The 57,671-nt window shown below is 63.5% G+C and carries 49 protein-coding genes and 2 tRNA genes (2 of these 51 running past the window's edge); 34 read left to right on the top strand and 17 right to left on the bottom strand.

Annotation, left to right across the window (positions count from 1 at the left end; all coding sequences use genetic code 11):
* The 3 genes in view from CXR25_RS12995 to CXR25_RS12985 are tightly spaced (at most 60 nt apart) and all read left to right on the top strand, a layout consistent with a single transcriptional unit that may run on beyond the window.
* A protein-coding gene (locus tag CXR25_RS12995) for an ABC transporter permease (protein WP_009882646.1) crosses the window boundary here: on the top strand, positions 1-501 show its 3' portion. 417 nt of this gene lie to the left of the window's left edge; the window shows 501 of its 918 coding nt (coding positions 418-918); the start codon falls outside the window, past its left edge; it ends in the stop codon at positions 499-501.
* A complete protein-coding gene (locus CXR25_RS12990; protein ID WP_069600496.1) occupies positions 494-2,599 on the top strand; it encodes an ABC transporter ATP-binding protein in 2,106 nt (701 codons plus the stop codon). The genes CXR25_RS12995 and CXR25_RS12990 overlap by 8 nt, the downstream gene beginning before the upstream one ends.
* Positions 2,600-2,659: 60 nt before the next feature.
* On the top strand, positions 2,660-4,357 hold the full coding sequence (locus tag CXR25_RS12985; protein WP_096157300.1) for an ABC transporter family substrate-binding protein: 1,698 nt from the start codon (positions 2,660-2,662) through the stop codon (positions 4,355-4,357).
* 170 nt (positions 4,358-4,527) lie between these two features.
* Here CXR25_RS12985 and CXR25_RS12980 read toward each other — a convergent pair whose 3' ends face one another.
* A complete protein-coding gene (locus tag CXR25_RS12980; protein WP_009882642.1) occupies positions 4,528-5,091 on the bottom strand; it encodes a hypothetical protein in 564 nt (187 codons plus the stop codon).
* Between the two features lie 95 nt (positions 5,092-5,186).
* Here CXR25_RS12980 and CXR25_RS12975 point away from each other — a divergent pair, with 95 nt between their 5' ends.
* The gene (locus tag CXR25_RS12975) at positions 5,187-6,128 is read left to right on the top strand and encodes a D-2-hydroxyacid dehydrogenase family protein (protein WP_009882641.1); all 942 of its coding nucleotides are present in this window, start codon (positions 5,187-5,189) and stop codon (positions 6,126-6,128) included.
* A 139-nt stretch (positions 6,129-6,267) separates the two neighbouring features.
* Here the strand turns inward: CXR25_RS12975 and CXR25_RS12970 are convergent, their stop codons facing one another.
* Positions 6,268-7,089, bottom strand: coding sequence for an aldo/keto reductase (locus tag CXR25_RS12970; RefSeq protein WP_009882640.1), 822 nt, complete (start codon positions 7,087-7,089; stop codon positions 6,268-6,270).
* 220 nt (positions 7,090-7,309) lie between these two features.
* Between CXR25_RS12970 and CXR25_RS12965 the strand changes: the two genes are divergently transcribed.
* Positions 7,310-8,305 carry a hypothetical protein gene (locus tag CXR25_RS12965; RefSeq protein WP_069600494.1) on the top strand — a complete coding sequence of 332 codons (996 nt, stop codon included), beginning with the start codon at positions 7,310-7,312 and terminating at the stop codon, positions 8,303-8,305.
* Between the two features lie 68 nt (positions 8,306-8,373).
* Here the strand turns inward: CXR25_RS12965 and CXR25_RS12960 are convergent, their stop codons facing one another.
* The 4 genes from CXR25_RS12960 to CXR25_RS12945 all read right to left on the bottom strand — a co-directional run bounded on the left by CXR25_RS12960 (position 8,374) and on the right by CXR25_RS12945 (position 13,312).
* On the bottom strand, positions 8,374-8,892 hold the full coding sequence (locus CXR25_RS12960) for an adenine phosphoribosyltransferase (RefSeq protein ID WP_069600493.1): 519 nt from the start codon (positions 8,890-8,892) through the stop codon (positions 8,374-8,376).
* A 185-nt stretch (positions 8,893-9,077) separates the two neighbouring features.
* On the bottom strand, positions 9,078-9,563 hold the full coding sequence (locus tag CXR25_RS12955; protein ID WP_114384745.1) for a hypothetical protein: 486 nt from the start codon (positions 9,561-9,563) through the stop codon (positions 9,078-9,080).
* 120 nt (positions 9,564-9,683) lie between these two features.
* Positions 9,684-11,537 (bottom strand): ABC transporter ATP-binding protein, encoded by a 1,854-nt coding sequence (locus CXR25_RS12950; protein ID WP_101584141.1) that lies wholly within the window; start codon positions 11,535-11,537, stop codon positions 9,684-9,686.
* On the bottom strand, positions 11,534-13,312 hold the full coding sequence (locus tag CXR25_RS12945) for an ABC transporter ATP-binding protein (RefSeq protein WP_338027577.1): 1,779 nt from the start codon (positions 13,310-13,312) through the stop codon (positions 11,534-11,536). The genes CXR25_RS12950 and CXR25_RS12945 overlap by 4 nt, the downstream gene beginning before the upstream one ends.
* A gap of 339 nt (positions 13,313-13,651) precedes the next feature.
* Here CXR25_RS12945 and CXR25_RS12940 point away from each other — a divergent pair, with 339 nt between their 5' ends.
* The 5 genes from CXR25_RS12940 (at position 13,652) to serA (ending at position 20,432) form a co-directional block, all read left to right on the top strand.
* Positions 13,652-15,589, top strand: a complete 1,938-nt coding sequence (locus CXR25_RS12940) for an acetolactate synthase large subunit (RefSeq protein WP_069600490.1) — start codon at positions 13,652-13,654, stop codon at positions 15,587-15,589.
* The gene (gene ilvN / locus CXR25_RS12935; RefSeq protein WP_125240617.1) at positions 15,586-16,098 is read left to right on the top strand and encodes an acetolactate synthase small subunit; all 513 of its coding nucleotides are present in this window, start codon (positions 15,586-15,588) and stop codon (positions 16,096-16,098) included. The genes CXR25_RS12940 and ilvN overlap by 4 nt, the downstream gene beginning before the upstream one ends.
* A 150-nt stretch (positions 16,099-16,248) precedes the next feature.
* Positions 16,249-17,280 carry a ketol-acid reductoisomerase gene (gene ilvC, locus CXR25_RS12930; protein ID WP_069600489.1) on the top strand — a complete coding sequence of 344 codons (1,032 nt, stop codon included), beginning with the start codon at positions 16,249-16,251 and terminating at the stop codon, positions 17,278-17,280.
* A gap of 130 nt (positions 17,281-17,410) precedes the next feature.
* Complete coding sequence (locus CXR25_RS12925; protein ID WP_125240616.1) at positions 17,411-18,703, top strand: GNAT family N-acetyltransferase; 1,293 nt, start codon at positions 17,411-17,413, stop codon at positions 18,701-18,703.
* Positions 18,704-18,839: 136 nt separating this feature from the next.
* Entirely contained in the window at positions 18,840-20,432 is a 1,593-nt protein-coding gene (serA, locus tag CXR25_RS12920) for a phosphoglycerate dehydrogenase (RefSeq protein ID WP_125240615.1), read from the top strand.
* A 35-nt stretch (positions 20,433-20,467) separates the two neighbouring features.
* On the opposite strand, the gene CXR25_RS12915 is transcribed toward serA, so the two are convergent.
* Together CXR25_RS12915 and CXR25_RS12910 are read right to left on the bottom strand one after the other, a co-directional pair.
* Positions 20,468-21,226 (bottom strand): phosphatase PAP2 family protein, encoded by a 759-nt coding sequence (locus CXR25_RS12915; RefSeq protein WP_125240614.1) that lies wholly within the window; start codon positions 21,224-21,226, stop codon positions 20,468-20,470.
* 10 nt (positions 21,227-21,236) lie between these two features.
* Complete coding sequence (locus CXR25_RS12910) at positions 21,237-22,088, bottom strand: HpcH/HpaI aldolase/citrate lyase family protein (RefSeq protein ID WP_009882624.1); 852 nt, start codon at positions 22,086-22,088, stop codon at positions 21,237-21,239.
* Between the two features lie 197 nt (positions 22,089-22,285).
* Here CXR25_RS12910 and CXR25_RS12905 point away from each other — a divergent pair, with 197 nt between their 5' ends.
* The 12 genes from CXR25_RS12905 to CXR25_RS12850 all read left to right on the top strand — a co-directional run bounded on the left by CXR25_RS12905 (position 22,286) and on the right by CXR25_RS12850 (position 35,226).
* Positions 22,286-23,323 carry a 3-isopropylmalate dehydrogenase gene (locus CXR25_RS12905; RefSeq protein ID WP_009882623.1) on the top strand — a complete coding sequence of 346 codons (1,038 nt, stop codon included), beginning with the start codon at positions 22,286-22,288 and terminating at the stop codon, positions 23,321-23,323.
* A gap of 121 nt (positions 23,324-23,444) precedes the next feature.
* On the top strand, positions 23,445-24,536 hold the full coding sequence (locus tag CXR25_RS12900) for a branched-chain amino acid aminotransferase (RefSeq protein WP_009882622.1): 1,092 nt from the start codon (positions 23,445-23,447) through the stop codon (positions 24,534-24,536).
* Between the two features lie 279 nt (positions 24,537-24,815).
* A complete protein-coding gene (locus tag CXR25_RS12895; RefSeq protein WP_009882620.1) occupies positions 24,816-26,285 on the top strand; it encodes an MFS transporter in 1,470 nt (489 codons plus the stop codon).
* Between the two features lie 84 nt (positions 26,286-26,369).
* Positions 26,370-27,848 (top strand): HNH endonuclease, encoded by a 1,479-nt coding sequence (locus CXR25_RS12890; protein ID WP_009882619.1) that lies wholly within the window; start codon positions 26,370-26,372, stop codon positions 27,846-27,848.
* A 144-nt stretch (positions 27,849-27,992) separates the two neighbouring features.
* A complete protein-coding gene (locus tag CXR25_RS12885) occupies positions 27,993-28,631 on the top strand; it encodes a hypothetical protein (RefSeq protein WP_125240613.1) in 639 nt (212 codons plus the stop codon).
* Between the two features lie 64 nt (positions 28,632-28,695).
* On the top strand, positions 28,696-30,936 hold the full coding sequence (locus tag CXR25_RS12880; RefSeq protein ID WP_125240612.1) for a prolyl oligopeptidase family serine peptidase: 2,241 nt from the start codon (positions 28,696-28,698) through the stop codon (positions 30,934-30,936).
* Positions 30,937-30,982: 46 nt separating this feature from the next.
* Positions 30,983-32,071, top strand: coding sequence for a lipoate-protein ligase small subunit (locus tag CXR25_RS12875; RefSeq protein ID WP_125178245.1), 1,089 nt, complete (start codon positions 30,983-30,985; stop codon positions 32,069-32,071).
* A 2-nt stretch (positions 32,072-32,073) separates the two neighbouring features.
* A complete protein-coding gene (locus CXR25_RS12870) occupies positions 32,074-32,568 on the top strand; it encodes a hypothetical protein (RefSeq protein ID WP_035278533.1) in 495 nt (164 codons plus the stop codon).
* Entirely contained in the window at positions 32,529-33,332 is an 804-nt protein-coding gene (locus tag CXR25_RS12865; protein ID WP_096145878.1) for a peptidase E, read from the top strand. The genes CXR25_RS12870 and CXR25_RS12865 overlap by 40 nt, the downstream gene beginning before the upstream one ends.
* Positions 33,333-33,418: 86 nt before the next feature.
* Complete coding sequence (thyX, locus tag CXR25_RS12860) at positions 33,419-34,204, top strand: FAD-dependent thymidylate synthase (protein ID WP_009882613.1); 786 nt, start codon at positions 33,419-33,421, stop codon at positions 34,202-34,204.
* Position 34,205: 1 nt separating this feature from the next.
* The gene (locus CXR25_RS12855) at positions 34,206-34,784 is read left to right on the top strand and encodes a maltokinase N-terminal cap-like domain-containing protein (RefSeq protein ID WP_009882612.1); all 579 of its coding nucleotides are present in this window, start codon (positions 34,206-34,208) and stop codon (positions 34,782-34,784) included.
* Between the two features lie 7 nt (positions 34,785-34,791).
* Positions 34,792-35,226 (top strand): HIT family protein, encoded by a 435-nt coding sequence (locus CXR25_RS12850; protein WP_009882611.1) that lies wholly within the window; start codon positions 34,792-34,794, stop codon positions 35,224-35,226.
* 9 nt (positions 35,227-35,235) lie between these two features.
* Here the strand turns inward: CXR25_RS12850 and CXR25_RS12845 are convergent, their stop codons facing one another.
* The 3 genes from CXR25_RS12845 to CXR25_RS12835 all read right to left on the bottom strand — a co-directional run bounded on the left by CXR25_RS12845 (position 35,236) and on the right by CXR25_RS12835 (position 40,043).
* Positions 35,236-36,288 carry a zinc-binding dehydrogenase gene (locus CXR25_RS12845; protein WP_009882610.1) on the bottom strand — a complete coding sequence of 351 codons (1,053 nt, stop codon included), beginning with the start codon at positions 36,286-36,288 and terminating at the stop codon, positions 35,236-35,238.
* Between the two features lie 111 nt (positions 36,289-36,399).
* A complete protein-coding gene (locus CXR25_RS12840) occupies positions 36,400-37,338 on the bottom strand; it encodes a 3-methyladenine DNA glycosylase (RefSeq protein WP_083248776.1) in 939 nt (312 codons plus the stop codon).
* Positions 37,335-40,043, bottom strand: coding sequence for an ATP-dependent RNA helicase (locus CXR25_RS12835; RefSeq protein ID WP_096145876.1), 2,709 nt, complete (start codon positions 40,041-40,043; stop codon positions 37,335-37,337). Before CXR25_RS12835 ends, CXR25_RS12840 begins: the two co-directional genes overlap by 4 nt.
* 73 nt (positions 40,044-40,116) lie before the next feature.
* Here CXR25_RS12835 and CXR25_RS12830 point away from each other — a divergent pair, with 73 nt between their 5' ends.
* The 5 genes from CXR25_RS12830 (at position 40,117) to CXR25_RS12810 (ending at position 44,168) form a co-directional block, all read left to right on the top strand.
* The gene (locus tag CXR25_RS12830) at positions 40,117-40,923 is read left to right on the top strand and encodes a fumarylacetoacetate hydrolase family protein (RefSeq protein WP_009882606.1); all 807 of its coding nucleotides are present in this window, start codon (positions 40,117-40,119) and stop codon (positions 40,921-40,923) included.
* 61 nt (positions 40,924-40,984) lie between these two features.
* On the top strand, positions 40,985-42,451 hold the full coding sequence (gene gltX / locus CXR25_RS12825) for a glutamate--tRNA ligase (RefSeq protein ID WP_101598558.1): 1,467 nt from the start codon (positions 40,985-40,987) through the stop codon (positions 42,449-42,451).
* Between the two features lie 23 nt (positions 42,452-42,474).
* Positions 42,475-43,815 carry an alpha/beta fold hydrolase gene (locus CXR25_RS12820; protein WP_125240611.1) on the top strand — a complete coding sequence of 447 codons (1,341 nt, stop codon included), beginning with the start codon at positions 42,475-42,477 and terminating at the stop codon, positions 43,813-43,815.
* Positions 43,816-43,985: 170 nt separating this feature from the next.
* Positions 43,986-44,057: transfer RNA gene (locus tag CXR25_RS12815), tRNA-Gln, on the top strand.
* Positions 44,058-44,095: 38 nt separating this feature from the next.
* Positions 44,096-44,168: transfer RNA gene (locus tag CXR25_RS12810), tRNA-Glu, on the top strand.
* Positions 44,169-44,327: 159 nt separating this feature from the next.
* Here the strand turns inward: CXR25_RS12810 and CXR25_RS12805 are convergent.
* Positions 44,328-45,134, bottom strand: a complete 807-nt coding sequence (locus CXR25_RS12805) for a DUF4282 domain-containing protein (protein ID WP_096145873.1) — start codon at positions 45,132-45,134, stop codon at positions 44,328-44,330.
* Between the two features lie 72 nt (positions 45,135-45,206).
* Positions 45,207-46,163 carry an aldose 1-epimerase family protein gene (locus CXR25_RS12800; RefSeq protein WP_101583148.1) on the bottom strand — a complete coding sequence of 319 codons (957 nt, stop codon included), beginning with the start codon at positions 46,161-46,163 and terminating at the stop codon, positions 45,207-45,209.
* Between the two features lie 179 nt (positions 46,164-46,342).
* Here CXR25_RS12800 and galT point away from each other — a divergent pair, with 179 nt between their 5' ends.
* Entirely contained in the window at positions 46,343-47,512 is a 1,170-nt protein-coding gene (gene galT / locus CXR25_RS12795) for a galactose-1-phosphate uridylyltransferase (protein WP_125240610.1), read from the top strand.
* A complete protein-coding gene (gene galK, locus CXR25_RS12790; RefSeq protein ID WP_125240609.1) occupies positions 47,509-48,747 on the top strand; it encodes a galactokinase in 1,239 nt (412 codons plus the stop codon). Before galT ends, galK begins: the two co-directional genes overlap by 4 nt.
* 62 nt (positions 48,748-48,809) lie before the next feature.
* Here galK and CXR25_RS12785 read toward each other — a convergent pair whose 3' ends face one another.
* The 4 genes from CXR25_RS12785 to CXR25_RS12770 form a co-directional block, all read right to left on the bottom strand.
* A complete protein-coding gene (locus tag CXR25_RS12785) occupies positions 48,810-49,091 on the bottom strand; it encodes a hypothetical protein (RefSeq protein WP_069600478.1) in 282 nt (93 codons plus the stop codon).
* A gap of 17 nt (positions 49,092-49,108) precedes the next feature.
* On the bottom strand, positions 49,109-50,806 hold the full coding sequence (locus CXR25_RS12780) for a sodium:solute symporter family protein (protein ID WP_009882468.1): 1,698 nt from the start codon (positions 50,804-50,806) through the stop codon (positions 49,109-49,111).
* Positions 50,807-50,969: 163 nt separating this feature from the next.
* Complete coding sequence (locus CXR25_RS12775) at positions 50,970-51,728, bottom strand: DeoR/GlpR family DNA-binding transcription regulator (protein WP_125240608.1); 759 nt, start codon at positions 51,726-51,728, stop codon at positions 50,970-50,972.
* Between the two features lie 10 nt (positions 51,729-51,738).
* Complete coding sequence (locus CXR25_RS12770) at positions 51,739-52,455, bottom strand: IclR family transcriptional regulator (RefSeq protein WP_009882470.1); 717 nt, start codon at positions 52,453-52,455, stop codon at positions 51,739-51,741.
* Positions 52,456-52,653: 198 nt separating this feature from the next.
* Between CXR25_RS12770 and leuC the strand changes: the two genes are divergently transcribed.
* From leuC to CXR25_RS12745, 5 genes are all read left to right on the top strand, one after another.
* Positions 52,654-54,144 (top strand): 3-isopropylmalate dehydratase large subunit, encoded by a 1,491-nt coding sequence (gene leuC, locus CXR25_RS12765; RefSeq protein ID WP_009882471.1) that lies wholly within the window; start codon positions 52,654-52,656, stop codon positions 54,142-54,144.
* Positions 54,145-54,156: 12 nt separating this feature from the next.
* Positions 54,157-54,756, top strand: a complete 600-nt coding sequence (gene leuD, locus CXR25_RS12760) for a 3-isopropylmalate dehydratase small subunit (protein WP_096145869.1) — start codon at positions 54,157-54,159, stop codon at positions 54,754-54,756.
* A 155-nt stretch (positions 54,757-54,911) separates the two neighbouring features.
* On the top strand, positions 54,912-56,228 hold the full coding sequence (gene murA / locus CXR25_RS12755; protein WP_096145868.1) for a UDP-N-acetylglucosamine 1-carboxyvinyltransferase: 1,317 nt from the start codon (positions 54,912-54,914) through the stop codon (positions 56,226-56,228).
* A complete protein-coding gene (locus CXR25_RS12750; RefSeq protein WP_009882476.1) occupies positions 56,225-57,013 on the top strand; it encodes a lysophospholipid acyltransferase family protein in 789 nt (262 codons plus the stop codon). Before murA ends, CXR25_RS12750 begins: the two co-directional genes overlap by 4 nt.
* A protein-coding gene (locus CXR25_RS12745; RefSeq protein WP_009882477.1) for an NAD(P)H-dependent glycerol-3-phosphate dehydrogenase crosses the window boundary here: on the top strand, positions 57,010-57,671 show its 5' portion. The gene runs 352 nt beyond the window's last position; only the first 662 of its 1,014 coding nucleotides appear in the window; its start codon is at positions 57,010-57,012; its stop codon lies off the right edge, out of view. Before CXR25_RS12750 ends, CXR25_RS12745 begins: the two co-directional genes overlap by 4 nt.

Genomic DNA, 57,671 nt, shown 5'->3' with positions numbered 1-57,671 from the left:
AACCTGCTCCTCGTCCTGCCTGCGTTCTTCATCCTCGTGCTTCTGGCCCCGATGCTGCGCCAGCTGTCGTGGATGGCGATCGTCGTGTTCCTCGCCCTGTTCGGGTGGATGATCATGGCCCAAGTTGTGAGAAACCAGACGAAGGCGATCAAGGACCGTGACTTCGTCAAGGCGGCGCGGTACATGGGCGTCTCCACTCCACGGATACTGAGCCGGCACATCATCCCGAACGTCGCGTCGATCCTCATCGTCGATGCCACTTTGGGCGTGGTCTCAGCGATCCTGACCGAAACTTCGCTGAGCTACTTCAACCTCGGAATCCAGAAGCCCGATGTCTCCATCGGCACACTCCTGGCTGAGGGCTCCGGGGCGGCTGTGACCCGTCCGTGGCTCTTCGTCTTTCCCGCAGGCGTCCTCGTCCTCATGCTGTTCGCCATCAGCCTGATGGCCGATGCGCTCCGTGACGCCATCGATCCCACCTCAGGAGTCAACCGTGACTGAGACTCTCATCACCGATCAATCCAATCCACCTGCGCAGGCTCCGATCCTCGAAGTCCGGGACCTGAGCGTCACGTTCCCGAATCCTCAGGGCGATGTGAAGGCCGTTCGCGGCGTCAGCTACGAGGTGATGCCCGGTGAGTTCCTGGGCATCGTCGGCGAATCGGGTTCCGGCAAGTCAGTCTCGTCCATGGCCGTGATGGGATTGCTTCCCTCCACAGCCCGCATCGGCGGCTCGATCAAGTACCGCGGACGCTCCCTGCTGGACATGGACGATCACGCGATGTCGGAGTTGCGCGGTTCCGAGATCGCCATGGTGTTCCAAGACCCGCTATCGGCGCTCACCCCGGTCTACTCGATCGGCGAGCAGATCTCAGAAGGTCTGCTCCTCCACGATCCAACGCTGTCGAAGGATGCTGCACACAGCAGAGCGATCGAGCTGCTGCGAGTCGTCGGCATACCGGGGCCCGAACGTCGGGTCAGGGCATACCCCCACGAGTTCTCCGGTGGCATGCGTCAGCGAGCCATGATCGCCATCGCCATTGCCAACGATCCGGACCTCATCATCGCCGATGAGCCGACCACCGCGCTCGATGTCACGATCCAAGCCCAGATCCTCGAGGTCCTGCAGAAGGCGCGTGAGATCACAGGCGCTGCGATTGTGCTCATCACGCACGACCTCGGTGTGGTTGCGGGCAACGCGGACCGCATCGCGGTGATGTATGCCGGTCGCCTGGTGGAGACCGGGCCGGTCGAACAGGTCTTCGCCCGACCGCAGATGCCCTACACGACCGGGCTGCTGCGCTCGGTGCCGAACCTGGCGACAGCCGGAACCCAGCGACTCGTTCCGTTGGAGGGCAAACCGCCATCGCTGTCGAACATGGTCCCGGGGTGTCCCTTCGCTCCGCGCTGCCCGATCGCCCTCGACAAATGCCGTGAAGTCGAGCCTGAGCTCATCGCTCATGGCACGCCCGGCGTCGCCGCTGCATGCCACCGGGCCGATGAGATCGCCTCGGGGAAGCTGTCCGCCGGCACCATCTTCCCGCGGCCAGAACCTGTTGAGAAGCGAGTGAAGAACGACGAAGCCGAACGGGTCCTCGAGATCACCGGGCTGCAGAAGCACTTCCCGCTGCTCAAAGGAGCCGTTTTCAAACGGCAGATCGGCACCGTCCGCGCCGTCGACGGCATCGACCTGGAGATCAGGGAGGGACAGACTCTCGGCCTGGTCGGAGAGTCGGGCTGCGGCAAGTCGACGAGCATTGGTGAGGTTCTCGAGATGGTGGCGCCCCAGAAGGGCAAGATCGTCATCAATGGAGTCGACGTGTCCGAGCTGTCCAAGCGCGATCGTTTGGCCATGCGCAAGGACGTCCAGGTCGTGTTCCAGGATCCGATGGCCGCGATCGACCCGCGGTTGCCGGTCGGCGAGGTGATCGCGGAACCGCTGACAGTCCACAAGGTCCCGGCCAAACAGCGCACTGACACCGTCGCCGAGATGCTCGAACTGGTGGGCCTCGACGCGAACATGGCCGATCGGTATCCGCACGAGTTCTCAGGCGGGCAACGCCAGCGCATCGGCATCGCCCGGGCGCTCGTGACCAACCCGAAGCTGCTCGTCCTCGACGAACCGGTTTCGGCCCTCGACGTGTCCGTACAGGCCGGTGTCATCAACCTGCTCGAGGACCTGCGCGACTCACTCGGGCTGTCCTACCTCTTCGTCGCCCATGACCTGGCAGTCGTGAGGCAGATCGCCGATCACGTTGCGGTGATGTACCTGGGCCGGATCGTCGAATTCGGCGCCTCCGAAGATCTCTACGACAATCCGCAGCATCCCTACACTCGAGCGTTGATGTCGGCGATTCCGGTGCCCGATCCGGTAGTCGAACGATCTCGTGAGCGAGTGCTCCTGTCCGGCGACCTTCCGAGCCCGACAGACGAGATCTCCGGGTGCAATTTCCGCACTCGGTGCCCGCTCTTCTCGCTGCTGCCCGAGAGCGAGCAGGACAGATGCACACACGAGGATCCCCAGCCTCGGCGGGCGGAGGCGAACCTGGTGGCCTGTCACTTCGCTGAACGGATCCACGAGCTCGACCACTCGGACTGAACGAACCCGACACAGTACTCATCCATCGATCACCACACAGAGAACAGGAAAGAGGAACTCATGAAGATGAGAAACAAAGCGACAGTGGTTGTCGCTGCGACTGCGGCATTGGGGCTGGCCCTCTCCGGTTGCCAACAGGACAACAAGGACTCCAAAGGAGTCGACAGCGACAAGGCGAACGAGGAGATCTCAGGCCTGCCGTCCGTTGACTACCAGAAAGCCGGCTACGATGAGATCGCCGATGGCGGAACGCTCACCTATCCGATGACCGAGATCCCGGCCAGCCTCAACTACTACCACGCCGACGGCGCGCACGTGGACAACAACAATATCTACGGCACGTCACTAGGTGGGCCAGTCAAAATCAAGGACGATGGCAGCTGGGAAGTCGACAAGAACTACGCGGAGAGCGTGGAGATCGCCAGCGAAGATCCGCTCGTCATCGATGTCAAACTCAATAAGGACGCTGTCTGGGAAGACGGTACGCCGATCGACGTCGAGGACTACAAAGCATTCTGGCAGACCAGAGACGGCAAACACGATGAATATGAAGTTGCCTCGACCAAGGGGTATGAGGACATCGAGAGCATCGAGGCCGGCGACGACAAGCACAACGTCAAGGTGACCTTCAAGACCCCGAACATCGACTGGCCCAACTACATCGGCGCCTCTGTGCCTAACGAAATCACGGAAGATCCGGACACCTTCAACAAGGACTATGCGAAGAAGGTGCTGCCGTCGAACGGACCATTCAAGGCTGAGAAGGTCGACAACAAGTCCGGTGTCATCACCATGGTGAAGAACGACAAGTGGTGGGGTCAGGAACCCAAGTTGGACAAGGTCATCTTCAAGGTCGTCTCGCAGGCACAGCAGGCCCAAGCCTATGCAAACAAGGAGATCGACCTCGTCGACATCGGCACCGACGGCGACTCATATGAGACGGCTGGGAAACGTGAAGACGGTGAGATCTACAAATCACAAGGCATGCAGTGGACTCACGTGACGATGAATGCGGAGAAGGGCGCCCTCAAGGAGCAGGAAGTCCGCGACGCCGTCGGCCACGCCATCAACCGTGAGGCCATCGCCCAGGCAGCCATAGGCCCCGTCGAAGCACCAGTGACCCTGGTCAACAATGTCACCTTCATGCCGGGCCAGGACGGTTACCAGGACAACACGGAGGGAAGCCTGGACTTCGATCCGGAAGCCGCGAAGAAGATTCTCGACGACGCTGGTTGGAAAGCAGGCGACGACGGAATTCGTGCCAAGGACGGCGAGAAGCTGAAGTTCAACATCGTTGTTCCCGCCGATACCGCCTCGAACGCTCAGCGTGCGGAGCAGATCATGAAGGACCTCAACGAGATCGGCTTCAAGATCAAAATCGAGACCGTCCCGGTGGCCGCGTATTTCGCTGACCACGTGCTCAACGGCAACTTCGACATGGCCACGTTCACCTGGGAAGGAACGGCTTTCCCGATCTCGTCAGGTTCGAACCTGTTCTACCCGGCCGAATCCGAGCAGAACCATTCGAAGATCTCCAGCGACGCGATCGGTGAGAAGTTCAAGGCCGCGACGAAGACCCTTGATCCTGCCGAGTCGAAGAAGCTGGCAAACGAGGGCGATGCCGAAGTGCTCAAACTCAAGCCGCTGATCCCGTTCTACCCGACCCCATATGTCTGGGGTGTCAAGAACGACATCATGAATCTCGGGCCGCGTCAGCTCGAAACTCCCGATTGGACGAGCATCGGTTTCAAGAAGTGATTCTGAGACTCTTCGTCTGATTCGAATGTGATCGTCTCGATCACCCCTCATCGCCGGTCCCGTGGGCTCACGTTCTCTCGCGGGGCCGGCTTTTTATACACTGTGAACCTCCAGAAGCTCTCACTATTCAGGTTCTCGAGACCTTCCAAGTTCTCGAGGCTGCCGAGGTTCTATAGCCTGCTGAAGATGTCGAGCAGTATGAGGACGAGACTGACTCCCACCACGCCGAGGTTCCACACCGTTGTGGTGGGGTCGGTGGGCGTGGTCGCGGTCTTCGCACGGGCATCGAAATTCTCCCAGCGTCGGAGCAGTTCGAAGGACGGGTGGTTGTCGACCGACTCCGGACGTGTGCCACCGGTGAGACCCGAGTCGACTTTGCGGCGCGGCATCCCTGGCGCATTCCACGGGCGGTAGGTGCGTTCAGCCCCGTTCGGTGCGATCGCCATGATGGAGACGATGGTGCTCAGCCTGATGTCTGTGATGTTGGCGAAGGGCACAGTGGTTGTGCGCAGGATCTCGCGGATCACGACCTGCTCGGATCCGACGATGACGGCTGGTCTCCACAGGAGGATGAAGACGAGCCATCCCACCAGAGCCAGCGGCGGGAGGAACGTTCCGACGGTGTCCCAGGAGCCGCGCACGATCGCGTCGATCAGGAGCAGTGCGAGAAACGCCCAGACGATGATCGTGATGATGGGGCCGCTGCGTTGTCTGAGGATGATCGGTGCGCTCACCGGCCCAGCCTATCGGCTATACGATGAAAGACAGGGATGATTGATGAAAGTCAGGGATGCTTCCAGAATCCCGCGACATCAGAGGAAGGACAGGCATGCACATCGTTGTGCTCGACGACTACCAGAATGTGGCGGCAGACTTTGCCAACTGGCAGGAGCTTGGGGCCGAGGTCGAATTCGTCTCCCGCCCGATCCACGACACCGAGGATCTGGTGCAGACGGTGGACGGCGCCGAGGTTGTCGTTGCCATGCGTGAACGCACCCTCTTCTCTGCCGAGCGACTGGCCCAGTTGCGCGATCTCAAACTCCTCGTGACCACGGGACGAGTCAACGCATCAATCGATCTGGATGCGGCACGAGCCCAGGGGATCACGGTCTGCGGGACCGAATCCACCACCTCGGCGACCCCGGAGCTGACCTGGGGACTCATTCTCTCGGTGTTGCGCAGCATCCCCACCGAAGACGCCGCGATGCACTCCGGCGGCTGGCAGTCCACCGTCGGCGGTGACCTCTTCGGGCACCGACTCGGGATCATCGGACTCGGCAGACTCGGCACCCAGGTCGCCCGGGTCGGGGCCGCCTTCGGCATGGACGTCGTGGCCTGGAGTCAGAACCTCGACGAGGAGCGGGCAGCCGATGTCGGGGCGCACGCAGTGAGCAAAGAGGAACTCTTCTCAACCTCTGACGTCGTGACCGTGCACTATAAGCTCAGCGAACGCAGCCGCCTGCTTGTCGCTGCGAAGGAACTGTCACTGATGAAGCCGAACAGCATCTTCATCAACACCTCTCGGGCGGGCCTCGTCGACATGGAAGCACTGCAGGACGCATTGGCTGCAGGTCGCATTCGCGGCGCGGGGATCGACGTGTATGACCTTGAGCCGTTGCCACATGATCATGCTCTGCGCAGCACTCCGCGGACCGTGCTGACTCCGCACCTGGGTTATGTCACCGAAGACACGTATCGGATCTTCTTCACCCAGACTGTCGAGAACATCGCCGCGTGGATGGCGGGGGAGCCGGTTCGTCTGCTCACCTGACGTCCAAGGCCAGATGGGAGATAGCAAAAAGTACTGCTGGAAGACACTGAAAAGGCCCGCCTGGAGCGATGAAGCTCCAAGCGGGCCTTTGGACGTTCAACCTCGGTTCAGATCACAAACCTCAGCTGACGTCAGAACCTCAGTTCACCTCGGCGGGATCACCGGACACGCGACCGCCGTTTTCCAGGCCATCGATGGCCGCCACCTCGGCGGTGGTGAGTTCGAAGTCGAAGACATCGAAGTTCTGGGCCATGCGGTCGCGGTTGTTCGACTTCGGGAAGACGACATGCCCGCGCTGCAGGTGCCAGCGAATGATGGTCTGGGCCCAGGACTTGCCGTGGGCGGAAGCGATCTCGCCGATCACGGTGTCGGCATAGTCGACCTTGCCCTGTCCCAGCGGTCCCCAAGCCTCGACCTTGATGTCGTGCTCGGTCAGCAGCGGACGGGTCTCGATCTGCTGGAACTGCGGGTGGCATTCGATCTGGTCGACGGCCGGGATGATTCCGGTATCGAGGATCTGGGGCAGGTAGCGGTGATCGAAGTTCGAGACACCGATCGACGTCGTCAGACCCTGATCGCGGTAGGAGGGGAAGGCCTCCCAGGTCTCGACCGAATTGTTGTTCTCCGGTGTCGGCCAGTGGATGAGGTAGAGGTCCACGTGGTCGAGGCCCAGCTTCTCCAAGCTCTCGCCCAGGGCACGCTTCGACTCGTCGGCACCGTGCCGGTCGTTCCACAGTTTGGTGGTCACGAAGAGCTCATCGCGGGCAATTCCGGACTTCGCAATGGCGCGGCCCACGCCCTCTTCATTGCCGTAGACGGCGGCCGTGTCGATGTGGCGGTAGCCGACCTCGAGGGCGTCGGTGACGATGCGCTCGGTCTCCTCGGGATCGACCTTGAAGACGCCGAAGCCCAGCTGGGGAATGGTCTTGCCGTCATTGAGTGTGAGTGTGGGAACCGTCAAGGTGCCGCCTTTCGTCACGGATTGGTGGTCTGTCGTGCTGCAATCGGGCACCGTGGTGACGGTACCTGTGCGAGGCTATAACGTCACGACGGAAGAACAGTATTCCCAGGTGTGATCGACACGATGTCATGCGGAATTCGGTGCCGCGCGCCACCGGCGCGTAACGGGACTGGAACACTGCTGGCACTCCCTGTCTGAAGTCCTTCACTACGTTGGAGACATGTTCGAAGCCAGGGTTCCCGTCCGCAGAGTCACCCTCGCCATGATTGCTGTCATGGTGATGATCTTCGGACTGTCTGGATGTGAAAGAAGTCCAGATCCCAATCCAAGTCCAGATCTCAGTTCGCGGGCAGACGAAATCGGGGACGTGCTATCCGCGTTGCCAGGAGTGGAGACGGTTGCGACCTACTACAGGAAAGACAATTCAGTACAGAGACTCACCTACGTCGCCATCATGGCCGACGGAGCAACTGACGAGAAGGCAATCCATGTGGCGTCCACCCTCAACGATGAAATCGGATCTGAGTTCGACAACTTCGACCGTGGACTGACGGTGAAACAGTCGGGACTCACCATCGCCCTTCGGACAGAGACTGCCGTCGAGTCTCTGAAACATCTGCCATCCCGCCTCCGCGCGCTCACCTCAGCTCTGGGCGTGGGAGGGGTGACCTGGTTCGATTCATGGGATGACAGGTACAGCGAGGACATCCTTGAAATCGATAGTGCGTCCGGGAGTCCGTTCGACGTGATCACAGCGGTCCGGGACCAATTCGGTTCCGAAGAGATTCAGTTGCGTCTGGACCGAGGCAACGATGCCCAGTGGTCAGTGACATTCCCCTATTCAGTGCAGGCGCAGGACAAACTGGAATCGGCGGTGGGCACCGACCTCGAAAAGGTCATGCAACGGATTGAGATTGACGGCGACCACCTGACGAACCTAACCGTAACCGTTGATTCAGGGCCCGACGTTGTGGGTCGTCTCGAGGACATCATTGATCGGGCCGACTCAGGTACTTCGGCTCCCTGGTCTTTCAACTGGAGCGTCGGTTCGTCCAGGTCGACGGATGGGAACCTACTGACCGGCGGCCATATCAGTGTCGGCAGCTGCGACTATGCACATGACAGCGCAAAGGAGAAAGAGCCGAGCCAGTTTATGACCACTGAGGCGATCAAGGCTCAGACGCAGCTGCGAGACAGCTACGACACATGTCCATGAACGGCGGTGTCGATGTTGGGAGGTGCGGTGGATGCTCCGACGGGGCTTTCGCGGACGGCTGCCGCCCATCAGTCGGCGAAGACGGTGTGCACCTCTCCGGTCAGAGACCGACCGCCGAGGGCTGTGAGCTCGAGGACCACGGCTGAGCCGACCACCTCGGCGCCAAGTTCCTTCACGAGAGCCTGAGCAGCAGACAGGGTCCCGCCCGTGGCCAGGATGTCATCGACGAGGAGGACGCGCTCGCCTTCCTTGAGCACATCAGGACCCTCGATCGTCGCGGTGCCGTATTCGAGTGAATAGGACACGGCTGCGGCTGGGCGGGGGAGTTTGCCGGCCTTGCGGATGGGCAGAATTCCGACTCCGGTCATCGCCGCGATCGTTCCGGCGAAGAGGAAGCCGCGAGCTTCCAGGCCACCGACGATGTCGAACTGTCCCTCGAAAGGTGCGATGAGCGCCTCGGTGACGGCACGCAGTGCAGGACCGTCAGCGATGAGTGGTGAGATATCGCGAAAGTTCACCCCCGGCTGAGGGTAGTCGGGAATCGAGGTGATCAGGGTCTGCGCGCGTTCGAGATCGGTATTCGTCACGGGTCAACGATACTCGGTTGTTTGGTGCTCCTCTGTGTCAGCCGCTCGCTCAGCTGATGCCTCCAGCTTTGCCCGATACCGTCTGCGCCGGAGAAACCACCCGATCGTTCCTCCGCACAACGCGCCGACGAACATTGTGACTGCGGTACCAGCAGAAGCAGGAAAATTGACGTGCCACGACCAGGTCAGCAGGGGTGGCCGTAGGTCGCATTGAACGTGAGGAGGCCACCGACCCCCATGATGAGCAGAGTGCTGAGAATGAGACCCCGCACTGAAGTCTCATTGCGTGCGGCCCCAGATTGCCAGTAGAGATCGACACCGCGCTTACGGGCGCAGCGCCTCGCTATCAAGTCCGGGATCAACACCGCCAGAGCCAATGCAAGTGCTGCCCACCACAGGCCGGATGCAGCCAGCAGCAGGCCAGCGATGAGACCGGTGCATTGGGTCAGAGAGTAGGCGATAGCTATCGCTCGGAGGATCACCTGTCGTTCCCGCGCATCGGCCAGCGGCATGGAGTCGATGCCTGCGGAATGTTCGAACGCGGTATCAATCCGTGCGCTCAGTCCCGTCGGAGCAGGCCCCGTCTCACGGCTGTCGGCGTCATCGGCATGGGCGTCACAGACATTGACTTCGTCGTCAGGCGCGTACGGTCGCTTCTGGCCTGAGGTCATAGGAACCCTCCCGGTGGGTCAACGGCAACTGTTAATCGACAACTTGTGTTGTCATGAGAGTAGGAAGTCCGGACACCAGAAGTCAAGACACACAGTGCCAACTTCCCGTCAGCCCACGCCCTACACCAACGAGTCCCGCCACGCCTTGTGCAGCTGCGCGAACTTGCCCGCCCCTGAGATCAGCTCATCCGGCGTGCCGTCCTCGATGATCCGACCGGAGTCCATGACGAGAACGCGGTCGGCGATCTCCACGGTCGAGAGCCGGTGGGCGATGATGATCGCGGTGCGCCCCTCGAGCACCGTCGCCAGTGCCTTCTGGACCAGGCGTTCGGACGGGATGTCGAGATGGGCGGTCGCCTCGTCGAGGACGACGATGTCCGGATCGGCCAGAAATACGCGGGCAAACGACACGAGCTGACGCTGTCCCGAACTCAGCCGACCGCCGCGCTTCTTCACATCGGTCTCATAGCCCGCGGGCAGTCTCCGGATGTAGGGGTCCAAGCCGACGGCTGTGGCCGCGGCGACGACGTCGTCATCACCAGCGTCGGGATTGCCGATGCGAATATTGTCGGCGATCGTGCCCGCGAACAGGAACGACTCCTGGGTGACCATGACCACGCTCTGACGCAGCTCGGCATCGTCGAGATCACGCAGGTCCACCTCGTCGATGGTGATGCGACCTTCGCTGGGATCGTAGAACCGGGTGACCAGTTTGACCAGGGTCGATTTGCCCGCGCCGGTGGCACCCACGAGCGCCACGATCTGGCCTGCGGGGATGCGCAGGTCGAATCGGGGGAGGACATCGGGGCCGTCACCGTAGGAGAAGCGGACATGATTGAGGTCGATCGAGCGGCCGCTGGGCTTGGCAGGCAGATCCTCCGTCGCCGAGGTGGTGCCTGAGGTCTGGTCGGACCTGTGCGCGGGCAGCGACTTGGGGCTCGTTGGTGCGACCACCTCGGGGTCGGTGTCGAGGACGGCGGCCATCTTCTCCAGCGCCGCCGAGGCGGACTGGTAGAGGTTGAAGGACTGAACCAGTTCATCGAGCGGACCGTAGAAGCGACGCAGATAGAGGATGAACGCGGCGAGCACACCGATCTGAGTCCATCCCTCGATGACGAGCCAGGCACCGACGATGATGATCACGGTCTGGGTGACGTTGCCGACCAGCCGCGTCCAGCCAGCGAACCAGGCGACTCCGCGTAGAGCATCGGTGTTGGCATCGCGGTACTGGGTGTCCTCGTCCTTGAGCGTGCCGCGGCGGTCGGGCTGCCGGCGGTAGGCCTGCACCGCTCGGATCCCGCCCATGGTCTCAACGAAGTGGACGATGACCTTCGCGATCGAGGTCCGCGTCCGGCGGTAGGCGCTGCGCTGCGAGGTGTGCGCGGACTTCGTGATGAAGAAGAGCGGGATGAATCCGAGGAAGACCACGACGGCCAGGGGCACGTCGAGGACGATGAGCGTCACGGCGATGAACGTCATCTCGAACAGCGCCAGCGCCGTGTCGAAGAGGGAGTAGGTGAGGAACTGCTGCACCGACTCCATGTCCGAGGTCTGTCGCGACACCAGCCGGCCAGAAGTCGAGCGTTCGTGATAGCCCAGATCGAGGCGTTGGATGTGCTTGAACAGCCGTTCGCGCAGACTGTAGACGACCTTTTGTGCAGTGATGCCGACCAGCCTCGTCGAGGCGAAGGCGAGCACGGCCGAGGCGATCGCTGAGATGACGAAGGCCGACACTGCCCGAATCAGCGGCCCCGGATCGCCTTCGACCGCCTTCGGCACACCATTGTCGAGGGCATCGGCGATGAAGATCGGACCGATGACGAGGAAGAGTGCCGTGAGCACGACGATGACGAGCAGGAAGATCGCCATCGGCAGATGGGGACGGACCAGGGAGAGCAGCAGCCTGCGGGCCTTCTTCGCGATGTCCGGGGGAAGCTGCTCGACCTCGTCCTCATTGAGACGGGGAATGCTCATCGGCCACCTCCCTCAGTCGAGTGCTGGGACGTCGAGTGCTCGCTCGTCGCAGACGCGCCCATGAGTTCGCGATACAGCGGGGAGGATCCCAGCAGCTCATCGTGGGTGCCCAGTGCGACGATGCGTCCTTCGTCGAGGACGGCAACCGCATCGGCCAGCGCCGAGGTGGACGGGCGGTGGGCGATGATCAGCGTCGTCGAATCGGGCAGTATCTCCCGCAGTGACCGTTGCACCCGATCCTCCGTGTCGACGTCGACGGCGGACAAGGGGTCATCGAGGACGAGGATCCGAGGTGCGCCGATCACAGCGCGGGCCAGCGCCAGCCGCTGTCGCTGCCCACCGGACAGGGACAGGCCCTGCTCACCGACCTGGGTGTCCAAGCCCTCCGGCAGCCGTTCGACGAAGTCCTTCGCGGCCGTGATCTCCAGGGCCTGCCAGATGGCGGCATCATCGACCCCGGGCGCACCCATACTCACGTTCTCGGCCACCGAGGTGGAGAACAGGATGGGGTCTTCGAAGGACACGGACACGAGGTTGCGGACCTCATTGACGGGCAGATCGCGAATGTCGGTGCCATCGATCCGCACCGATCCGCCGGTGACGTCCTGCAGCCGCGGGACGAGAGAAGCCAGCGTCGTCTTGCCCGAGCCCGTGGCACCGACGATGGCCAGGGTCTGGCCCGGAGCAATGTGGAGATTGAGGTTCTTCAGAGTCTCACGGTCCGTGTCGGCGAAATGGAAGTCGACATCCTCGAAATCCAGCTCACCCTGATAGCGACGCACATCGGGAGCATCGGCGATCTTGCCGTCAGTGTCGGTGATGTCGTGTCTGATGTCGATGACTTCCCAGTATCTGGCCGCGGCGGTCAGGGCCATGAGGGCATCGGCGAGGAGGAAGCCGAGCATCTCGATGGGCATCCGCATCACCATGGAGATGGTCACACCTGCGACGACGGTGCCGATCGTCGTCCACCCCTGCACGACGCCCCACGTGCCGACGGCGACGATGGCTGCCTGGGCAAGTGTGGGCAGGAGGATGAGCACGCTCCAGAACCAGGAGTCGAGCTTGGCCTTGCGCACCTCGAGACCCTGGAACTTCCGCGACAGCAGGGAGAAGCGCTGTGCGGCCCAGGGCGAGCGGCCGAAGGACTTGAGGATCCGGATCCCCTGAATCGACTCCTCGACCTCGGTGGTGATCTCACCGACCGTGTCTTGGGAGCGCCGGGAGGCCTCGCGGTACCTCTTCTCGAAGACCGTCACAGTCGCAATCGTCGGTACGGCCATGATCAGCATGATGAGGCCGAAGACCGGTTGGAGGAAGGTGAGGATGATGGTGCCGATGATGATGATCAGCGGAGTGGTCACGAGGAAGGGGATTCCGAAGGCGAAGAACCGGCGCAGCTGGGACAGGTCATTGATCGCGCGCGAGAGCAGCTGCCCGGACTCCCAAGAGTCGTGGATAGCCACCGAGGTGTACTGCAGTCGGTCGAAGAGACGTGAACGCCAGGTGATCTCCCATTGGGCGACGACCGGGGCAACGAGCATGCGCCGTGCCCACAGTGCCACCGCCTCGGCGATGCCGATGAGAAGGACCCCGAGCACGGGCAGCCACAGCCCGGACAGATCGCGGTGGGCGATGGGGCCGTCGATGATGTGACCGGTGATCAGGGGGGTGATCAGCTGGATGCCGTTGGCCAGGAGCGTGAGCGCGAGTACAGCGATGTACACGCCGATGCGAGAGCGCAGATCGGGCCAGAAACGTAAGAGGGGACGCACCTTCAAGAGCCTAGTCGGAGCGCGTGTCGGAGTCTATGGTTCGCACAATCGGGCTTTCCTTCTTCCCCGGGCTCAGGCTGCAACCGCGGGTGCGTTTGCGGAGTCTCACTCTTCAGTCGAACGCAGTCCCATTCTGCGAGACGATCCATTGCGACGTTTGACACCTTTGTCGCCGGAGGTGAACTATTGAGCCATGACTCACCTTCTTGTCGTCGTTATTACCCAGCGCGCGGATCTTCCGTAGCCTGTCAACACGACATGTTCCGCGCGCCCCTACCGAAACCGGAGGGGCTTTTTTCATGCGGAGACAAGATGGATCACTAGGAAGGATACGAAACGATGGCAGCCACGCCCTCGGCCCAGTCAGCGGGAACTGGCACCGCGCCCAGCGCAGCCCCGGTCACCGCGACCCCGTCAAGCATTCGACGCAACTCGACCCCAGAGGTCCTCACCGGAGCGCAGGCAATCGTCCGCAGCCTCGAGCTCCTCGAGGTAGAGACGGTCTTCGGCCTTCCCGGCGGCACCATCCTTCCGACGTATGACCCACTGTTCGAGACCGACAAGATCCGCCACATCCTCGTTCGCCATGAACAGGGCGCCGGACACGCGGCCGAAGGCTATGCTGCGGCCTCGGGCAAGCTGGGCGTGTGCATCGCGACCTCGGGTCCAGGAGCGACCAACCTCATCACGGCGCTCGCCGACGCCCACATGGACTCCGTGCCCGTCCTGGCCATCACCGGCCAGCAGAGCTCGAAGCTGCTGGGCACCGACGCCTTCCAGGAAGCCGATATCGTGGGAATGACGATGCCGGTGACCAAGCACAGCTTCCTCGTCACCAAGGCCGAGGACATCCCATCGGCGATCCTCAACGCCCACCACATCGCGACCACCGGCCGGCCCGGCCCGGTCCTCGTCGACGTCACCAAGGACGCACAGACGGGCACCGCCCCCTTCGTCTGGCCCGGAGAGCCGCAGCTGCCCGGCTACCGTCCCATCCTCAAGCCGCACGCGAAGCAGATTCGCGAGGCCGTGAGGCTCATCTCGGAAGCCCAGCGCCCCGTGTTCTACATCGGCGGCGGAGTCATCCGTTCGCAGGCCGACAAGGAACTGCTCAAACTCGCCGAGGCGACCAACATTCCCGTGGCCACCACCCTGATGGCCCGTGGTGCGTTCCCCGACTCGCACCAGCTCCACCTCGGAATGCCGGGTATGCACGGCAGCGTGCCCGCCGTGACGGCCTTCCAGAAGGCCGACCTCCTCATCACCATCGGTGCCAGATTCGATGACCGGGTCACCGGCAACCTCGACTCCTTCGCTCCGAACGCGCAGGTCATCCACGCCGACATCGACCCGGCGGAGATCGGGAAGAACCGTGACGTCGAGGTCGCCATCGTCGGAGATGCCCGTGAGGTGCTGGCCGAGATGCTCAGCGAACTGCGAAGCAAGTTCCCCAAGGCACTCGAGCGTCAGCGCGAACCCTGGTGGCGCTTCCTCAACCGTCTCAAGACGACCTACCCACTGGGCTACTCCACGCAGGACGAACTCTGCGATCCCCAGTATGTGATCTCGCGGATCTCGGCGCTGACCGGACCCGAGGCTGTCTACGCCGCCGGTGTGGGCCAGCACCAGATGTGGGCCGCCCAGTTCGTCGAGTTCGAACGCCCCAAGTCCTGGCTGAACTCCGGTGGCCTGGGCACCATGGGCTACTCGGTGCCTGCCGCGATGGGCGCGAAGGTCGCCGAACCCGACCGTGTCGTGTGGGCCATCGACGGAGACGGATGCTTCCAGATGACCAACCAGGAGCTCGCGACCTGCGCGCTCAATGACATCCCGATCAAGGTTGCGATCATCAACAACTCGTCCCTGGGCATGGTTCGCCAGTGGCAGACCCTGTTCTATGACGGCCGGTACTCCAACACCGATCTCAATACCGGGCACGAGACGATCCGGATCCCCGACTTCGTCAAACTCGCCGAGGCCTACGGCTGCCTGGCCTTGCGCGTGAACAGCAACGACGATGTCGATGCTGCGATCAAGACGGCGCTGGAGACCAACGATCGTCCCGTCGTTCTGGACTTCACGGTCCCGCCGGATGCCATGGTGTGGCCGATGGTCGCCGCCGGTGTGTCCAACGATGAGATCGAATACGCCCGCGGCATTCGCCCCGAGTTCGACGGCGAAGGTGACGAGCAGGCCGAGAACCAGATTGCTGACGCCGGTACCGAAGAAGACGGCACGGTTCGCTCCGTGGCACAGATCGAAGGAGGCCTGGAATGAACAACCGGCACACACTCTCAGTCCTGGTCGAGAACAAGCCGGGCGTGCTGACCCGCTTCACCGGCCTCATCGCCCGCCGCGGCTTCAACATCCACAGCCTCGCCGTCGGTGTCACCGAACACGATGAGCTCTCGCGCATCACGGTCGTCGTCGACGTCAAGGACGTGCCGTTGGAGCAGGTGACCAAGCAGCTGAACAAGCTCGTCAACGTCATCAAGATCGTCGAACTCGAACCGGCCACCTCGGTGCGTCGGGCCCACATCATCTACAAGGTCAAGGCCAACGCCACCATCCGCCCACAGGTTGCGGCGGCAGTGGAGATGTTCCGGGCCAAGATCGTCGACGTGGGACCCGACTCCGTCAGCGTCGAGGCCACCGGCGAGCTGGGCAAGGTCGAGGCCCTGCGCGAGGTCCTCGAACCCTTCGGGATCAAGGAGATCGTCCAATCGGGCACCGTGGCCATCGGCCGCGGCTCGAAGTCGATCACCGACCGCGCCCTGCGCAGCTGAAGCCTGGCGATACTGCGCACCTCAACCCAGCGCAGCTGAGGACTTCTCGTTCCACTTCGTGGAACGTCAACCATCTCAATAAGTGAACAGCAGTACCGAACTGTGAAACAATGGGGGAGTACCCCAAACCTCTGAAGGAGCAAGAGAACTATGGCAGCAGAACGCTATTACGACGACAATGCAGACCTGTCCGTCATCCAGGGCACGAAGGTTGCCGTCGTCGGCTACGGCAGCCAGGGACACGCACACGCACTGAGCCTGCGCGATTCCGGCGTCGAGGTCCGCATCGGCCTCAAGGAAGGCTCCGCCAGCCGCGACAAGGCTGCAGCAGAAGGCCTCGAAGTCGGCACCCCGGCCGAGGTCTCCGAGTGGGCCGACCTCGTCGTGATCCTCGCCCCGGACCAGGTCCAGGCCGAGATCTACAACGCTGAGATCGCACCGAACCTCAAGCCCGGCAATGCGCTGCTCTTCGCTCACGGCTTCAACATCCGCTTCGACTACATCCAGCCTCCCGAGGGCGTCGACGTCATCATGGTCGCTCCCAAGGGACCGGGCCACGTCGTGCGTCGCGAATACGTCGACGGTCGCGGCGTCCCCGTGCTCGTCGCCGTCGAAGCAGACGCTTCCGGCAAGGCCTGGGACCTCGTCCTCTCCTACGCCAAGGGAATCGGCGGACTGCGCGCCGGCGGCATCAAGACCACCTTCACCGAGGAGACCGAGTCGGATCTCTTCGGCGAGCAGACCGTCCTCTGCGGTGGCACCTCCCACCTCGTGCAGTACGGCTTCGAGGTCCTCACCGAGGCCGGTTACCAGCCGGAGATCGCCTACTTCGAGGTTCTCCACGAGCTCAAGCTCATCGTCGACCTCATGGTCGAGGGCGGAATCGCCAAGCAGCGTTGGTCGATCTCCGACACCGCTGAGTACGGCGACTACGTCTCCGGTCCTCGCGTCATCACCCCTGACGTGAAGAAGAACATGGAAGCCGTCCTCGCCGACATCCAGAACGGCAAGTTCGCCGAGCGCTTCATGAACGACCAGAAGAACGGTGCGGCCGAGTTCAAGGAACTGCGTTCGAAGGAAGAGACGCACCCGATCGAGACCACCGGCCGCGAACTGCGCAAGATGTTCGCATGGCTCAAGGACTCCGATGACGACTACACCGAGGGCACTGCCGCTCGCTGATCGTCTTACCTCGATGCCCCGGAAGCCTGCTCGGCCTCCGGGGCATCGTCGTGTCGGCTCCCGTCGGGAGGTGACGATTTCCGCTCGTGCATGAGTCGCATCGGCGGTGATGTGAATTACTCTTGGGATCGTGACGAACTACAGATTCGAAAACTTCAAGCCAGCCTTCGACGAGTCGACCGGAGCCCCCGATGAGCGCACACAGGGGTATTTCGCGTCGACGAGCGTGGGATTCCATGACGCTCGGTCGACCGATGATGCGCTGAAGAATCGCGTCGAGCGAGCCATCGCCGACGGGCGGAACCTCACCGCCGTCTACGCGAAGCAGGAATACGAGCACGCCCTCGACGCCAGCGTCCCCGTGGCGACCTTCGCGTGGTTCGAGAAGCTGGTCAACGTGGGAGGCGGGCGTCTGGTGCCCGGCCACCTGATCACCTGGGTGACGGTGCGGCCCACCCATCGCAGGCGGGGGCTGCTGAGGTCGCTGATGACGACCGACCTCGCCGAGGCGAAGGCAGCCGGATACCCATTCGCCGCACTCACGGCGACCGAAGGTGGAATCTACTCCCGCTTCGGATTCGGCGTAGCCACCTGGGCACACTCGATCGAGGTCGACACCTCACCGGGGTTCAAGATGGTCCACGAACCCGACCGTCGGGTCGAGATGTGCCTGCCCAGCGAACTGCGCGAGCTGGCACCGAAGATCTACGGAGAGTTCATGCGCACCTCCCCAGGTGCCATGGAGCGCCAGCAGACCTACATCGAGCGTGCCACCGGAGACCTGAACACGGACACCGGCGTGGCTGATCGTGGTGTGCGTGCCGCCCTGCACTTCGACGAACAGGGCGAAGCCGACGGCTACGTGTCCTATAAGTTCGCCGGCTGGTCGAAGAATCCGCCGACGATCGAACTCATCGATTTCGTCGCTGTCACCGATGCCGCCTACGCCTCACTGTGGTCATTCCTGGCCGCCATCGACCTGACGACGAGGGTGACGTTCGGAGAGTCTGCCGAGGACTCACCGCTGCCGTGGCTGCTCACAGACTCCCGCCGAGTCCGGACCGTGTCCACTGAGGACAACATCTGGATCAGGATCCTCGACGTCAAGGCCGCCCTTGAGGCTCGTCCCTGGTACGTGCCGGGCACACTGGTCCTCGAGATCGACGACTCCCTCGATTTGGCTGGTGGTCGCTACACGATCACCTCAGACGGTGAGAACGCCGTCGTCGAGACCGCCCCTGATTCGACCCCGGCAGACCTGAGTCTCGGCATCGCGGAACTCGGGTCCCTCTACTTCGGCGGCGCCGACCCGGTGATCCTCGCCCGCGCGGGACGCATCGACGAGAACGTGCCTGGTGCCGCAGTGCGCGCCAGCTCGATGTTCAACCTGGGCCGGATGCCGTATTCGCCCAACGGGTTCTGACGTCGACATCTGCGTGACACGGCCGGGGCACTCGCCTGAGTGAGCCGAGACTCACTTCCCATAATTTGAGACTTTGTGAATGCATTCACAAAGTCTCATAAGATGGACGCGTCCCGGACGCAACAGGAGGAACTCAGTGCCCAAGCCCATCGTGCTCATCGCCGAAAATCTGTCACCGGCAACCATCGATGCCCTCGGAGGAGACTTCGAGATCCGTCACACCGAAGGTGCTGACCGCTCCCAGCTCCTCAACGACATCGTCGATGTCGACGCGATCCTCGTCCGCTCCGCGACCCAGGTCGACGCCGAGGCGATCGCCGCGGCGAAGAAGCTCCAGGTCATCGCCCGCGCCGGGGTCGGACTCGACAATGTCGACGTCCCAGCTGCCACCTCGGCGGGCGTCATGGTCGTCAACGCTCCGACCTCGAACATCATCTCCGCGGCCGAGCTCACCATGGCACACATTCTGGCCTCCGCACGCTACTTCGGCGCCGGCAACACCTCGCTCAAGGCGGGGGAATGGAAGCGCTCGAAGTACACCGGCGTGGAACTCTACGAGAAGACTCTGGGCATCGTCGGACTCGGACGCATCGGCGGCCTCGTCTCCGAGCGTGCCAAGGCCTTCGGCATGCGACTGGTCGGCTACGACCCCTACATCACGCAGGCACGCGCCGCGCAGATGGGCGTCGAGGTCGTCGACCTGCCCGGACTGCTGGCCGTGTCCGACTTCGTGACCGTCCACATGCCCAAGACGCCAGAGACGATCGGCATGATCAGCACCGAAGAATTCAAGGCCGCCAAGTCCGGCGCCCGGTTCATCAACGTCGCCCGCGGCGGCATCATCGACGAGGACGCCCTCGCCGAGGCGGTCGCAGCAGGTGAGGTCGGCGGTGCAGGCATCGACGTGTGGAGCACGGAACCCCCTGAGCACTCGGCGCTCATGGACCTCGACGCCGTCAACGTCACGCCCCACCTCGGCGCATCGACCGCTGAAGCGCAGGAGAAGGCCGGCGTGGCCGTCGCCAAGTCCGTGCGCAAGGCACTGGCCGGTGAACTCGTCCCCGACGCTGTCAACGTCGCCGGTGGAGCCATCCACGAGGACGTGCGCCCGGGCATTCCCCTGGCCGAACGTCTGGGCCGCGTGGTCAACTCGCTGGCCAACTCCTCGGTCACCCACTTCAAGGTCGAGGTCAACGGCGAGATCGCAGACAAGGACGTGTCCGTCCTCAAGCTCTCCGCTCTCAAGGGTCTGTTCAAGGACGTCGTGTCCGACCAGGTCTCCTACGTCAACGCACCGCTGTTGGCCGAGGAGCGCGGAATCGGCGTCGAGCTCGTCACCGATCCCTACTGTGAATCCTTCCGCAACGTCACGCGGCTGACCGCGACGACGAGCGAAGGGCAGCGGATCTCGGTCTCGGGCACCGTGACCGGACCGAAGCTCGTGCAGAAGCTCACCGAGGTCAACGGCTTCGAGCTCGAGATCGAACTCACCGACAACCTGCTCATCTTCCGCTACGAAGATCGCCCCGGAATCATCGGGCAGCTTGGCCAGGCGCTGGGTGCCAACGAGATCAACATCGCCGGCATGCAGGTCTCACCCTCTGCGACCGACAACGATGCGCTCTCGGTTCTCGCCGTCGACTCGGCGGTGTCCGAGGAAGTCGTCAAGGCCGTGGCCGGAGCCGTCAACGCCTCAGCCTTCAGCGGAGTCTCACTGAGCGAGGACTGACCTCCACCGGACACATCAGATCGAACGGGGCCCGTTCACCTCTCACGACGAGGTGAACGGGCCCTCATCGTCCCCCAGGTCCAGAGTTCATCGGCGAGCACCGCGGCCGAGATGCCGATGAGGGCACCTGCGATCGTGTCGGAGAGCCAGTGCACCTGCAGCGCGGTCCGCGACCACATCATCAGCAGGATCCAGACCGCGGCCAGGAGCATCGACCAGTGGAACCGCAGGACGACAGGCTCGAGTGGGGGAGTGATCTCGGTCGGAACCGCCTTGACCTCGTTCGTGCTCTCAGGCGGAAGCGCCAATGGGGCGACCGCGCCCGCCTCGGCCAGACGCAGCATATGCGCCCGAGAGGCTATGAAAGCGAGACTGAGGGCAAGCGCGGCCGCACCCATGGAATGTCCCGACGGGTACGAATAGCCCAGGGAATCGTAGAGCTGCTCGCTGGGGCGGACCCGGGTCACCACGGCCTTGAGCAGCTCGGACAGCGCGACTCCCAAGACCATGGTGGTCACGAGGACGCCAGCGGAACGGAACTGTCGCAGGAGGACGAAGACCGCCCCCAGAAGTCCCGTGCAGATCACGACACCCGTGCCCCCACCCATCTCGGCGAGGGTGACCGCCACCCAGTACGGGACGGTGTCGGATTCGAGCCCGACGAGGCTGAGCCAATCCTGGTCCAGCGTCGTGGGGCCGGAGACATTGACTCTCAGCCACAGCCCGAAGGCGATGACCAGGAGAATCGCAGGCAGGGTCGACCAGAGGATCCACGAAGGCTGACGGACCGACACGTGCGAGGACTCAGGCGTTCCAGAGACCGTAGGTTGATGCCAGGGACGCGATCTTCTTCGCGCGTGCCAGACGGGGGAGGTACGAACCGTCTGTGATCTCGGATCCGCCCTCGGCGGCTTCGAGCAGCTGTCGAGCCCAGTCGCGCTCGTCCTCGCTCGGGCTCATCGATTCGTTGAGGGTCACGACCTGATCGACGTTGAGCACGAGCTTTCCGGTCATGCCCATCATGTGGGTCACCTCGGCGTCATTGCGGACCTGCTCATCGCTGGCGGTCGCCGCTGATGGGCCGTCGATCGCACCGGGCAGTCCGCCCATGCGCGAGGCGATGGTCAGACGCGAGCGAGCGTAGGCCAGTGCCATCGGATCACCGGAGAAGCCGGTGTCCTTGCGGAAGTCGTTCGTTCCGAAGGCCAGACGGAAGGTGCCGGGCGCCTCGGCGATCTTGGTTGCGTTCTCCACGCCCATGGCAGATTCGAGCAGGGCGATGACCGGCAGTCCTGCCTTCGCACGCATCGCGGTATAGGAGACCTGTTCGGGGCGTTCGGTCTCCGGCAGCATCACGCCGCGCAGTCCGGGCAGCATGGCGATGGCGGCGAGGTCGTCATCCCAGAATTCCGAGTCCATCTTGTTGATGCGCACCCAGGCGGACATGCCGCCTTCCAGGGCACGCACGACATTGTCCCGGGCGGTGATCTTCTTGTCGTCGGAGACCGAGGCCTCAAGGTCGAAGATGACGGAATCCGATTCGGAGATCTGCGCCTCGGTGAAGGTCTCCTCTTTGGCGGCGTTGACCAGCAGCCAGGAGCGGGAGAGCTTGGCGGGGAGGGATGCGGCTCGGGCGTTGCGGATCGTCTCTGTCAATGATCGACTTTCTCTGGGGTTTGTTGCTTCGGGGTTGTTCCTCCCATCTTCGGCGTTCGGGACGCGAAATTGTAGTCGGGAACGAAGTTTGAGACATGAAATTGTGGATGACGGGATTTGCCGACTCCGAGCGCCCGGTAGTGTCCGAATAGTAGGACGACCTAGTTGCATGGTGAGATGAGTTCTACTCTGAAACCATGAAGTTTTCAATTGCGGTCATGCCCGGCGACGGAATCGGCAACGAGGTCGTCCCCGAAGGTCTCAAGGTGCTCAAGCGTGCGATCGAGGTGTCCGGAGAGCCGGTCGAACTCGATCTCACAGACTACGATGTCGGCGCCAGCCGCTGGCACGAGACCGGCGAGACGATCACCGACGACGAACTGGAATCGCTGCGCAAGCACGATGCCATCTTCTTCGGCGCCTGCGGCGATCCGAGCGTGCCCTCGGGCGTGCTCGAGCGCGGTGTGATCCTCAAGATGCGCTTCGGTCTCAGCCACGCAGTCAACCTGCGCCCCTCGAAGCTCTTCTCCGGTGTCACCAGCCCGCTGGCGAACCCGGGTGAGATCGACTTCGTCGTGGTCCGTGAGGGCACCGAAGGGTCATACACCGGCATGGGCGGCTCCGTCCGCACGGACACCCCCTACGAGGTCGCCACCGAGGTTTCGGTCAACACCTGGTACGGCGTGGAGCGGGCAGTCCGCGACGCCTTCGAGCGTGCGCAGGCCCGAAACAAGAAGCTCACCTACGTGCACAAGCACAACGTCATGGTCCACGCCGGTCACCTGTGGCGTCGCGTCGTCGAGAAGGTCGGCGCCGAATTCCCCGAGGTGACGTTCAACTACGAACACACCGATGCGTGCACGATCTACATGGTCACCGACCCCTCGCGCTACGACGTGATCGTCACCGACAACCTCTTCGGTGACATCCTCACCGACCTCGCAGCCGCGGTCACCGGCGGCATCGGCCTGGCCGCCTCGGGCAATCTCAATGTCGAAGGCACGGCACCGAGCCTGTTCGAACCGATCCACGGCTCCGCGCCGGACATCGCCGGGCAGCAGATCGCCGACCCGACCGCGTCGATCCTCTCCGGTGCGCTCATGGCTTCACACCTCGGCCTCGACGTCGTCGCAAAGTCGATCGAGACAGCTGTCGAAGCCGATCTGGCCGATCGGGACGGAACCAAGCGCTCCACCGCCGAGGTGGGCGACGCGATCGCGGCTCGCCTGGGCTGAGCTTCCCGTCTGGTTTCACCCCGCTGCTGCGGCCTGAATCATCATCACCCCGGTGCGACGCGCACCGGGGTGATGGACTACCCTGACAGTGTCACTCATCACAAATGAGAAAAGAGTTCTTATGACTAAGTTTGCCGTTCTCAAAAACATCCAGCCGCAACCCGAGCTGGTGCGCGAGAACATCAAGAAGGACCCCGGATTCGGGTTGTACTTCACCGACCACATGGCGCACGTCCGCTACACCCTGGACGATGGCTGGCACGCACACCAGGTGCAGCCATACGCGCCGTTGCAGCTCGATCCTGCGGCGGCCGTGTTCCACTACGCACAGGAGATCTTCGAAGGTCTCAAGGCCTACCGTCACGCTGACGGTTCGGTCTGGACCTTCCGTCCTGATCGGAATGCCGCTCGCATCAACAAGTCCGCCGAACGGCTCGCACTGCCGCAGCTGCCGGAAGAGGACTTCATCGAGTCGCTCAAGGCCCTGGTCACCCTCGACCAGCAGTGGGTCCCGACTCCCGAGTCCGAGGCCGACGAGTCGAGCCTCTACCTGCGTCCGTTCATGATCGCCACCGAACGTTTCCTCGGTGTGCGCTCCAGTCATGAAGTGGACTACTACGTCATCTCCTGCCCGGCCGGGCCCTACTTCTCCGGCGGCATCGAGCCCGTCTCGATCTGGCTGTCGCAGAACTTCAACCGTGCAGGTGCCGGCGGCACCGGATTCGCCAAGTGCGGCGGAAACTACGCCAGCTCACTGGCCGCGCAGTACGAAGCCGCAGCTCAGGGGTGTCAGCAGGTGCTGTTCACCGACGCTGCAGAGGGCAAGTACATCGACGAGCTCGGCGGCATGAACCTCATGCTCGTGACCAAGGACGGCCGTCTGGTCACTCCGGAACTCGGCGATTCGATCCTCGACGGTGTGACCCGCCGTTCGCTGCTCGACCTCGCCCCGCAGCTGGGTCTCGAGCCCGAAGAGCGCAAGGTCACCATCGACGAATGGCGCGAGGGTGCTGCCAACGGCGACATCGTCGAGGCCTTCGCCTGTGGCACCGCCGCGGTCGTCACACCGATCGGTCGGGTCGTCAGCAATGACTTCACCATCGATCACGGCACCGAACCGGGCGCGAAGACCATGGAGTTCCGCAAGACGCTGCTCGACATCCAGTACGGTCGGACCGAGGACAAGAACAACTGGATGGTTCGCCTGGCCTGAGGCCTGGGGTTTAGGCGCTGCTCAGGCAGGTCGGCTCAGAACGTCCCGCGTTGAGAGGGTCGGATGCTGCGATTTCGATCGCGGCACCCGACCCTCTTCGTGTGCCATGACAGTCTCAGGCATGTGCCATGACAGTCTCTGGAGTTTCGACCTGGGGCTCGGCCTGCCTGGTCCAATAGGCGTACTCCATCTAGACGTGTTCCATCGGGCGGCTTGGAGTGTTCAGACGGGTCGCGGGCAATTTTACTCACAAATGAGTTAAAGAGGTATTGTGGCCTCGTGTCTACTGCAACCTCGGCGACAACGCCGACCGCTTCCGAAGTCGTCGCCAACCTTCCCTGGCGATGGAGAACCCAAGGTGCCATCTTCATCATCGGCGGCTTGGGGTTCATGTTCGACGCTTGGGACGTCGCCCTCAATGGGTTCCTCATCCCGCTGCTCAGCGACTACTGGAGCCTGAGCGTCGGCCAAGCCGCCTGGATCGCCACTGCCAACCTCATCGGCATGGCCCTGGGCGCCTTCATCTGGGGCGGCATCGCCGATGTGATCGGCAGGAAGAAGGCATTCACCCTCACTCTGCTGGTGTTCTCAATTTTCACCGTCGCGGGAGCATTCTCTCCGGCGTTCGGTTGGTTCATTCTCTTCCGATTCCTTGCCGGATTCGGGCTTGGTGGTTGTATTCCGGTCGACTATGCCCTTGTCGGTGAATTCACCCCCAAGAAGCACCGGGGCCGAGTCCTCACCGCGATGGACGGGTGGTGGCCCATCGGCGCTTCACTGTGCGCCTTCGTCTCCGCATGGCTGCTGGGCGTGGGGGATTGGCGCCTGATCATGCTCGTCATGATCGTGCCCGCGCTGCTGACCGTTGCCGTTCGTTTCGGAATTCCCGAATCGCCGCTCTACCTTGCCTCTGTCGGGCGCTACAAAGAGGCCGATGCGATCATCGCTCGGCTCGTTGAGCGCACCGGCGCCGAGGTGACGACCTGGACCCATGAGGTCCCCAAGACGGCCGAAGGTGCGACTGCGGCCGAAGGTGCGACCGCGACGACGGCCGGAGCCGCGTCCCAGGCAACTTCGAATGCGCCGTCCCAGCCCGGCAAGGTCACCAACGTCAATGCACAGCTACGCGCTGCCACCGGCCAGCTGGTGCAGCTATGGCAGTACTCGGCCAAGACGACTCTCGTCTCGTGGTCCCTGTTCGTCTCCGTTCTCCTGGTCTACTACGCGGCACTGACATGGTTGCCGGGGATCCTGAAGAAGCAGGGCATGGGGGACCAGTCGGCATTCATGGTCACCGGTTCGATGACCGCGGTGGGAATCCTCGGTGTAATCGTCTCGGCACTGATCGTCGAACGGGTCGGTCGGAAGTGGGTGCTCGGCACCACGTCGATTGTCTCCGCGCTCCTGCTCGTCGTTGCTGCAGTGTTCATCGAGGCTTCCGGTTCGGAGCTGACATTTGCCGCCAAGGCCAGCATCATCGGGTTCGGTTTCGTTGTGCAGATCGCGATTCCCACCCTCTACACCTATGTCTCGGAGCTCTACCCGACTCGTCTGCGAGGATCGGGATTCGGTTGGGCATCGGCGGCGTCGCGAATCGCGACCGGCATCGCACCCCTGGTCTTCGGTGCGTTCATGTGGCCGGTGCTCGGCCTGACGCTGACGTTCATCCTCACCGGTCTGCTCGTGGTTGTGGCAGTGGTGCTGATGGCTCTGCTCGCACGAGAGACCACAGGCGAAGCGCTCGGCTGAGGCTCCCATCGCTCGATTCCACCTTTGACTTGGGATGATGCACGACGAAATTCTCGTGTCAGGGGCGACCGCTAACGTGTTCCTATGGATGCAGAACCAGTTTCAGATGTGATCGCCGAGATTCATCGGTGGCGCGAGAAGCTGTCTGATCTGCCTCCGGCACGGACCGAGCATGAAGCGATCGATCGGATCACTGCCCTGGAAGAACTGGTGTCCGTGAGCGCGGCAGCGCAGGCCAGAGAAACCCTGACCTTCGACATGCATCGTCGGAATCGTGAAGCCGAAGAAGGAGTGCCGAGTCGCAAGCAGGGCAGAGGCCTGGGCGCCGAGATCGGACTGGCGCGGAAGGTGTCTCGAGCCCGTGGAAGCAAACTGCTCGGCTTCTCTCGGTCGCTGCTGATGGACCTGCCCAAAACCTATGCCTCGTTGAAGAGCGGCAACATTTCGGAAGAGAAAGCACGCGTCGTCGCGAAGGAAACCGACTGGCTCCCCAGGGACAAAAGACACCAAGTCGATGAGCGGATGTCCGATCGTCTCTCCGAGGTCGGCGTCGGTCGATTGGGCAATGAAGTCCGAGCTCTTGCCCAGCAACTCGACCAGAAGGCTGCCGTCGAGCACCTCGACAGATGCATGGAAGAGCGTGCCGTCAGCGTGCGCCCAGCACCAGGAAACATGGCGTATCTGACGGCGCTCCTGCCCCTGCCGCAGGCAGTGGCGGCGTATACCAACCTGGCGAAGTCCGCGCAGTCGATCGTGGGAATAGGACAGGCCGAAGGAAGATCTCAGAGCCAGATCATGGCCGATCTCCTGGTCGAGAGAATCACAGGGCAAGATAACGCTGAGGCCATTCCCATCGAAGTTCACGTCGTGATGAATGAGAGCAGCCTCTTCTCCCCAGGCGACACCCCGGCATGGTTTCCCGGCTTCGGCCCGATCCCCGCGAAGACAGCACGCGATTTCATCGCCGACAACGAAGCCGCGACTTTCATCCGCCGGCTGTATACGCGACCATCCGACGGTCAACTGGTCCGGATGGATTCGAAGCGGCGTGAGTTCTCCGGTCTGCTTCGGCGCATGGTGGTCATCCGCGATGATGTCTGCCGCTCACCGTGGTGCGATGCCAAGATCAAACATGCCGACCACGCACAGTCATATGCCGCCGGCGGAGGGACCGACTGGGACAACGCCTCAGGTCTCTGCGCAGCCTGCAACTTCCTCAAAGAGGTGCCGGGATGGCGGCACGAGGCCACGGCAGAAGAACTGGTCGTACGAACTCCCACCGGACATCGCTACCGGATCGGTACCCGACCGATTGGAAAACCCGACGCGAACTCTCGAGAACGTCCGCGTTCCAAGCTCGCAGATGAACAGGCCCCCGATCCGGTCAGCGAGCCGAATCTCTTCTCTGTGAGAATCCCACCGTTGCGAAAAGTGAAAGCGCCGAGACTTGTAGAACCGTTTGAATCGCTGAACGTCGATGTTTGGGAGCATTATGAGGAGCCCCCGAGCACAGTGGAAGTGTGCCTCGGGCGACAGGTCGCCGATTACGCCTCCACGGCATGACGTCCTCAGCCAGTCTTCGGAGCCAGCCGCCTGAGCTAGACACCAGAACCGGGTGCCAGACTCAGGCGCCAGCTGCTCAACCCAGTGGAGAGAATTCTCCCTGAATTCAACTGATCGACTGCCGACGTCGTTAGGGTGGGGAGCATGGATGATCATGCCGAGTGTGAAGTGCTCGGAACCTCACCCGCAGAGCTCGACGTTGAGCTCGTGTGGGGCGTACCAGGCGGACTGGGCCAGAGCTGGGAACCCGTAGGCTCGGCAGCCGGAATCCCAGGGGTGCTCCCGCCTTCGTCTGAGGTCGAGGAACTCTACGCTGCTGCCGCAGCCGAGCCGCCCCTCAACGAAGATCCGAAGCATGCCGCACTGTTCGGCAGCCTTTACGATCTCTCGGTCCGAAACGGCCAGGTTCTAGTCGCAGCAACACATTCCGAGGGACGCCTGAGATCAATCGCCTACGGTCATTTCTGGTCCTGGGCCGAACAGGACCACGAATGGGCGCATGAACTCCGTTCCACCCTCGGGGACGCCGCCGCGACAATCGAATGGTCGTTTGCGCTCAACCTGTTGGCACGTGACCCTCATCTGCATCAGTCCGGACTCGGTCGAGCCACTCTGCAGGCATGGTTGGCCGGCATCAGCGGATACAGCTGCTGGCTCCAGACCACCGACATCGACAGCCCTGCCCGCCGACTCTACGAAAGCCTCGAGTTCTTCGACCTCGGCCACGGACCCGAAGCACCCAACGGTCAGCCGGGACTGATCATGTTCCGACCACCGGTCTGAGCCGAACCGCCTGCTGTGCAGGCACCCGAGCTCGGCGGCGCTCAACGATCACTAGGATGGTGGCATGCGCACAGAAGCTTCGGCAGATGACCAGACGAACGAGAACTCCACCGCGGCAACCCAGCCGCATGATGCTGCCCCGATGCCCCACGATGAGAACCTGTGGCTCGAAGACATCCACGGGGAGGACCAGATCGCGTGGGTGAAGGAACAGAACACGACCACCCTCGCCCGCTTCCATGATGATCTCTTCGACTCCATCGCCGGTGATATTCAGACCGCTTTGGACTCTGAGGGCAAGATCCCGATGGTGGCCAAACGCGGCGATCACTACTTCAACTTCTGGCGCGACTCCACGAATCCCAAGGGCGTGTGGCGACAGACCACCTGGGACAGCTATGTCTCCGAGTCCCCGGAATGGGAAGTTCTCATCGATATCGACGCACTCGGCATCGCAGAGGACACACCCTGGGTGTGGGCCGGAGCCTCGGTGCGTCGTTCGGACAACGCTCGTGCGCTCGTCTCTTTGTCTCCCGATGGTGGCGACGCCCACCGGGTGCGCGAATTCGATCTGGTGACCAAGTCCTTCGTCGCCGGAGGCTTCGACCTGCCCTCGGCGAAGACTCGCTTCGCCTGGCTCGACGACGACACGATCATCGTCGCTACCGATACCGGCGAGGACTCTCTCACCACCTCGTCCTATCCGCGTCAGGCTCGAGTTCTCACACGTGGGCAGGCCATCGCAGATGCCCCGATCGTCGCCGAGGTGCCTCGTGACCATGTCGCAATCTTCGTCGGCAGCGACGTGGGAGCAGCAGATCCTGATTCCACCGACCGGGCGTTCGCCATCGACGCGATCGACTTCTTCAACACGCGGATGAGCTTCATCGACCTCGACGATGTCAGGGACGAACCCGGGTCGATCTCAACCACCGCCTCGGCGTGGGAGAACAAGCTGAGCGTCGTGGATGTCCCGACCGATGTGGAGGTCGGGTTCGAACGAGATTTCGTTCTCTTCCGTCCCCAGTCTCAGTGGGATCATGAGGGTCTCACAGTCGCGGCCGGAGGTCTGGCTGTTGCCGATATCGCCGAAGTGAAGGCCGGGAGAATCTCCCCAACCGTCATCTTCACCCCAGATGAGCACACCGCCCTGCAGTCGTGGACATGGACACGGGACTACCTCGTCCTCGAGCTGCTGAGAGACGTGCAGTCGCAGCTGGTCGTGCTTGACCCGAACGACAACTTCTCCTCGTCCCGACTGCCCGGGGTCCCAGCCAATCACATGGTCGGGCTCGGAGCCGTCGACAAACATGATGACGCGACCGCAAACGACTATTGGCTGGTGAGCACGGGCTTCCTCACCCCAACAACCCTGTCGTACGGGAGCCTGGGGTCTTCCGGCGAGACCGAGAACTCCAGCAGCTCCGTCACTCCAGAAGTCATCAAGTCGGCACCAGCCTTGTTTCCCGGCGAAGGGTTCCGCGTCGAACAGCACTTCGCCACCAGCGACGATGGAACGAAGATTCCCTACTTCCAGATCGGCGACAGCGGCCTGGAACTCGATGGGAAGAATCCGACCCTGCTGGACGGATACGGCGGTTTCGAAGTCAGCCGAACACCGGTCTACTCCCCGGTCATGGGCATCGGCTGGTTGGAGCGCACGACAGGAACCGAGGCCTCGCTTCCAGCAAAACGACGCGGGGTCTACGTCCTCGCCAACATCCGCGGCGGCGGGGAATACGGGCCAGGGTGGCACACCTCGGCGATGCGGGAGAACCGGATGCGGGCCTACGAGGACTACGCCGCGGTTGCCCGAGACCTCATCGATCGGGGAGTGACGAGTCCGTCGAGCTTGGCCTGCGCCGGCGGATCGAACGGAGGACTGCTGGTGGGGAACATGCTCACCCAGTATCCCGAGCTCTTCGGTGCGATTTCGTGCGGAGTGCCTCTTCTGGACATGCGCCGCTACACCAAACTGAGCGCGGGCTATTCGTGGAAGGCCGAATACGGTGACCCAGATGTGGCCGAGGACTGGGCGTTCATCCAGAAGTTCTCGCCCTACCATCTGCTCGAAGACGGCACGGACTATCCGCCGGTGCTGTTCTGGACAGCGACGTCTGATGATCGTGTGGGACCAGTCCAGGCACGCAAGATGGCTGCCCGAATGCAGGATCGCGGCATCGCTGATGTGTGGTTCTTCGAAGACACCGAAGGCGGACACTCGGCGGCATCGGACAACAAGCAGGCGGCCTTCACCCGGGCCCTGAGCTACCGGTTCCTGTGGAACTCACTGACCGGCGAGTGAGCAAGTTCATAGCTTTGCAGTCGAGCTCGAGAGTAGGTTTGGAATCATGACGAACGACTTGCACGAACCCCAGCGTTTTCACGCCGAGTACAAGGTCATCGGAGGGAAGCTCGTGGTCGCCGATGTGGAGACCGACGGGAAGACCATCACCGAGCTCAAGATCTCCGGTGACTTCTTCCTCGAACCCGAAGAGGCCTACTTCGATCTCGCCCCCGCGCTTGTGGGCGCCAGCGTCACCGCCGACAACGCGAACCTGCGGCAACGACTCGACGCGGCGCTCGCCGGCTACGGCTCCGAACTGGCGATGCACGGATTCTCCACCTCCGACATTGCGACAGTCGTCCGCCGTGCTCTGGGGTCGGCTGCGAACTTCACCGACTTCGACTGGCAGGTCATCCGCGGTCAGGTGCTGCCCACACAGGTCAATGTCGCCCTCGATCAGGTGTTGTTGGAGGAGGTTGCGGCGGGACGTCGCAAACCCACGCTGCGATTCTGGGAATGGGACGACACCGCCACCGTCATCGGAGCCTTCCAGTCCTATGTCAACGAACTCCGCCCAGAAGGCGTCGAGAAGTACGGCGTGCAGGTTGTGCGCCGCATCTCCGGTGGGGGAGCGATGTTCATGGAAGGCGGGAACTGCATCACCTATTCGATGTTCGTGCCGCCCTCACTGGTCGCCGGCCTCGACTACGAGGAATCCTATGTCTTCCTCGACCAATGGGTGCTAGCCGCACTGAAGAGCCTCGGCGTCGAAGCCTTCTACAAACCGATCAACGACATCTCCTCAACCGGCGGCAAGATCGGCGGAGCGGCACAGAAGAGACTGCGTGATGGCACCCTGCTCCACCACGCGACCATGAGCTATGACATCGACGCCGACAAGATGGTCAAAGTCCTGCGCATCGGCGAGGCGAAGATCTCCGACAAGGGAGTCTCGAGCGCCAAGAAGCGCGTCGACCCCCTCCGCAGCCAGACCGGTGAGGCCCGCAAGGACATCATCGACGTCATGGCCAACACCTTTGCTGACCGTTATGGGGCAAACTTCGACACCTTCACTGCCGACGAACTGGACAAGGCGCAGGCTTTGGTTGATGAGAAGTTCGGCACCGAGAAGTGGACGCACCGGGTGCCGTGAGTATGTCCTCAGGTGATCAAAACCCCTGGTGGCAGGCCCAAGCACTGGCCCTGGCCGCGGAAGCACAACGCCGTGAGAGGCGGCAGGGAACCACACTCATCATCGTCTCGTCCGTGTTCGTGGCGGCCTCGCTGCTGTGTATGTTCATCGGCGCTCTCCGCCTGATCGGGCTGGTGTGCCTGGTCTTTTTCGGTGCCTGTCTCTTCGGCGGAATCCTGATGCGCAGGGACCCCAATTCCCGGACCACGTTCGTGCTCACACTGTGGGTGGGGCTGCTGATGGGGCTCGGGATGGGGCTCCTGTTCATCTTCACGCTCATATCAGCGGTGACCTACGGGGTGAGCGGCAACCAGATCGCGGTGCTCATCGTTGCCGCAACCGGCTTCCTGTTCTTCGGAGTCGGCGCCGTCGTGGCAATGGTGAAGGCTGGCCGAACGAGACGGAAAGCCCGAGACCAATGGCAGGCCAGACGACCTCAGGGGCGCACAACACGATGATGGATGCGGCCCTCAACCAGTCGACGATCGTCGCTCTCGGTGGTGGCGGGTTCTCGATGTCGGAATCCGGAACATCAGCGATCGATGACTACCTCCTGGAGCTGGCGACCACCGTTCGAGACAAGCGCAGCACAGAAGCTCACCACCGCCGAGGTGGTCGCGGAGCTTCGGTGCTTCCCCGAGTGTGCTTCGTCCCGACCGCCTCAGGAGACAACCCCGATTACATCCACCGCTTCGAAGCCGCGTTCGACGGACGGGCAGAAACGCACGTGCTCTCACTGTTCGGACAGAGCCCGTGGGGTTACCAGGACCCGAAGATGCTCCAGGACATGGACCTCATCTACGTCGGCGGCGGATCCACCGCCAACCTGCTGACGCTGTGGCGTGACCACGGAGTCGATGACATCATGGCGCTCGCCGCGTCAAGGGGCACTATCCTGGCCGGAATCAGTGCCGGTGCCAACTGCTGGTTCGAGGCCTCGTCGACAGATTCGTTCGGGCCCCTGGCTCCACTCAGCGACGGCCTCGGGTTCATCCCCGGAAGCGCCTGCCCGCACTATCACGGTGAACCCGGCCGGGCCGAGACCTTCCGAACATGGATCGAGGCCGGCCAGCTTCCAGGGCCCGGGCTTGCCATCGATGACCATGCTGCGGTCGTCTTCGAGAACTTCAGAGCCACCTCGGTGATTGCGGAGAAATCCGAGGCACACGCCTACATCGTCGACGAGCGAGGCGAAACACGGCTCGACAGAGACGTGACCTAACATTCGTCACGGACGGTCGAACCACCTCGGCGATCTGATCTGTAGGATTGGGAATCAATCAAGCCATACCCTGCACAAGGAGAGCCATGCGCCAGGTCGAACCATCCGTAGAACTGCTCGCAAAACCCAGCATCGACTGGGAATCGATGAGGACATACCTCGACGAGGTGGGCGGAACTACCTGGGCCGACCGGGTCGAAGAGGCCGATTCTCCCGACGCCGAGGATCTGCTCGAGTTCTCCGGACGCATGTGCTACCGCTCGTGGGAACCGGGACTGAACCCGAACGTGTCGCGCGTGCGCACCGACTCGGCCCAGTACCTGGGCAACGTCATCGCCTCCCAGCACGGATCGGTGCTCGAACACGCGAACTTCACCTTCGTCCTCCACAACGTCTCACGGGTGCTCACCCACGAACTCATCCGTCACCGTGCAGGATCGGCGTTCTCGCAGGAATCCCTGCGCTACGTGCGCCTGGCCGACATTCCGTTCTGGTTCCCCGAATGGGCACGTGAGGACTCGGAGCTCATGGAACGCTCGCTCAAGGTCCTCGACACCCTCGAAGAGCACCAGAAGTGGATGACCGAGCACTTCGAACTCGACGAAGCCAGCACCAAGTTCTCCCACAAGAAGCACATGACCTCCTTCATGCGCCGCTTCGCACCCGAGGGCCTGGCCACCGGCATCGTCTACACCGCGAACCTGCGCTCCCTGCGTCACGTCATCGAGATGCGCACCGCCAAGGGAGCAGAGGAAGAGATCCGTCTCGTGTTCAACAAAATCGGTGAGGCCATGCGCGAAGAGGCCCCAGCGATCTTCTCCGACTATGAAGTGGTCGATGGGGAATGGATCCCCGGGACCCGGAAGGCATGACATGGCTGACATCTACAGCGCCGAACTGAACCCCGGAAAACTCGACGTCATCTCCGCATGGCTGTCCAAGCAGTCATGGGCAGCCGAGGCCGATGTGGCCCCGGAGTCCTTGAAGAAGGTCACGTCCTACCGCTTCGACGATCCGGAAGGCAAGGTAGGCGCCGAGATCCACATCGTGGCCGCCGGTGACCGTGTCTTCCAGGTGCCGCTGACCTACCGTGGTGTTGAGCTGGCCGGTGCCGACAAGCACCTGATCTCGACCATGGAGCACTCCATCCTCGGCACGCGCTGGGTTTATGACGGAATGGGCGACCCACACTTCCGGCAGCGACTGGACCACGCGATCGCCACCGCCGGAACCTCGGCAAAGCAGTACCGCGTCGACGACGAGGGCAACCGAATCGACGAGATCACCGATGTGGCTCATGCCTGGGGCACGGGACCCTTGGCCGGTGCCGAAGACGTGCAGGTGCTGTATGAACTCAACCTCGACTCTCCCGCTGAGGGATCCGACGCGGGACTGCTCCTGGGCCGCTGGGCGGGTCAGGAAGCTCCGGTCGTGCTCGCCGTGATGGTGTGATGCACTGATGAGCCAGGACTGCCTGTTCTGCGGGATCGTCGCAGGTGACGTGCCGGGTGCGAAGGTTGCTGAGACCGAGACGACCTACGCATTCATGGACATCCAGCCGGGCTCCGACGGGCATCTGCTCGTCGTTCCCAAGCGTCACAGCACCGATCTGCGCGACATCCCGTCCGCCGACCTCGCCGAGGTGGCCATCGAGTCACAGCGCATCGCCAAGCACGTCTTCGACGCGTGGGGCGCGGACGGGGTCAACCTGCTCAACTGCTGTGGAGAGGATGCCTGGCAGACGGTCTTCCACTTCCACATGCACCTCATCCCGCGCTACCGGGACAAGACGAAGGACCGGCTGCGGCTGCCGTTCGAACCGGGTGTGCGTGGTGACGCTGAGCTGATCGAGGATCTGGCATCCTCGATGCGCTCAGCCCTGCAGGAGGGCTGACTCGGCCCGTTACCGGCTCAGGTCGATGATGGTCATCCCCGAGCCGGTGCTCGAGCCCAGCATCTCCATGGCCGCGGGAGCGTCCTCAAGACCGATGACGTTCGTGACCAGGTCCTGCGGGCGGAGTCTGCCGTCGCCGACGAGGTCCAGCATCTCCGGGTACTCGGCCGCGGCCATCCCATGGGAGCCGAGGACGCTGAGCTCGAGACCGATGACACGTCCTACGTCGATCACCGGCGGAGCAGACAGCAGTCCGATCTGGACATGACGGCCCAAGGGCGCCAGCGAGGCGATCCCAGCAGCGATCGTGTCCTCACGGCCCAGCGCATCCACGCTGACAGCCACACCATCGGGACACTCCTCCGAGAACTGTGCGACCACCTCGGCGGACAGCTGGGTCGGGCTCTTACCGGAAGCGTTGACCGTGTGCGCCGCTCCATGCTGTCGGGCTCGCTCGAGTGCGGCATCACTGACATCGACGGCGACAACCTGGGCGCCGATGGCCCGGGCGATCATGATCGCTGACAGGCCGACCCCGCCGCAGCCGAAGACCGCGACCGTCTCACCGGCGTTGAGGTTCGCTCGCACCCTCAGTCCGTGGAATGCGGTGGCGAATCGGCATCCGAGTCCCACCATCGCCGAGGCGGGCAGATCGTCGGGGACCGCGATGAGGTTGGCATCGGCGTTGTGGATGACCACCTGGTCCGCCCAGGAGCCGAAGTGGGTGAAGCCGGGTTGAGTCTGATTCGGGCAGACCTGAGCATTGCCGCTCAGGCACCACCGGCAGCGCCCGCAGCCGCACACGAAGGGCACGGTCACGCGCTGGCCAACACGGAAGTCCGTGACCTCGGGTCCCGCAGAGGCGATGTGACCGACCAGCTCATGGCCGGGCACATGGGGCAAGGAGATCGTGGAGTCGTGGCCCGACCACGCGTGATGATCGCTGCGGCAGACGCCGGTGGCCTCGACGTCGATGACGACACCGGCGGTGGGAGTGGAGGGGGACTCGATGTCTCTCAGCTGGGGGAGGACAGAGAACTCTTCATAGACGATTGCACGCACACGGCAATACTATGCAGGCAGGGGCGGGCGACTCACCGCGGTCCACACTGTGTGCACTTTGCTGGTGCCCGGCCTCAAATGGGGCGGGCACTCTATCTGTCGGCTCTGCCTTCAGTCGGACTCTCTGGCGTAGACCCCAACCGCGGCCAAGGAGTCGAGCAGTCGCTGTCGCAGAGCCTGGGCCCGTTCGGAGAAGGCTCTTTGGCGATCCATGTATTCGGCCTTGCCCTCGGCGGTTTCGATGGCGACGACACCGTAGCCCCAGCCGCGCAGGTCATAGGGCGAGGCCTCCATGTCGAGGGTGCGGATGTCCAGCGCCAGGTCGAAGCAGTCGACGACGAGGTCGGAGGGGGCGATGGGCCCGATCTTCATCGCCCATTTGTACAGGTCCATTCCCGCATGCAGACAGCCCGGCTGTTCGTTGGCCACCATGGACTCGCGGGTGGGCTGGAGAGTGTTCAGTGGCCTGGCTGGCCCGGTGAAGAAACGAAACGCGTCGTGATGTGAGCACTGGATCCGGTGACCTTCGACGACGGCATCGGTGGCCTCATGGCTCAGCCGCAGCGGCACCTGCTGATGACGACGCTGCTCTTCGCTGAGTTTGTAGACCATCGCCCATTCGTGAATGCCGAAGCATCCGAAGTTCGCCTCCCGACGCAGGGTCGACTGGAGCAGCGAGGCGATGAACTTCGCACCATCGCCACGGTCGCTGCGCCAAGACTCGACATCCACCTCGGCGATCGTGCCGGCAGGATTCGTGGTGTACCAGCGACGGTCGAAGTAGGTTCGGTCGGCCTCGGTGTCCAACTCGAGGCGCACTCCGGGGCCGGGATTCCATTTGGCCAGCTGACCCGCTTTGAACGGATAGTAGGTGAACAGGAAATCCTCGACCGGGTGCTTCTCGCCTCTGAGCCGGCGGGCGAGGTGCGCATCGGTCCTCTCCGCAATCTGCAATGCGTGCTCATCGCGCAGTGTTCGCCACGTGGGTGCGCTGATCGCAGCACCGAGCATGTCGGTGCCATCAGCGGTCAGGGAGGCGGCGAGAGTCACCTCTTCATTGTCCCAGACCGCTTGGTCCCGCGCATCGGGGGTGCCGTCAGCGGATCCTGGGGCCAGGCATGCTTCGGATAACGGCCGCGGTTCTCGGCTCTGACGTGGGAATACGCGTTGGCCCAGAAGGAGGCGAGGTCGCTGGTGACCGCCAGAGGTCGGCGGGCAGGGGAGAGGAGGTGGACCACCACCGGGACTCGACCCTCACACACGCTCGGAGCAGTCTGCCAACCGAAGCACTCCTGGAGCTTGACCGCGAGCACAGGCCCCTGTTCGGAATCGGATTCCGAGTCCACACGGTCGGGATCGGGATAGTCGAGGCGAACCCGGGAACCGCTGGGCACCTCGACACTGACCGGCACCAGCTCGTCGAGGCGCGACGCCTGCGGCCAGGGCAGGAGAGTCCGCAGCGCAGAGACAAGATCGACCCTGCTCGGATCGGCTCCTCGGGCGACCCGGTCCAGGGCCGCCGGGCACCACTGGGTCAGAGTCTGTGACAGCTGTGACCAGCGCACATCCGGCCACGGTGTGCCATAGACGGCGTGCAGCAGCCCCAGCCGCGAGCGCAGTTCCTCGAACGCCTCACTGGGTCGCAGAATCTCTCTGGCTCCGCGCTGACGCACCGAAGCTGCGATCGCCGAGCGGGCCAATTCCGGACTCGCCTTGATCGGTGTGGCAGTGAGTTCGATGCCGCCGAGGCGGGTCCGGCGCACCGCACGGACCTTGCCCTGCTCGAACGTCGCCGTCTCCTCGGTCGCCATCAGCCCGGCCCCCGCAAGTTCCGCGGTGTCCTCGTCGATGACCACAGCCGCCCTGATCACAGCGCGCCCGCCAGAGAGGCCGACATCGGAGATCGCCAACCACGGGCTTCCCTGCAGCGAGGAGTTCCGCGGCAATGTCGCCGCTGTGCCCGAGGCCAGCAGGTACTCAGAGGCCGAGGAGCTGCGCAGTCGTCCGATCTGCATCGGGTGGGCGAGGGCGACGACGAGGCCCAGGTCATCGGGACTCAGTGACCCTGCCCGGGCCGAACCCTGATCCGCTGTTCCCTGATCCGCTGCATCCTGCGGGTTCGAGAACTCCGCGGCCAAACCGGCGAAGCGCTTCACATCTTGAGCGAACCGACGGTCCTTGCCGCGCCGCAGCTCGCGCAGGGTGGCCACAAGATCGGCACCAGGGGCACGCTGCTCGGATTCGATCACAGCGATCGCCTCGGCCGCAGCCGCCGGGGACAGCATCGCGGCTCCGTCGAAGAGACCTCGCGCTGACCACACCGAGGCCGGAATCCGGGCGATGGCCCGTCCCAGCTCGGTGACCGTGACCGAGGCCTCCTCGGCGCCTGCATCGCGCTCAGCCCCCGCACCCTGATCCGGACCTGCACCCTGAACTGGTTCTGCGGCCTCGAGCGCCCCAAGCGCCACGAGATTGTCCACGGCCAGGCGGTAGGGGCCCTCCGGCATCGGATCCGGCAGCAGGTCCGTGTCACCACCCCACACCGCAAGGGTCAGCACCGCCGAGGTGAGGTCGGAGGTCGCAATCTCAGCCGGCGTGTGCTCGGGCAGGCTCGCCCAGTCAGATTCGGACAGGCACCGATAGACCGTGCCAGGCCCCAAGCGCGAGGCACGGCCGGCACGCTGCGTGCCCGAGGCCTTGGACTCGCGGGTGGTGACCAGACCAGACATTCCACGCCGCGTATCCAACCGGGGACCCCTAGCCAGCCCCGAATCGACGACGATGCTCACCCCGGGAACCGTGAGAGCCGACTCCGCGACCGAGGTCGAGACGATTACGCGACGTCGGCCAACCTCGGCGGCCTGCGGTTTCAATATCGCATCCTGCTCCTTGGCAGGGGTGCGCCCGAGCAGGGTGTGAACCTCGGTCGCCGGTGTGGCTGGAAGGGACCGCGCGATGCGCGAGGCGATCTCCTCGACCTCCCGGGCACCGGGAGCGAAGACGAGCACGTCCCCACTCGTGTGCGTTGAGAGAGCATCGACGGTTGTGCGGGCCACATGATCGAGGAAGTCCCAGGTCACTCCGCGTGCGTCCAGAGGCCGCTGCTTCGCGGGTGCCCACCTGACCTCGAGGGGATGGACCTGGGCGGATACCGACAGCAACGTGGCCGGAGACTCGGCCCCACCGGCATTGTCACCTGCTCCCAAACGTCGTGCCCATAGCGTGGCGTCCAGGGTCGCCGACATGACGATGAGGCCAAGGTCCTCACGCAGATCGACGAGCTCCCGGCACAACGCGAAGGTCAGGTCGGTGTCGAGGTGACGTTCGTGCACCTCATCGAGGATGACCGCCGAGACACCTGCCAGCTCGGGATCGCGCAGCAGCCGAGCCAGCAACACTCCAGTGGTCACGAACTCGATCCGCGTGCGCGCAGAGGTCCGCGACTCTCCGCGAACCGTGAACCCGATGTCCTCGCCGAGGCGGGTCCCCGTCAGCGTCGCCAGCCGCCTGGCGCCGGCCCGGGCAGCCATGCGCCGTGGCTGGGTGACGATGATTCGCCCCGGCATGTCCCCTGGATCATGAAGGTGTTCGGCAATGAGCGGCGGTACCAGTGTGGTCTTGCCGGTTCCGGGCGGGGCCTCGACGACCAGGCGGGGGAATCTGCCGACAGCCGCGCTCGCCAGCTGGTCGATGAGCGCAGCAGCGGGCAGACCCTCGGCGATGGCGTGCAGGTCGAAGTGTGGGGAATCGGGCATGTCCCAAGTGTCTCAGTCTCAGCGCAGAAAGCCCGTGTGTCGGCGGCCCGGCCGACTGACTAGACTGGGGGACATGCGTATTGCCAGATTTGTGCACCAGGATGAACCCAAATACGGAGTCGTCGAAGGCGACGTGCCGCAGATTGAGGACGGCACGTGGGACACGTCCGGTCTCAGTCTCGCCGTTCTCGACCAGGACCCCTTCTTCGCTCCGGCCCAGTCAACGGGGGAGCGGCTGAAGTTCGACGATGTTCGTCTGCTCAGCCCGATCCTGCCGCGCTCGAAGGTCATCGGCGTGGGACGCAACTTCGCCGACCATGCTGCCGAGCTCGGCAACGAGGTGCCCGTCAGTCCGCTGACCTTCTTCAAACCCAACACCGCGGTCATCGGTCCCGGCGATCCGATTCGTCTGCCCTCCATCAGCGAATACGTGTCCTACGAAGCCGAACTGGCCGTCATCATCGGTCGCGTGGCCAAGGGTGTGAAGGCAGAGAACGCCTTCGACTACGTCCTCGGCTACACCGGCGGCAATGATGTGACCATGCGCGACATCCAGAAGTCTGACAAGCAGTGGTCACGAGCCAAGGGCTTCGACACTTCCTGCCCGCTGGGCCCGTGGATCGAAACCGAACTCGACGTCGACGACCTCTCCATCCGTTCCTGGGTCGACGGGGAGCTCAAGCAGGACGGCAACACCGCCGACTTCATCTTCGACATCCCGACCCTCATCGAACACCTGTCCGAGACCATCACCCTGCTGCCCGGTGACGTCATTCTCACCGGCACCCCAGCCGGCGTGGGCCAGATCGTGTCAGGCAACCGCGTCGACATCGCCATCGAGGGACTCGGCGTGCTCACCAATATGGTCATGGACGCCTGAGACCAGCACCACACAGCACCACCACAGACTCGCAGCATCACCACACGACATAAGGACTACCGTGAGCGTCAAAGTTCGTTTCTGCCCATCACCCACCGGCACCCCGCACGTCGGCATGGTCCGCACCGCCCTGTTCAACTGGGCCTATGCGAAGCACACCGGCGGAAAGTTCGTGTTCCGCATCGAGGACACCGACGCCGCACGTGACTCCGAGGAGAGCTTCGGCCAGGTCGTCGAGGCCATGAAGTGGCTCGGCCTCGACTGGGACGAAGGCATCGATGTCGGCGGACCTGACGGACCCTACCGTCAGTCCCAGCGCGGCGAGATCTACCAGGGCGTCATCGAGAAGCTCAAGGCCGCCGGTCACATCTACGAGTCCTACTCCACGAACGAAGAGGTCGAAGCTCGCCACAAGGCTGCGGGACGTGACCCCAAGCTCGGCTACGACGGCTACGACCGCGACCTCACGTCCGAACAGATCGCCGGCTTCAAGGCCGAGGGCCGCGAACCCGTGTGGCGTGTGCGCATGCCCGCCGAGGACGTCACCTTCACCGACCTCGTGCGCGGTGAGATCACCTTCCGCGCCGGCACCATTCCCGACTACGTCGTCGTCCGCGCGAACGGGCAACCGCTGTACACCCTGGTCAACCCCGTCGACGACGCGCTCATGGGCATCACCCATGTGCTGCGCGGCGAGGACCTGCTGTCCTCGACACCGCGCCAGGTCGTGCTCTACGAAGCACTCAAGGACATCGGCATCGCCGAGGCGACCCCCGAGTTCGGTCACCTGCCCTACGTCATGGGTGACGGCAACAAGAAGCTGTCCAAGCGCGATCCGCAGTCGAACCTGTTCCTCCACCGCGACAACGGCTTCATCCCCGAAGGCATGATCAATTACCTCGGCCTGCTCGGCTGGTCGATCGGCCCCGACCGTGACGTGTTCAGCGTCAAGGAGTTCGTCGAGGCCTTCGACATCCACGACGTCCTGCCCAACCCGGCCCGCTTCGACGTGAAGAAGGCCACGGCCATCAACGCCGACCACATCCGCCTCCTCGAGGCCGATGACTTCCGCGACCGTCTGGTGCCCTATCTCCAGGCCGCCGAGGTGCTTCCCGAGAAGCCATCGGATGCTCAGCTGGAGATCCTCAACCAGGCCGCACCCCTCGTGCAGACGAGGATGAACCTCCTCGCCGAGGTACCGGACCTGCTCGCGTTCCTGTTCACTCCCGACTCCGAGCTGACCATGGCCGAGGACGGACTGAAGACGCTCAAGGATTCGGCACCCGAGGTGCTGGCCGCCTCTATCGAGGTCCTCGAAGCCACCGACGACTGGACTACGGACACGCTGCACAGTGTGCTCCAGGCCAAGCTCGTCGACGAGATGGAGATCAAACCGCGACTGGCCTTCGGTCCGCTGCGCGTGGCTGTGTCCGGACGCAAGGTCTCACCACCGCTGTTCGAGTCCATGGAGATCCTCGGAAAGGACTCCTCCCTTACGCGACTGCGTGCCCTGGCGGCCTCACTGTGACAAGTGGGAACCAGTCGAAGGGAGTGAGCCAAGCGGAGGGTCTGCAGCAGTCGAGCTGGACGCGTGGGGGACTGCACCTGAAGGACGTGACCTTCGAGGCTCCCTTCGACCACTTCGGTGGGGGAGCGGCGAAGTCCGCAGCAGCCTCGTTGGCGGCACCGGTCTCGGACAAGCCGCAGGGGCCCTCAAGCATCGAGATCTTCGCGCGGATCGTCGCCACTGAGGCGGACAGCCAGAAGCCCTACCTGGTCTTCCTCCAGGGTGGTCCGGGCAACGAGGCACCTCGACCGACGACGCCAGTCGGCGGGTCCACGTGGCTGGCCCGTGCGCTCGAAGAGTTCCAGGTCGTCATGTTCGACCAGCGCGGCACCGGGAAGTCGAGTCCCATCGGCTCCGTCGAGGGTCGGATCACCGGCCTCGACGCAGTCGGAGACGATCCCGCGGACATCGCCGAGGCGCTCAGTCACTATCGAGCCGACTCGATCGTCGAGGACGCTGAGATCCTGCGTGAGGCACTCGGTGTGGACACCTGGTCGCTGCTGGGTCAGTCGTTCGGCGGCTTCACCGCTCTGCGCTATGTCTCCGCACACTCGAAATCGTTCGATGAGGTCTACTTCACCGGCGGTCTGCCGGCGGTCGACACCGATCCGGTCACCGTGTACGCGAGAACCTGGGAGGGGATGAAGCGCAAGTCGGAGCAGTACTACCGTGCCTTCCCCGGCGACCGGGAGAAGCTGTCGCACCTCATCGACTTAGCTGATTCCGATGACGGCATTGCTCTGCCCGGCGGAGCCCGCGCGACCAAGGAGCGCATCCGTCTGCTCGGACACTTCCTCGGGGCCTCCGATGGACCGGAGAAGCTGCATTATCTGCTCGACCAGGATCTAACCTCGGCGGCATTCCGTCATGATCTGGCGGCGGCACTGCCGTTCTCCGGACGCAATCCGCTCTACGCGATCATCCACGAGTCCTGCTGGGCCGACGGCGGCGTCACCGAGTGGGCGGCTCGGCGGGCGATGCCTGACGATGTCCAGGCTGACCCGACGCTGTTGGCCGGCGAGCATGCCGGACCGGAGTCCCTGACCGAGGATCCCGAGCTCGCTCCCTTCGCCGAGGTGGCCGAGCTCGTGGCGAAGCGCGAGTGGCCCAGGCTCTACGACGTAGACGCTCTGCGAGCTGCTGAGGTGCGCGGCGGCGCGGCGGTGTACTTCGAGGATGCGTATGTCCCAGCCGAGCTCTCGCTGGCCACGGCCGAGCTCCTCGGCGGGGTCAAGCCTTGGGTGACCAACGAATACGAGCACAACGGACTGCGTGCCGACGGCTACCGGGTTCTTGATCGCCTCATCTCACTCGCTCGCGGGTGAGTGGCGCGCGAGCGCAGGCGACAGGGCGGCCTGAAGTGTGGCCCGCAGGTAGATGTTAAGAAGGTCACACTGAAAAAGGGGCCCGATGATTTGGAGTCGGGCGGGGGGTTTGTGTAGAGTTATATCTCGTTGCTCAGGGAAATTCCTTCGGGAGTGAGCCTGAATAACATTGGGGTATGGTGTAATTGGCAGCACGAGTGTTTCTGGTACATTTAGTCTAGGTTCAAGTCCTGGTACCCCAGCGAACAGCATCGGGAGTATGACTCTGAGCTGTTTATTGGCCCCCGTCGTCTAGTGGCCTAGGACGCTGCCCTCTCAAGGCGGAAACGGCAGTTCGAACCTGCTCGGGGGTACGGTTGAGTCCCGCATCGAGGAATCGGTGTGGGGCTCGCTCTAATTCACGGGCCTTTTTCTGCGGTTGCCTCGGCTCTTCCGAGCCGCAGAGTTTGTCTGAGCCTCAGAGCTCGACTGCGTAGCCGATCCCTGAGCCTCAGAGCGAATACCGAAGCGATTCAGCGCCTGAGCGAGTCCGCGATGTGCTTCGTGTTCTCAGCGGTCTTGACGTTGGCCACGATGAGCTCGAGGCCCAGGCGGACGAAGATCACCCAGAGGGCTGGGATGATCCAACCGAAGATGATCGCCAGCAGCAGCGGCCATGGGCTGAAGCTCGGAGCCTCGCCGAAGTAGGCGGATGCGCTGCCCGCAGCTGCACCTGTGACGATTCCGCCGATGATGGATCCCAGCCACGACAGCGCGCCCACCACGATGGCGATGATGTAGATGAATCCCGCCCAGCGAACGGCGATGAAGTTGTCGAAGCGGAAGTCGAAGAGCGACTTGAAGAAGCCGCCGCTGCCACCAGCCTTCTGCTGCGCTGCAGGCTGTTGGAAGTTGCCTACCGGGGCGTGCTGAGAACCGGCGTAATTGCCCTGGCCATACGCGGCGTAGTCGGCGCCCTGAGGGTGCTGGCCCTGCTGGCTGGGCTGTTCGAACTGTCCGTACTGATTCTGAGGACCGTACTGACCGCCTTGGTTGTACTGACCGCCCTGGTTGTACTGAGCGCCCTGATCGTACTGGTTGTACTGGTTCTGCTGACCCTGCATATTCGGCTGGGCGAACTGACTCTGCTGATCGTTGTACTGCTCGGCCTGCCTGTACTGCTCGGCCTGCCCGAATTCTGTGCCAGCAGCGCTCGAATCAGGGCCGGTTTCGTCCGACACAGGGCTGACCTGATTCGAATCGGGATCGACCTGGTCGTTCTGGATGTTCTGGTTGTTCTCTGCGTCCGAACCGGAGTACGGGTTCTGTGGTGTCGACATTATCTTCCTTCGTACGTGTTGGAGCCGATAGTCGCAACGTATCAGGGCAAGATGACTTTGCACCCGGAACTCTTAACGCAGAGCAATGCTCCATTCCACCGTGAGTTCACCTTGTGGGTCGATGACGTCGTAGTCCGAGCCGGTGGCGAAGGCATTCGGTGGACACGTCATCGGTTCGATCGCGATCGCGGTGCGCCGAAGCTCCGAGCCGAGTTCGTCGCCGGTGCAGATCTGCCAGGACCGGAAATGATCGTCCATTCCGATGACGACCGTCCTGTCGTCGGCACCCTTCAACCGCACCCACGACCACCCGTGGTCATCGCGTTGAGGTGTGCCGAAGGCATCATCGAGCACACCATGGCCCAGAGAGCGCAGTGCGCGGAAATCTTTGCAGAGGAGGCAGCTCGTCTCATCGGGCCCATGATCGGCGGGGATGAACGTTCCAGTGTCGAAGGGTCGGACCGTATGGGGGATGAGTCTGTCATCGGTCTCGAGCCAGGTGTCGGCGGAAATGAGCAGCTGAGCCTCATCGACCTGTTCCGCGCCGGGGTGGATCCAGGGATGAAAGCCGAGTCCGAAGGGAGCCGGCTCCTGCCCGATGTTGCGTGCCAGTGTTCTCACCCGCAGTTCACCGCGTCCAGCATCTTCGCCCTCGTCGTCATGGCCGATGAGGGAGTACGTCACCTCGAGGGACATCGCGAAGGGGTATCCCGGCACGTCGGAGATCTCGGTGCTCAGTGTCACCGAATCGGCATCGCGTTCGGACACCGTCCAGTCGACGTCGGCCACGAGGCCATGCAGGGCGGTGCTGCGGGTGGCTTCGGTGATGGGCAGCTGGTGGGAGACGCCGTTGAAGTCATAGCGCCCATCGGCAATCCGGTTCGGCCACGGTGCCAGCACGGCGCCGTCGAAGGCGGACATCTCAACGACGACAGGACGATTGCCGACGGTGTAGTGAAGCAGAGCCGCACCGCGTGTGGACACGACCGCGCTGTCGTTGCCCTGAGTGAGCTCGATGGAACCGGTCATGCGACTCCTGCGCAATTTGTGTGCGAATGTTCTGGTGTCCCAGAATTCTACGGCAGAACTGTGTTCTCCACCGACCAGATGTTAGCATTATGATCGAAAATGATCGGTTTTGGAGGGTTGATGAGCCAGCGTTGCATTTCTCAGATCCACCGTTTCAGCGGTGAGCTCACAGGTCCGCGTTGAGCACGCAGATCAGCAGGAACACCCTTGCCGACGGCCGAGAGATCCTGTTCTTCCACGACACCGATTCGCCTGTCGTGCCCTTAGCCGAGGACCAGCGCTCCGCGGAGCCGCGTCCCAGTGGCGGCCAGCTGCGCTTCGACCTGCTCACCGGAGAGTGGGTGGCCGTGGCCACGCATCGCCAGTCGCGCACTCATCTTCCCGTTGCCGCCGAATGCCCCCTCTGCCCGTCGGCACCGGGGCGACCAACGGAGATCCCGGCCGCTGACTACGAGGTCGTGGTCTTCGAGAATCGTTTCCCGTCGCTGGGTCCTGGAATCGGTGCTGTCAGTGCCGATCCGAGCCATAACTTCGCCGAGGTGGCCGCAGAGTCCGCCCTGACCGCACCGGCCTATGGACGCTGTGAGGTCGTCGTCTTCTCATCCGAGCACAACGGATCGTTTGCCGACCTCGACACGGCGAGAGCCCGCACAGTCATCGACGCCTGGGCGAATCGGACGCGTGAGCTCGCCTCCTGCGCAGGGATCGAGCAGGTCTTCGTATTCGAAAATCGGGGCGAGGAGATCGGCGTGACGATGAATCATCCACACGGTCAGATCTACGCTTATCCCTATGTCACTCCACACACCAAGGTCACCTCGGCCAGGGCGGTCCAGCACAGACGTGAGACGGGCCGAGCACTGATGGCCGACATCCTCGCCTTCGAGCGCCGATCCGGTGAGCGGATGGTTCTCGAATCCGCCCATTTCTCTGCCTTCGTACCCTATGCGGCTCGATGGCCGGTCGAAGTCCATATCGTCCCGCATCGGCAGGTGCTGAGCATCGACGAACTCGACGAGACCGAACGCGAGGACCTCGCTCGCATCTACCCAGAGACGCTGCGAAGGATCGACGGCCTGTACTCCACGCCGACTCCCTACATCGCGGCCTGGCATCAGGCACCGGTCAACTGTGAGGACCGCGCGGCAGAGTGGCTGCATCTGGAGATCACCAGCCCCAGGCGTGCCGAGAATAAACTGAAGTTCCTCGCCGGGTCCGAAGCGGCCATGGGCGCCTTCGTCGGCGACGTCTCCGCCGAGGAGACCGCAGCAAGGTTGCGCAACGTGCAACCGCGGTCGGCAGACTCGATGCCGGCGGCAGAACCGACGAACGAGGACGGTCACCGATGAACGCGACTGACACTTCTGTCGGGCAGAGCCTGCGTGCCGAGTTCGAAACGATCTTCGGCTATCAGCCGCTCGACTGCTTTCGTGCTCCAGGACGCGTCAACCTCATCGGCGAGCACACCGACTACAACGACGGATTCGTCCTGCCCATAGCTATTGACCGGGCTGTGCACGTGGCCATCGGACGGCGCCCTGGAAGCCGTGCGGACGCCAACGGCAGTGGAACCGCGGCACCGCCGGCCCAAGAGAAGAGCATCCGCATCGTCTCCGACCATCGAGACGACCGGGGCCAGCGACTCGCAGGCCAGTTCATCGCCGAGGACCTCGTGCCAGGAGTTCTTCCAGCGTGGCTCAACCACCCAGCGGGAGTCGTCGATGAGATCGCCAAGACGACGGGCACGGTTGTCGGCGGCATCGACCTCTATATCGAATCGACTGTGCCAGTCGGTGCAGGACTGTCTTCTTCTCATGCACTCGAGGTGGCGGTCCTCATCGCTCTCGACGCGGCCTACGGGCTCGATCTCGACGACCGAGAGAAGGTGCTGCTGACCCAGCGCGCCGAGAACAACTTCGTCGGTGCTCCGACAGGAATCGTCGATCAGGCCGCCTCAATCATGACCGAGGCCGGGCACGCACTCTTCCTCGACTGCCGCGACCTGCGAGCTCGACAGATTCCCTTCAGCCTCGACGCCGAGGGGCTGCGACTGCTTGTCATCGACACCCGGGTGTCCCACTCCCACAGCGAGAGCGGCTACGGCGACCGGCGACGCACGTGCGAGGAGGCCGCCGGACTCCTCGGAGCACAGAGTCTGCGCGAACTCGACGAAACCGTCGACCTCGGCCCTCTCACCGAGGTGCAGCGGAAGCGAGTGCGGCACGTCTTCAGCGAGAATGCCCGGGTCACATCCACTGTCGAACTCCTGGAGGGTGAAGGCAGGGAGGGTTGCAGCATCCGCGGAATCGGTGAACTCCTGCTTGCCTCTCACGATTCCTTGGCCCATGACTACGAGGTCTCCTGCGTCGAACTCGATGCTGCAGTCAGCGCAGCGATGTCAGCGGGAGCGCTCGGTGCCAGGATGATCGGCGGTGGCTTCGGCGGATCGGCGATCGCGCTGGTCGATACGGAGAACGTTGAGATGATCGCCGAGGCTGTCGTGGCCGAATTCTCCGACCGCGGTTTCCGAGCGCCCGATATCTTCGCCGTCGGCCCGGGGCCAGGCGCCGGCCGTGTCGACTGATCGGCCTCCGTTCGGCCAGTGCCGCACTCGCGCAGAGCACGGTCAGGCTAGGCACGGTCGCGCTAGTCGCGGGGATCCGTGTCGACCACCTCAGCCGCGTCATCGGCGATGATCCGAATCGGGCGCAGCTTGGCCCAGATGAGGAAGAATGCCGCGGTGAGGATGAGGCCGATTCCGGTCCAGAGGTTGGCATCGATTCCGCCGGTCCGCTCAGCCTCGTCGGGGGTGTAGCCGACGACGCCGGCGATGGTGAGGATGATCCCGAAGATGCCCAGCAGCACTCCGATGAAGTTGCGGATGTCGAAGGCACCTGCGGTTTTGGTCAGTTCGTTTGCTTTGCTCATTGTTCTCTCTTGCTCCTTCAGCCGAAGGCCACGTTGAGGATGATGACGAGGACCAGTGCCACGCCTGCAACAGGCACCGGGCGTTTCCAGATCGGGGGCTTCGGTTCGTTCAGGTCTTCGAAGTCGGTCTTCGGGGTCTCCGAATAGACGAGCCCTCGCAGTTCACTCGCGGGCTTCGGTGTGGTCCTGAAGGTCACGATCACCGAGAGGACGATGTCGACGACGAAGGCCGTGCTGGCGGCGAGGAACGCCGCACCCTGGCCGGGCAGGTCGAATACGCCGGTCTCGCTGAGGATGAAGACGGCGACGGCGGAAAGGGTGCCGCCGACCAGACCGACCCAGCCGGCGGTGGGGCTCATGCGCTTCCAGAACATACCGAGGATGAAGGTGGCGAACAGCGGCGCATTGAAGAAGCCGAACAGTGTCTGCAGATAGTCCATGAGGTTGGCGAAGTTGCCGGCGATGAGGGCGGTGAAGATCGCGACGATGCAGGCGCCGATTGTGGCGTAGCGGCCGACCTTGAGGTAGTAGGAATCCTCCCTGTCCTTGACCACGTACTGCTGCCACAGGTCGTAGCTGAAGACCGTGTTGAACGCGGAGATGTTGGCAGCCATTCCGGCCATGAACGCGGCGAGCAGGCCGGCGATCGCCACGCCGAGGAGGCCGTTGGGCAGGACCTCGCGCATGAGCAGCAGGAGCGCATCGTTGTAGGTCACTCCGGTTTGGGCCTGAGCGGTCGCCTCGTCGACGCTGGATGCGATCTGTTTGAACTTGGTCAGCTGGGTCACGAGGACTGCCGCGATCATTCCCGGGATGATGACGATGAACGGGATGAGCATCTTCGGGAAGGCGCCGAGGATCGGAGTCAGTCGTGCGGCGTTGATGCTCTTTGAGGCCATCGCTCGCTGGACTTCGACGAAGTTCGTCGTCCAGTAGCCGAAGGAGAGCACGAAGCCGAGCCCGAAGACGATCCCGACCACAGAGAGCACCGGGTTGGAGAACCCGGAGAGCTGCTCGCCTGGCCAACTGCTGAGTTGCTCGGCGCCGAGCATGCCGTCATTGCTGACCTTCGCCACGAGGCCGTCCCAGCCGCCCACGCGGTTGAGGCCGATGATCGTCAGCGGCAGCAGGGCTGCGACGATGACGAAGAACTGCAGCACCTCGTTGTAGATGGCGGCGGTCAGCCCGCCGAGCGTGATGTAGGACAGGACGATGGCGGCGGCGACGACCAGGGCGATCCACAATGGCCAGCCGAGGAGTCGATTGACGATCGTGCCGAGCAGGAAGAGATTGACGCCGGCGATGAGGATCTGAGCGACGGCGAAGGACAGCGCGTTGACGAGGTGGGCGCCGGTGCCGAAGCGCCTGCGCATGAACTCCGGAACGGATCTGACCTTCGAGCCGTAGTAGAACGGCATCATGACGACACCGAGGAAGAGCATCGCCGGGACGGCACCGATCCAGAAGTAGTGCATCGTCGGCATGCCGTACTGCGCGCCGGTGGCCGACATGCCCATGATCTCCACTGCACCGAGGTTGGCCGAGACGAAGGCCAATGCCGTCACCCATGCGGGAAGGCTGCGTCCGGAGAGCAGGAACTCGATGCTCGAGGAGATGCCGCGCTTGGCGAACCAGCCGATTCCAAGGACGAATACGAAGTAGATCGCGATCAGCAGATAGTCGATCCACTGGGCGTCCAGACGGATGTCTTCCAAGGTTCCTCCAACGTCTTCGGTGAATGGCTCCTTGTGGTTAAGCCACCTCAAACCGATACTTTAGAGGACGGATCGTCCGATCACCAGTGATCGAACATGAAAAGTTTTGATTGTTTATGATCGGTCGCTGTTTGGCGGGGAATTTGGTTCTATTCTCGGCGTGTCACGCAACTTCGACGTTGACCCCGGCCTCGCGCAGTGCGTCGAGTTCACCGGGATTGCTGTCCGAGTCGGTGATGAGGTGGTGAATCTCCTCTGTCGGAACAGTGAGCACGGACGAGCGCAGCCCGACCTTCGTGTGGTCGACGAGGGCGGTGACCTGCCCGGCGCCTGTGGCCATGGCGCGGTCGGTGTCGGCCACGGGGAAGGCTGGAGTGGAGAGGCCGAAGTCCGCTGCCAGACCATTGCCGGAGAGGAAGACGGTGTCGGCCCTAAGGCCAAGCAGCTGTGAGACCGTTCCTCCGCCGACGAAGGCGCGGATCGAATGTCGCAGGATTCCGCCGACGACGATGACTTCGATATCGGGGGAGGAGACCATAGCCTCGGCGACGAGGAGGGAGTTGGTCACGATGCGGATGCCCGAGCGTCCGCTGAGTTCCTTGGCCAGGAGTTCGGTCGTGGTGCCGGGCCCCAGGGCGACCACGTCACCGGTGCGAACATGCTTGGCCGCGGCACGGGCGATCGCCGACTTCTCGGCCAGGGCCTGCTCGAGCTTCTCTGCATAGCTCGACTCGCGCGCGCTGGAAAAGGGGACTGCCCCTCCATGGGTGCGGGTCAGGCGGCCTTCGTCGGCGAGCTGATCGAGATCGCGCCGGATCGTCACGGCCGAAGTCTCCAGCCGTTCAGAGAGAGCTGAGATGGACACCGCGCCGTCGCGTTCGATCGTCTCGATGATCACATTGCGTCGTTGGGCAGCGATCATGGTGTCGTCCTCAGCCTCTGATGAGAGCTTCGCTCAAGGTTCGAGCCGCTTCGATGATGGATTTCGCGTGCAGGCGTCCGGGCTGACGTGTCAGGCGGTCAACGGGGCCGGAGATCGACACGGCGGCCACGACGCGATTGCTGGGTCCGCGCACGGGGGCGGAGACCGAGGCGACGCCACGTTCGCGTTCGGCTATCGACTGGGCCCAGCCTCGGCGACGGACACCGGAGAGCATGGTGGCGGAGAAGCGGGCGCCGCGCAGGCCGGTGTGCAGACGGTCGGGCTCCTCCCAAGCTAGGAGGACCTGGGCGGCGGAACCGGCGCGCATGCTCAGAGTGGCACCGATCGGCACCGAGTCGCGCAGTCCCACGGGGCGTTCTGCGGCAGCCACGCACAGGCGCAGGTCGCCCTGGCGGCGGAACAGCTGTGCGGACTCGCCGGTCTGGTCACGCAGCTGGCCGAGCACCGGTCCGGCCGCGGCGAGCAGGCGATCTTCACCGGCAGCGGAGGACAGTTCAGCCAGGCGTGGGCCGAGGACGAAGCGGCCCTGCAGATCACGACCGACGATGCGATGGAATTCGAGCGCAACAGCCAGGCGGTGGGCAGTGGGTCGGGCGAGTCCGGTCAGTGAGACCAGTTCGGCCAGTGAAGCGGGTCCGGCCTCGAGGGCGGAGAGAACCATTGCGGCCTTGTCGATGACTCCGACGCCGCTACCATTGCTTGTCATAGACACTATTGTGCGCGTCTCAGTGGGCGAGATGCAAGTTCGAAATGCGATACGGACGAGTAGGTTTCCTGTACACACTCGTTGAGACCGCCTTGCGCACTCGCCGAGTCACCATGTCGAATGTCACAGACGCCGCGAAATCGCGGACGTCGCAGCTGTAAGCACGTACAGGCAATCCCTGTATTGGCGGGAGGAATCATGCCACGCACTCTGGCCGAGAAGGTCTGGGCCGATCACGTCGTATCCCTGGGCGAAGACGGTGCGCCCGACCTCATCTACATCGACCTCCACCTCGTCCATGAGGTCACCAGCCCGCAGGCATTCGACGGACTCCGACTCGCCGGGCGCCCTGTGCGCCGCCCCGACCTGACGATCGCCACGGAGGACCACAACACTCCGACCTGGGACATCGACAAGCCCATCGCCGAACCCACCTCCGCCACGCAGATCGAGACCCTGCGCAAGAACACGAAGGAATTCGGGATCCGCCTGCACAGCCTCGGTGATGCCGATCAGGGCATCGTCCACGTCGTCGGCCCACAGCTGGGCCTGACCCAGCCGGGCACCACCGTCGTCTGCGGCGACTCCCACACCTCCACCCACGGCGCCTTCGGTGCCCTCGCCCTGGGTATCGGCACCTCCGAGGTCGAGCATGTGCTGGCCACCCAGACGCTGAGTCTCAAGGCGTTCAAGACGATGTCGATCACGGTCGACGGGGAACTGCCCGAAGGCTCGAGTGCGAAGGACATCATCCTCGCCATCATCGCGAAGATCGGCACCGGCGGTGGACAGGGCTACGTGCTCGAGTACCGCGGCTCGGCGATCCGGGCGCTGTCGATGGAAGCACGGATGACCATCTGCAACATGTCGATCGAGGCCGGTGCCCGTGCCGGCATGGTCGCCCCCGATGAGACGACCTTCGAGTACGTCAAGGGCCGTCCGCACGCACCCGAGGGCGAGGACTGGGATGCGGCGGTCGAATACTGGAAGACCCTGTACACCGACGAGGGCGCCACCTTCGACCATGAGGTCGTCCTCGAGGCCAAGGACATCGAACCGTTCGTGACCTGGGGAACCAACCCCGGCCAGGGACTGCCACTGTCTGCCTCGGTGCCCTCACCCGATGATTTCGCCGACGAGAACGACAAGGCCTCGGCCGCCAACGCTCTGGCCTACATGGGCCTGACACCGGGCACCCCGCTGCGCGAGATCGAGGTGGACACCGTGTTCCTCGGTTCCTGCACGAACTCTCGCATCGAGGACCTGCGTGCCGCCGCCGAGGTGGTGCGCGGCCGGAAGAAGGCCGAGAACATCCGCTTCATGGTCGTTCCCGGTTCCGCCAAGGTTCGCCTCCAGGCCGAGGACGAGGGCCTCGATACGATCTTCAAGGACTTCGGAGGAGAATGGCGCTTCGCCGGCTGCTCGATGTGCCTGGGCATGAACCCGGACCAGCTGGCCGACGGTGAACGCTGCGCCTCGACCTCGAACCGCAACTTCGAGGGCCGCCAGGGCAAGGGCGGACGCACCCACCTCGTGTCCCCGCTCGTGGCAGCGGCCACCGCCGTGCGCGGAACGCTGTCCTCACCCGGTGACGTCAAGGATCTGCCCCGCGACGCCGAACCGGTGGCGTGGACGGACGATAAGCCCACCTTGACACTGACACCCACCCCCACCTCGGCGAACGCGTAAGGAGACCGACTGATGGAAGCTTTCAGCACACATACCGGAATCGGCGTCCCGCTGCGCCGCGCCAACATCGACACCGACCAGATCATCCCGGCGAAGTTCCTCAAGCGGGTCACCCGCACCGGCTTCGAAGACGCCCTGTTCTACCGCTGGCGCACGAACGACGAATTCGTCCTCAACGATCCGGACTTCTCGAAGGGCTCCGTCCTCGTAGCCGGACCCGACTTCGGCACGGGCTCCTCGCGTGAGCACGCCGTGTGGGCGCTCAAGGACTACGGTTTCCGCGTCGTCCTCTCCTCGCGCTTCGGCGACATCTTCCGCGGCAACTCCGGCAAAGAGGGACTCCTGGCCGCTCAGCTCGACCAGGCCGACATCGAACTGATCTGGAAGATCCTGGAGAACCACCCGGGCACCCCGATCACCGTCGACCTCAACGAGAAGACCGTGACCTGTGATTCGGTCACCGTGACCTTCCAGATCGATGACTACACACGCTGGCGCCTGCTCGAAGGCCATGACGACATCAGCCTGACGCTGGCCAAGGAATCCGAGATCTCCGATTTCGAGTCCAAGCGGGCGACTTTCAAGCCGACGACCCTGCCCGCAAAGGTCTGACCCACCCCGTGCGAAGGTTCGAATCGTCCGACGCGACGGTCTGAGAGCCTTCCCACAAGGGACCCGCGTGTCCTCTGCGCTAGTCTTGGACGAGTCCGGACTAGTCTGGGCCACGCCCGGATCCCACCGGGTGCAAGTGTGACGCAGGGAGGAACATGCTCGAAGTTCGCGGCGGTAATCCGCTAGGTGGAACAGTCCAGGTCAGAGGTGCCAAGAACCTGGTACCCAAGGCCATGGTCGCAGCGCTGCTGGGGGAGACGCCCTCTGTGCTGCGCGGGGTGCCGCAGATCAGGGACGTCGAGATCGTCACCGGTCTGCTCGAGCTCCACGGGGTTCGGGTCACGCCCGGCAGCGATGGAGACCTCTCCGACGGTGAGCTGCACCTCGACCCCTCCGATATGGCACAGGGATCGATCGTCGACATCGACGCGCACGCCGGTTCCTCGCGGATCCCGATCCTCTTCTGCGGACCCCTCCTGCACAGCCTGGGCCAGGCGTTCATTCCCGATCTGGGCGGCTGCCACATCGGGGATCGTCCCATCAACTTCCACCTCGACGTGCTGCGCCAGTTCGGCGCCGAGGTCGACAAGACCTCCGGCGGCATCATGCTCACCACCCGTGGGCGCCTCCAGGGCACGAAGGTCGAACTGCCCTTCCCCTCCGTGGGTGCCACCGAGCAGGTGCTGCTGACCGCGGTCCGCGCCGAAGGCGTGACCGAACTGCGCAATGCGGCCATCGAACCCGAGATCATGGACCTCATCGCCCTGCTGCAGAAGATGGGCGCCATCATCACCGTCGACACCGACCGGGTCGTGCGCATCGAAGGCGTGGACTCCCTGCGCGGCTTCATCCACCGGGCGCTGCCCGACCGCAATGAGACCGCCTCCTGGGCCTCGGCCGCGCTGGCCACCGGGGGAGACATCTTCGTCGAAGGCGCCTCCCAGCCCGAGCTCATCACCTTCCTCAACGTCTTCCGCCGCATCGGCGGTGAATTCGAGGTCGAGGAGACTGGGATCCGCTTCCGCCACCCCGGCGGCAAGCTCACGTCCTTCGCCCTGGAGACCGATGTTCACCCGGGCTTCATGACCGACTGGCAGCAACCGCTCGTCGTCGCCATGACCCAGGCCGAGGGCCTGTCGATCATCCACGAAACCGTGTACGAGAACCGCTTCGGCTTCACCCACGCGCTCGGGGAGATGGGTGCCCAGATCCAGCTCTACCGCGAATGCCTCGGCGGTACACCCTGCCGCTTCGGACGCCGCAACTACCAGCACTCGGCCGTGGTCTCCGGGCCCACCGAACTCACGGGAACACGTATCGACGTGCCCGACCTGCGCGGTGGGTTCAGCCACCTCATCGCGGCCCTGGCCGCACGCGGAACCAGCCAGGTCCACGGCATCGAACTCATCAACCGCGGATACGAGAACTTCCTCGACAAGCTCATTGGTCTCGGCGCCGAGGTGGCCGCATGAGTGACGAGGACGTGCTGGTCTCCTTCGAACCCTCCGCGGTCCGGTCCCAGCGCCGAGTCGCCTTCGTCGTGGCCTCGACCGCCTATGGGCTCTACCGGCTGACCTCGAAGATCAAGGTCGACAATGCCGAGATCCTGCCGCCTCGGACGCCGCGAATGCGGCGCATGCGCGGGATGCCGGAGACGCAGGGCACCGGTGCCATCATCGCCGCTTACCATGCCAGCCACCTCGACCCGATCCTCGTCGGGCTCGCCCTGTGGCGCAACGGGCACCTGCCGCACTTCCTCGCCAAATCAGGTCTGTTCTCAGGTGCCCTCGGCGCCGTCCTCCGCGGACTGGGCCAGATCCCGGTCCTGCGCTCCTCCACACAGGCCGGTGACTCCCTCGAATACGCGAAGGAGGCTCTGGCCAAGGGCGAATGCGTCGTCATCTATCCGGAGGGAACGCTGACGAAGGACACGGAACTGTGGCCACAGCACTTCAAGACCGGCACCGCCAGACTCGCGCTCGAAACCGGTGCCCCGATCATCCCTGCCGCGCACTGGGGGCTTCAGGAGATCTTCCCGCAAGGGGCGAAGGTGCCCAAGTTCCGACCTCTGCGACACACCTCGGTGGTCCGATTCGGTGACCCCATCGACTACGAGGACCTGTGGGCCCACCGTGAGGAGAAGAAGTCCAAGACGGTGCTCACCCACCGCCTGACGAACACCATTGCAGCGATGGTCGGCGAGCTGTCGAATCGTGAGCTGCCCGAGAGATTCCACAACGAGGAGGTCGGCGAATGAGCGTCGAGAAGACCGCAGTGCTGGGAGCCGGATCATGGGGGACGACCTATGCCGCAGTCGTCGCCGATGCCGGATTTCCCGTCACCCTCTGGGCTCGCCGGTCCGAGGTCGCCGAGGAGATCACCACCTCACACACGAATGAACGGTACCTGGGTGACCGGGTCCTGCCCGAGCTGCTGAGTGCCACCGCTGACGACATCGCCGCCGTCACCGACGCCGAGGTGATCATCCTCGCCGTTCCCGCACAGACCCTGCGGGAGAACCTGAGCCGGTGGAAGCCGCATCTGCGCCCAGGGGTGAAGCTCGTGAGCCTGATGAAGGGCATCGAGGTCGACACGGGCAAGCGCATGTCCGAGGTCATCGCCGAGGTCGCCGAGGTGGACTCCACCCAGATCGCAGTCGTCTCCGGTCCGAACCTGGCCCGTGAGATCGCCGATCAGCAGCCGACGGCCACCGTGGTCGCCGCGGAGAGCATCGACACCGCCGAGGCTGTCGCTGAGATCAGCGCGAACGGGTACTTCCGTCCCTATACGAACACCGACGTCGTCGGCGTTGAGATGGGCGGTGCCGTCAAGAACGTCATCGCCCTGGCCGTCGGCATCGCCGATGGCCAGAAGCTCGGCGACAACTCGAAGGCCTCGATCATCACCCGCGGCCT

Source organism: Brevibacterium aurantiacum (assembly GCF_003932995.1).
Taxonomy (GTDB): Bacteria; Actinomycetota; Actinomycetes; order Actinomycetales; family Brevibacteriaceae; genus Brevibacterium; species Brevibacterium aurantiacum.
This window is presented reverse-complemented; position numbering and strand designations above follow the sequence as displayed.

Bases quoted from the DNA above. Each gene is read 5' to 3' on its own strand.
- CXR25_RS12985 (WP_096157300.1), top strand. From the start codon at position 2,660: ATGAAGATGAGAAACAAAGCGACAGTGGTTGTCGCTGCGACTGCGGCA.
- CXR25_RS12975 (WP_009882641.1), top strand. From the start codon at position 5,187: ATGCACATCGTTGTGCTCGACGACTACCAGAATGTGGCGGCAGACTTT.
- CXR25_RS12965 (WP_069600494.1), top strand. From the start codon at position 7,310: ATGTTCGAAGCCAGGGTTCCCGTCCGCAGAGTCACCCTCGCCATGATT.
- CXR25_RS12955 (WP_114384745.1), bottom strand. From the start codon at position 9,563: ATGACCTCAGGCCAGAAGCGACCGTACGCGCCTGACGACGAAGTCAAT.
- CXR25_RS12950 (WP_101584141.1), bottom strand. From the start codon at position 11,537: ATGAGCATTCCCCGTCTCAATGAGGACGAGGTCGAGCAGCTTCCCCCG.
- CXR25_RS12940 (WP_069600490.1), top strand. From the start codon at position 13,652: ATGGCAGCCACGCCCTCGGCCCAGTCAGCGGGAACTGGCACCGCGCCC.
- ilvN (WP_125240617.1), top strand. From the start codon at position 15,586: ATGAACAACCGGCACACACTCTCAGTCCTGGTCGAGAACAAGCCGGGC.
- ilvC (WP_069600489.1), top strand. From the start codon at position 16,249: ATGGCAGCAGAACGCTATTACGACGACAATGCAGACCTGTCCGTCATC.
- CXR25_RS12905 (WP_009882623.1), top strand. From the start codon at position 22,286: ATGAAGTTTTCAATTGCGGTCATGCCCGGCGACGGAATCGGCAACGAG.
- CXR25_RS12900 (WP_009882622.1), top strand. From the start codon at position 23,445: ATGACTAAGTTTGCCGTTCTCAAAAACATCCAGCCGCAACCCGAGCTG.
- CXR25_RS12890 (WP_009882619.1), top strand. From the start codon at position 26,370: ATGGATGCAGAACCAGTTTCAGATGTGATCGCCGAGATTCATCGGTGG.
- CXR25_RS12885 (WP_125240613.1), top strand. From the start codon at position 27,993: ATGGATGATCATGCCGAGTGTGAAGTGCTCGGAACCTCACCCGCAGAG.
- CXR25_RS12880 (WP_125240612.1), top strand. From the start codon at position 28,696: ATGCGCACAGAAGCTTCGGCAGATGACCAGACGAACGAGAACTCCACC.
- CXR25_RS12875 (WP_125178245.1), top strand. From the start codon at position 30,983: ATGACGAACGACTTGCACGAACCCCAGCGTTTTCACGCCGAGTACAAG.
- CXR25_RS12870 (WP_035278533.1), top strand. From the start codon at position 32,074: ATGTCCTCAGGTGATCAAAACCCCTGGTGGCAGGCCCAAGCACTGGCC.
- CXR25_RS12865 (WP_096145878.1), top strand. From the start codon at position 32,529: ATGGCAGGCCAGACGACCTCAGGGGCGCACAACACGATGATGGATGCG.
- thyX (WP_009882613.1), top strand. From the start codon at position 33,419: ATGCGCCAGGTCGAACCATCCGTAGAACTGCTCGCAAAACCCAGCATC.
- CXR25_RS12855 (WP_009882612.1), top strand. From the start codon at position 34,206: ATGGCTGACATCTACAGCGCCGAACTGAACCCCGGAAAACTCGACGTC.
- CXR25_RS12850 (WP_009882611.1), top strand. From the start codon at position 34,792: ATGAGCCAGGACTGCCTGTTCTGCGGGATCGTCGCAGGTGACGTGCCG.
- CXR25_RS12835 (WP_096145876.1), bottom strand. From the start codon at position 40,043: ATGCCCGATTCCCCACACTTCGACCTGCACGCCATCGCCGAGGGTCTG.
- CXR25_RS12830 (WP_009882606.1), top strand. From the start codon at position 40,117: ATGCGTATTGCCAGATTTGTGCACCAGGATGAACCCAAATACGGAGTC.
- CXR25_RS12805 (WP_096145873.1), bottom strand. From the start codon at position 45,134: ATGTCGACACCACAGAACCCGTACTCCGGTTCGGACGCAGAGAACAAC.
- CXR25_RS12800 (WP_101583148.1), bottom strand. From the start codon at position 46,163: ATGACCGGTTCCATCGAGCTCACTCAGGGCAACGACAGCGCGGTCGTG.
- galK (WP_125240609.1), top strand. From the start codon at position 47,509: ATGAACGCGACTGACACTTCTGTCGGGCAGAGCCTGCGTGCCGAGTTC.
- CXR25_RS12785 (WP_069600478.1), bottom strand. From the start codon at position 49,091: ATGAGCAAAGCAAACGAACTGACCAAAACCGCAGGTGCCTTCGACATC.
- CXR25_RS12775 (WP_125240608.1), bottom strand. From the start codon at position 51,728: ATGATCGCTGCCCAACGACGCAATGTGATCATCGAGACGATCGAACGC.
- CXR25_RS12770 (WP_009882470.1), bottom strand. From the start codon at position 52,455: ATGACAAGCAATGGTAGCGGCGTCGGAGTCATCGACAAGGCCGCAATG.
- leuC (WP_009882471.1), top strand. From the start codon at position 52,654: ATGCCACGCACTCTGGCCGAGAAGGTCTGGGCCGATCACGTCGTATCC.
- leuD (WP_096145869.1), top strand. From the start codon at position 54,157: ATGGAAGCTTTCAGCACACATACCGGAATCGGCGTCCCGCTGCGCCGC.
- murA (WP_096145868.1), top strand. From the start codon at position 54,912: ATGCTCGAAGTTCGCGGCGGTAATCCGCTAGGTGGAACAGTCCAGGTC.
- CXR25_RS12750 (WP_009882476.1), top strand. From the start codon at position 56,225: ATGAGTGACGAGGACGTGCTGGTCTCCTTCGAACCCTCCGCGGTCCGG.